Origin of the sequence: Streptomyces sp. NBC_00057, from assembly GCF_045041165.1 — a bacterium.
In the GTDB taxonomy this organism is placed as follows: domain Bacteria; phylum Actinomycetota; class Actinomycetes; order Streptomycetales; family Streptomycetaceae; genus Streptomyces.
In genome coordinates this window covers 287,035-344,705 of sequence record NZ_CP108256.1, presented here as the reverse complement: position 1 = coordinate 344,705, position 57,671 = coordinate 287,035, and the positions used below count along the sequence as shown (strand labels likewise).

At 68.4% G+C, this 57,671-nt stretch carries 45 protein-coding genes and 17 pseudogenes (2 of these 62 only partly in view); 34 read left to right on the top strand and 28 right to left on the bottom strand.

The annotated features are described in order from the left end of the window. The 4 genes and pseudogenes from OG953_RS01690 to OG953_RS01675 all read right to left on the bottom strand — a co-directional run. A protein-coding gene (locus tag OG953_RS01690) for an MFS transporter (protein WP_405682059.1) crosses the window boundary here: on the bottom strand, positions 1-951 show its 5' portion. Its footprint begins 390 nt before the window's first position; 951 of the gene's 1,341 nt are visible here — the first part of the coding sequence; its start codon is at positions 949-951; its stop codon lies off the left edge, out of view. A 1,077-nt stretch (positions 952-2,028) separates the two neighbouring features. Then, positions 2,029-2,403, bottom strand: a pseudogene (locus tag OG953_RS01685) (ATP-binding cassette domain-containing protein); the annotation flags it as partial. Positions 2,404-2,484: 81 nt separating this feature from the next. Next, positions 2,485-3,330, bottom strand: a complete 846-nt coding sequence (locus OG953_RS01680) for a DUF4097 family beta strand repeat-containing protein (RefSeq protein WP_405682058.1) — start codon at positions 3,328-3,330, stop codon at positions 2,485-2,487. Positions 3,331-3,412: 82 nt separating this feature from the next. Continuing rightward, a pseudogene (locus tag OG953_RS01675) lies at positions 3,413-3,932 on the bottom strand (hypothetical protein). Between the two features lie 128 nt (positions 3,933-4,060). Here OG953_RS01675 and OG953_RS01670 point away from each other — a divergent pair. Continuing rightward, positions 4,061-4,207, top strand: a complete 147-nt coding sequence (locus OG953_RS01670) for a hypothetical protein (protein WP_405692438.1) — start codon at positions 4,061-4,063, stop codon at positions 4,205-4,207. Positions 4,208-4,366: 159 nt separating this feature from the next. Here the strand turns inward: OG953_RS01670 and OG953_RS01665 are convergent. From OG953_RS01665 to OG953_RS01650, 4 genes and pseudogenes are all read right to left on the bottom strand, one after another. After that, positions 4,367-4,594, bottom strand: a pseudogene (locus OG953_RS01665) (DUF6245 family protein); the annotation flags it as partial. Positions 4,595-4,679: 85 nt separating this feature from the next. Continuing rightward, entirely contained in the window at positions 4,680-6,011 is a 1,332-nt protein-coding gene (locus tag OG953_RS01660; protein WP_405682057.1) for an RNA polymerase sigma factor, read from the bottom strand. Next, positions 5,984-6,403, bottom strand: a complete 420-nt coding sequence (locus OG953_RS01655; protein WP_266366434.1) for a YciI family protein — start codon at positions 6,401-6,403, stop codon at positions 5,984-5,986. Before OG953_RS01655 ends, OG953_RS01660 begins: the two co-directional genes overlap by 28 nt. A 405-nt stretch (positions 6,404-6,808) precedes the next feature. Then, positions 6,809-6,955 carry a hypothetical protein gene (locus OG953_RS01650; RefSeq protein WP_405682056.1) on the bottom strand — a complete coding sequence of 49 codons (147 nt, stop codon included), beginning with the start codon at positions 6,953-6,955 and terminating at the stop codon, positions 6,809-6,811. A 272-nt stretch (positions 6,956-7,227) separates the two neighbouring features. Here OG953_RS01650 and OG953_RS01645 point away from each other — a divergent pair, with 272 nt between their 5' ends. The 4 genes from OG953_RS01645 (at position 7,228) to OG953_RS01630 (ending at position 10,629) form a co-directional block, all read left to right on the top strand. Then, positions 7,228-8,931 (top strand): amidohydrolase, encoded by a 1,704-nt coding sequence (locus OG953_RS01645; protein ID WP_405682055.1) that lies wholly within the window; start codon positions 7,228-7,230, stop codon positions 8,929-8,931. A gap of 28 nt (positions 8,932-8,959) precedes the next feature. Then, positions 8,960-9,751, top strand: coding sequence for a LuxR C-terminal-related transcriptional regulator (locus OG953_RS01640; RefSeq protein WP_405682054.1), 792 nt, complete (start codon positions 8,960-8,962; stop codon positions 9,749-9,751). Positions 9,752-9,867: 116 nt separating this feature from the next. Then, entirely contained in the window at positions 9,868-9,996 is a 129-nt protein-coding gene (locus OG953_RS01635) for a hypothetical protein (RefSeq protein WP_405682052.1), read from the top strand. A 75-nt stretch (positions 9,997-10,071) separates the two neighbouring features. After that, positions 10,072-10,629, top strand: coding sequence for a hypothetical protein (locus OG953_RS01630; RefSeq protein WP_405682051.1), 558 nt, complete (start codon positions 10,072-10,074; stop codon positions 10,627-10,629). A gap of 79 nt (positions 10,630-10,708) precedes the next feature. Here OG953_RS01630 and OG953_RS01625 read toward each other — a convergent pair. Continuing rightward, positions 10,709-11,044: pseudogene (locus OG953_RS01625) on the bottom strand (ATP-binding protein); the annotation flags it as partial. 437 nt (positions 11,045-11,481) lie between these two features. Between OG953_RS01625 and OG953_RS01620 the strand changes: the two are divergent. Beyond that, positions 11,482-11,793, top strand: coding sequence for a hypothetical protein (locus OG953_RS01620; RefSeq protein ID WP_405682049.1), 312 nt, complete (start codon positions 11,482-11,484; stop codon positions 11,791-11,793). A gap of 93 nt (positions 11,794-11,886) precedes the next feature. On the opposite strand, the gene OG953_RS01615 is transcribed toward OG953_RS01620, so the two are convergent. After that, positions 11,887-12,393, bottom strand: a complete 507-nt coding sequence (locus OG953_RS01615) for a DUF4232 domain-containing protein (protein WP_405682048.1) — start codon at positions 12,391-12,393, stop codon at positions 11,887-11,889. A 452-nt stretch (positions 12,394-12,845) separates the two neighbouring features. Beyond that, on the bottom strand, positions 12,846-12,995 hold the full coding sequence (locus tag OG953_RS01610; RefSeq protein ID WP_405682047.1) for a hypothetical protein: 150 nt from the start codon (positions 12,993-12,995) through the stop codon (positions 12,846-12,848). Between the two features lie 95 nt (positions 12,996-13,090). Between OG953_RS01610 and OG953_RS01605 the strand changes: the two are divergent. Together OG953_RS01605 and OG953_RS01600 are read left to right on the top strand one after the other, a co-directional pair. Continuing rightward, a pseudogene (locus tag OG953_RS01605) lies at positions 13,091-13,207 on the top strand (bifunctional 5,10-methylene-tetrahydrofolate dehydrogenase/5,10-methylene-tetrahydrofolate cyclohydrolase); the annotation flags it as partial. A gap of 304 nt (positions 13,208-13,511) precedes the next feature. Beyond that, the gene (locus OG953_RS01600) at positions 13,512-14,705 is read left to right on the top strand and encodes a hypothetical protein (protein ID WP_405691562.1); all 1,194 of its coding nucleotides are present in this window, start codon (positions 13,512-13,514) and stop codon (positions 14,703-14,705) included. Positions 14,706-14,785: 80 nt separating this feature from the next. On the opposite strand, the gene OG953_RS01595 is transcribed toward OG953_RS01600, so the two are convergent. From OG953_RS01595 to OG953_RS01580, 4 genes and pseudogenes are all read right to left on the bottom strand, one after another. After that, the gene (locus tag OG953_RS01595; protein WP_405682045.1) at positions 14,786-15,007 is read right to left on the bottom strand and encodes a hypothetical protein; all 222 of its coding nucleotides are present in this window, start codon (positions 15,005-15,007) and stop codon (positions 14,786-14,788) included. A gap of 183 nt (positions 15,008-15,190) precedes the next feature. Beyond that, positions 15,191-15,616, bottom strand: a pseudogene (locus OG953_RS01590) (transposase); the annotation flags it as partial. Between the two features lie 737 nt (positions 15,617-16,353). Then, positions 16,354-16,800, bottom strand: a complete 447-nt coding sequence (locus OG953_RS01585; RefSeq protein ID WP_405691560.1) for an SRPBCC family protein — start codon at positions 16,798-16,800, stop codon at positions 16,354-16,356. Positions 16,801-17,235: 435 nt separating this feature from the next. Then, positions 17,236-17,990, bottom strand: a pseudogene (locus OG953_RS01580) (IS5 family transposase). A 933-nt stretch (positions 17,991-18,923) separates the two neighbouring features. On the opposite strand from OG953_RS01580, the gene OG953_RS01575 reads away from it, so the two are divergent. The 5 genes and pseudogenes from OG953_RS01575 to OG953_RS01555 all read left to right on the top strand — a co-directional run bounded on the left by OG953_RS01575 (position 18,924) and on the right by OG953_RS01555 (position 21,692). Beyond that, entirely contained in the window at positions 18,924-19,196 is a 273-nt protein-coding gene (locus tag OG953_RS01575) for a DUF6225 family protein (protein ID WP_405682043.1), read from the top strand. A 118-nt stretch (positions 19,197-19,314) separates the two neighbouring features. Further along, a pseudogene (locus tag OG953_RS01570) lies at positions 19,315-19,727 on the top strand (transcriptional regulator); the annotation flags it as partial. Next, a complete protein-coding gene (locus OG953_RS01565; RefSeq protein WP_405692437.1) occupies positions 19,688-19,816 on the top strand; it encodes a hypothetical protein in 129 nt (42 codons plus the stop codon). The pseudogene OG953_RS01570 and the gene OG953_RS01565, both read left to right, overlap by 40 nt. 6 nt (positions 19,817-19,822) lie before the next feature. After that, positions 19,823-20,382 (top strand): annotated as a pseudogene (tpg, locus tag OG953_RS01560) (telomere-protecting terminal protein Tpg). A gap of 482 nt (positions 20,383-20,864) precedes the next feature. After that, positions 20,865-21,692 (top strand): SDR family oxidoreductase, encoded by an 828-nt coding sequence (locus OG953_RS01555; protein ID WP_405682042.1) that lies wholly within the window; start codon positions 20,865-20,867, stop codon positions 21,690-21,692. Positions 21,693-21,854: 162 nt separating this feature from the next. Here the strand turns inward: OG953_RS01555 and istB are convergent, their stop codons facing one another. Next, positions 21,855-22,640, bottom strand: a complete 786-nt coding sequence (istB, locus tag OG953_RS01550; protein ID WP_405682040.1) for an IS21-like element helper ATPase IstB — start codon at positions 22,638-22,640, stop codon at positions 21,855-21,857. Next, positions 22,637-24,280, bottom strand: coding sequence for an IS21 family transposase (gene istA / locus OG953_RS01545; protein WP_405682038.1), 1,644 nt, complete (start codon positions 24,278-24,280; stop codon positions 22,637-22,639). Before istA ends, istB begins: the two co-directional genes overlap by 4 nt. 307 nt (positions 24,281-24,587) lie before the next feature. Between istA and OG953_RS01540 the strand changes: the two are divergent. Both OG953_RS01540 and OG953_RS01535 read left to right on the top strand, forming a co-directional pair. Next, a pseudogene (locus OG953_RS01540) lies at positions 24,588-24,782 on the top strand (ISL3 family transposase); the annotation flags it as partial. Between the two features lie 262 nt (positions 24,783-25,044). Continuing rightward, positions 25,045-26,196, top strand: coding sequence for a transposase (locus tag OG953_RS01535; RefSeq protein WP_405682036.1), 1,152 nt, complete (start codon positions 25,045-25,047; stop codon positions 26,194-26,196). A gap of 40 nt (positions 26,197-26,236) precedes the next feature. Here the strand turns inward: OG953_RS01535 and OG953_RS01530 are convergent, their stop codons facing one another. Next, entirely contained in the window at positions 26,237-26,719 is a 483-nt protein-coding gene (locus OG953_RS01530) for an Imm21 family immunity protein (RefSeq protein ID WP_331734568.1), read from the bottom strand. 590 nt (positions 26,720-27,309) lie between these two features. On the opposite strand from OG953_RS01530, the gene OG953_RS01525 reads away from it, so the two are divergent. The 4 genes from OG953_RS01525 (at position 27,310) to OG953_RS01510 (ending at position 31,653) form a co-directional block, all read left to right on the top strand. Beyond that, entirely contained in the window at positions 27,310-28,569 is a 1,260-nt protein-coding gene (locus OG953_RS01525) for an esterase/lipase family protein (RefSeq protein WP_405682034.1), read from the top strand. Positions 28,570-28,593: 24 nt separating this feature from the next. Continuing rightward, positions 28,594-29,655 (top strand): alpha/beta fold hydrolase, encoded by a 1,062-nt coding sequence (locus OG953_RS01520; protein ID WP_405682032.1) that lies wholly within the window; start codon positions 28,594-28,596, stop codon positions 29,653-29,655. 310 nt (positions 29,656-29,965) lie between these two features. Next, complete coding sequence (locus tag OG953_RS01515; protein WP_405682031.1) at positions 29,966-30,394, top strand: SRPBCC family protein; 429 nt, start codon at positions 29,966-29,968, stop codon at positions 30,392-30,394. A 776-nt stretch (positions 30,395-31,170) separates the two neighbouring features. After that, positions 31,171-31,653, top strand: a complete 483-nt coding sequence (locus OG953_RS01510) for a hypothetical protein (protein ID WP_405682030.1) — start codon at positions 31,171-31,173, stop codon at positions 31,651-31,653. A gap of 58 nt (positions 31,654-31,711) precedes the next feature. On the opposite strand, the gene OG953_RS01505 is transcribed toward OG953_RS01510, so the two are convergent. From OG953_RS01505 to OG953_RS01475, 7 genes are all read right to left on the bottom strand, one after another. Further along, positions 31,712-32,095: a hypothetical protein gene (locus OG953_RS01505; RefSeq protein ID WP_405682029.1), complete on the bottom strand. Its 384-nt coding sequence runs from the start codon at positions 32,093-32,095 to the stop codon at positions 31,712-31,714. 196 nt (positions 32,096-32,291) lie between these two features. Next, the gene (locus OG953_RS01500; RefSeq protein WP_405682028.1) at positions 32,292-33,329 is read right to left on the bottom strand and encodes a formylglycine-generating enzyme family protein; all 1,038 of its coding nucleotides are present in this window, start codon (positions 33,327-33,329) and stop codon (positions 32,292-32,294) included. Positions 33,330-33,396: 67 nt separating this feature from the next. After that, positions 33,397-34,410, bottom strand: a complete 1,014-nt coding sequence (locus OG953_RS01495; protein ID WP_405682026.1) for an aliphatic sulfonate ABC transporter substrate-binding protein — start codon at positions 34,408-34,410, stop codon at positions 33,397-33,399. Further along, positions 34,407-35,189: an ABC transporter ATP-binding protein gene (locus OG953_RS01490; RefSeq protein WP_405682024.1), complete on the bottom strand. Its 783-nt coding sequence runs from the start codon at positions 35,187-35,189 to the stop codon at positions 34,407-34,409. The genes OG953_RS01495 and OG953_RS01490 overlap by 4 nt, the downstream gene beginning before the upstream one ends. 4 nt (positions 35,190-35,193) lie before the next feature. Further along, positions 35,194-36,021: an ABC transporter permease gene (locus OG953_RS01485; RefSeq protein WP_405691558.1), complete on the bottom strand. Its 828-nt coding sequence runs from the start codon at positions 36,019-36,021 to the stop codon at positions 35,194-35,196. Between the two features lie 59 nt (positions 36,022-36,080). Further along, the gene (locus OG953_RS01480) at positions 36,081-37,568 is read right to left on the bottom strand and encodes a sulfatase-like hydrolase/transferase (protein WP_405682022.1); all 1,488 of its coding nucleotides are present in this window, start codon (positions 37,566-37,568) and stop codon (positions 36,081-36,083) included. A gap of 173 nt (positions 37,569-37,741) precedes the next feature. Then, on the bottom strand, positions 37,742-38,884 hold the full coding sequence (locus tag OG953_RS01475) for an ROK family transcriptional regulator (RefSeq protein WP_405682021.1): 1,143 nt from the start codon (positions 38,882-38,884) through the stop codon (positions 37,742-37,744). A 553-nt stretch (positions 38,885-39,437) separates the two neighbouring features. On the opposite strand from OG953_RS01475, the gene OG953_RS01470 reads away from it, so the two are divergent. Then, positions 39,438-41,591, top strand: coding sequence for a DUF4838 domain-containing protein (locus OG953_RS01470; RefSeq protein WP_405682020.1), 2,154 nt, complete (start codon positions 39,438-39,440; stop codon positions 41,589-41,591). Positions 41,592-42,008: 417 nt separating this feature from the next. Here OG953_RS01470 and OG953_RS01465 read toward each other — a convergent pair. Continuing rightward, positions 42,009-42,258: pseudogene (locus OG953_RS01465) on the bottom strand (ISAzo13 family transposase); the annotation flags it as partial. Between the two features lie 439 nt (positions 42,259-42,697). Here OG953_RS01465 and OG953_RS01460 point away from each other — a divergent pair. The 6 genes and pseudogenes from OG953_RS01460 to OG953_RS01435 form a co-directional block, all read left to right on the top strand. Next, positions 42,698-46,369 (top strand): S8 family peptidase, encoded by a 3,672-nt coding sequence (locus OG953_RS01460; protein WP_405682019.1) that lies wholly within the window; start codon positions 42,698-42,700, stop codon positions 46,367-46,369. Then, positions 46,369-47,010 carry a hypothetical protein gene (locus OG953_RS01455; RefSeq protein WP_405682018.1) on the top strand — a complete coding sequence of 214 codons (642 nt, stop codon included), beginning with the start codon at positions 46,369-46,371 and terminating at the stop codon, positions 47,008-47,010. The genes OG953_RS01460 and OG953_RS01455 overlap by 1 nt, the downstream gene beginning before the upstream one ends. Before the next feature lie 115 nt (positions 47,011-47,125). After that, positions 47,126-47,350: a hypothetical protein gene (locus OG953_RS01450; protein ID WP_405682017.1), complete on the top strand. Its 225-nt coding sequence runs from the start codon at positions 47,126-47,128 to the stop codon at positions 47,348-47,350. Continuing rightward, positions 47,347-48,038 (top strand): annotated as a pseudogene (locus OG953_RS01445) (response regulator); the annotation flags it as partial. The gene OG953_RS01450 and the pseudogene OG953_RS01445, both read left to right, overlap by 4 nt. A gap of 180 nt (positions 48,039-48,218) precedes the next feature. Next, entirely contained in the window at positions 48,219-49,274 is a 1,056-nt protein-coding gene (locus OG953_RS01440) for a helix-turn-helix domain-containing protein (RefSeq protein ID WP_405682016.1), read from the top strand. 114 nt (positions 49,275-49,388) lie between these two features. Further along, positions 49,389-49,817: pseudogene (locus OG953_RS01435) on the top strand (integrase); the annotation flags it as partial. A gap of 218 nt (positions 49,818-50,035) precedes the next feature. Here OG953_RS01435 and OG953_RS01430 read toward each other — a convergent pair. Further along, positions 50,036-51,199, bottom strand: coding sequence for an amino acid deaminase (locus OG953_RS01430; RefSeq protein WP_405682015.1), 1,164 nt, complete (start codon positions 51,197-51,199; stop codon positions 50,036-50,038). Between the two features lie 144 nt (positions 51,200-51,343). Here OG953_RS01430 and OG953_RS01425 point away from each other — a divergent pair, with 144 nt between their 5' ends. The 4 genes and pseudogenes from OG953_RS01425 to OG953_RS01410 form a co-directional block, all read left to right on the top strand. Continuing rightward, entirely contained in the window at positions 51,344-51,937 is a 594-nt protein-coding gene (locus OG953_RS01425) for a cupin domain-containing protein (RefSeq protein WP_405682014.1), read from the top strand. 66 nt (positions 51,938-52,003) lie between these two features. Beyond that, positions 52,004-52,129, top strand: coding sequence for a hypothetical protein (locus OG953_RS01420; RefSeq protein ID WP_405682013.1), 126 nt, complete (start codon positions 52,004-52,006; stop codon positions 52,127-52,129). A gap of 533 nt (positions 52,130-52,662) precedes the next feature. Further along, positions 52,663-52,830, top strand: a complete 168-nt coding sequence (locus tag OG953_RS01415) for a hypothetical protein (RefSeq protein WP_405682012.1) — start codon at positions 52,663-52,665, stop codon at positions 52,828-52,830. Between the two features lie 143 nt (positions 52,831-52,973). Continuing rightward, positions 52,974-53,057, top strand: a pseudogene (locus OG953_RS01410) (integrase); the annotation flags it as partial. A 25-nt stretch (positions 53,058-53,082) separates the two neighbouring features. Here OG953_RS01410 and OG953_RS01405 read toward each other — a convergent pair. After that, positions 53,083-53,483, bottom strand: a pseudogene (locus OG953_RS01405) (O-methyltransferase); the annotation flags it as partial. Between the two features lie 788 nt (positions 53,484-54,271). Here OG953_RS01405 and OG953_RS01400 point away from each other — a divergent pair. From OG953_RS01400 to OG953_RS01385, 4 genes and pseudogenes are all read left to right on the top strand, one after another. Beyond that, a pseudogene (locus OG953_RS01400) lies at positions 54,272-54,458 on the top strand (hypothetical protein). A gap of 174 nt (positions 54,459-54,632) precedes the next feature. Beyond that, positions 54,633-55,577 (top strand): annotated as a pseudogene (locus tag OG953_RS01395) (Ku protein). Between the two features lie 10 nt (positions 55,578-55,587). Further along, on the top strand, positions 55,588-56,544 hold the full coding sequence (locus OG953_RS01390) for an ATP-dependent DNA ligase (protein WP_405682010.1): 957 nt from the start codon (positions 55,588-55,590) through the stop codon (positions 56,542-56,544). A 241-nt stretch (positions 56,545-56,785) separates the two neighbouring features. After that, positions 56,786-57,671: the 5' portion of a serine/threonine-protein kinase gene (locus OG953_RS01385; RefSeq protein ID WP_405682008.1), read on the top strand. 545 nt of this gene lie beyond the right edge of the window; 886 of the gene's 1,431 nt are visible here — the first part of the coding sequence; it begins with the start codon at positions 56,786-56,788; its stop codon lies off the right edge, out of view.

The following is a 57,671-nucleotide window of genomic DNA, read 5'->3' as shown; positions in this document are numbered from 1 at the left end:
GGAGACGCGCACGGCGCCGAAGCGGTCGGCGGCGCGGCCGGCCAGGAGCATGCCGACGATGCCGCCCGCGTTGATGATCATCAGGAAGGTGACGGAGGAGGAGAGGGAATAGCCGGAGGCCCGCATCAGCTGGGGCAGCCAGGTGGAGACGCCGTAGACGAGCAGCAGACCCGCGAAGGAGGCGACCCACAGTAGCGGGGTGGCGATCCGCGAGCCGGGTGCGAACAGCGAAGCGACTGCGGTGAATCGCCCTCTGGCCCCGGCCTCGGGTGCCTCGGCCGCGGTCGGCGAGGGCAGGCAGTAACGCGCGGCGACAGCCTCGGCGTCGGAGGCGCGGCCCCTGGCGAGCAGTACCCCGGGCGACTCGGGCAGCCACTTCAGCACCAGCGGCACCGCGATCAGGGCGGGCAGCACACCGGCCCAGAAGACGGCGCGCCAGCCGAAGTCCGGTGCGAGGGCGAGGCCGAGCCCGGTGGCCACCATGCCCCCGGCGTGGTACGAGGTCATCAGCAGGCCGATGGAGAGCGCGGCCCGGCGCGGTGGGGCGAACTCGGTGACGATTGCCAGGGCGATCGGCATCAGCCCGCCCAGGCCCAGGCCGGCCAGGAATCGCCCGGCACCGAAGACGGTCGCGGACGGCGCGAGCGCGCACAGCGCGGAGCCGACGGAGAACAGCGAGACGCTCCAGACCACGACGGGCCGACGTCCGAGCCAGTCGGTGAGCGTGCCTGCGGCCAGGGCGCCGATCAGCATGCCGAAGGTGGTCCAACTGCCGATCGTGCCGGCGGTCGAGGCGGTGAAGCCGAGGGAGGGGTCGTCGAGCAGATGCGGCATCACGGCGCCGTAGATGTTGACGTCCATGCCGTCGAAGAACACGGCAAGCCAGCACAGGGCTATGACGGCGCCGACGGCGCGGAATGAGCGCTCAGGCGGGGTGAAGCGTGTGGTCACTGATACTCACTTCTCTCACATCGTCGCGATACATGCGTTGCGTGCGATGCACGCCGAAAGGAGGCGGCGCAGCCTCCCTGCCGCAGAGGCCGGAGCGGACCTCCTTGGAATCCCGCGTTCGCTGAATGAACAATGGTTCGCGGAGTGACGTGAGTTTCGGAGAAATCAACGGGCTTGTCAATGGTTCGGGCACCGAGCGTGCCGCGCCGATGAGGGCGCGTGAGAAGCCCTGCGGGGATCTGCTCCGGGGCCGGACGCAACGCCACCGCGCTCGTGCGCTGTCCTGCGACGCGCAGCCCGGTGTCGTGCCGGGACGGCCCCGGTCTGCCGGAATCCGGTGTTGAATGCGGCGGGCCGCGTGCGGCCCGTCGTCCGGGCTCTGCTCACCGCAGCCGGGACGGCCCGGTACCGTCGGCCCCTTGAACTGCAGCCGGAGATCACGGGATGTGATCTCCGGCTGGTCGTTGACCGGGCATCATGCTGGGTGTGACGGCTGGGCGGATAGCCGGGTGGGATGCCGAACTCTCCGCGCTGAATGGTTCGTTGGGATACTTTTTCAACCCGCCGGAGCCGTGGGTGGTGTTCGCGCAGTTGGCACTTCGCGATCCCCTCCACCACCCCCACCGGCGCGTTCCTCGCCGAGCAGCGCTCGCTTGCAGCCCGCGACCGGCTCGACGCCGGCCGGGCCGATGACCTGACCGCCATCGACGAGTACCGGCAGCTCCCGTACGGCCGGGCGGCGGCAGGCCTTGAGCATCACCGATATCGGTTTTCCCGACCGCACTTTCGCGGTTTCGGGACAAGGGAGAACTCCGAAGGCCGGCGTCCCACGACGCCCGGTTTCCGTGTCCGGAGTGCTGCTCACGCCGACGTGTCACCTGCCAGGGTTGGAGCTGCGCCTGCCGATGCGGGATGTCGGACGCGCGTGGGATCCCCGGTCATCGGCGTCGTCTTCTTCGTGCAGCTTCCGCCAGAGACGGGTGCGGTGCAGCAGTTCGGGCCGGAAGAGGTCCGCGTTGCCGTTCCCGTCGTCCCAGGCCAGCGCCCAGGCACGCAGCGTGTCCGGGTCGCCCACCACCGCCGCCCCTCGCGCTTCGAGAGGTGGTGCAGGTCCGCCATGAGGAGCATGTTCTCCTCACCGGTGATCAGCCCGTCCACGGCGGAGAACCGCCCGGTGACCCCGATCGAGGACCGGACCGCCTGGGGGGCGGTGGCCAGGTCGTGGCCGCCGACGCGGATGTCGCCGGCGTCGGCGCTGATCAGGGTGGAGAGGATCTTCACGGCGGTGGTCTTGCCGGCGCCGTTGGGCCCGAGCAGCGCGAACACGGACCCGGCCGGGATGTGCAGATCGATGCCGTTGAGCACGGTCTTGTCGCCGTACGACTTGCGCAGACCGACGGTGGAGACGGCGGCGGGCGGCTGCGGACCGTCGCCCCGCCTGGATGCGGGCATGACAGAAGAAGGCATGGGGCCCTCCTGTTCGAAGGCTGAAGTGGCTGGGGGGTGAGTGAGTTGAGGCCGGTTCTTCCGGGGTCAGGCCTTGGCGCGGAGGACGTCGATGTTGCCGTGCCGGGTGCGGGCGCGGACCTTGACGGTGTCCTCGGTCTTCTCCGGCGTCTCGGACGCGGTGAGCGTGTTGCGCACCTGGCCGGAGCCCGAGCTGACGTCGAGCCAGGCGGCCGTGCCCTCGCGGACGCCGACCTCGATGGCGCCGTAGGAGGTCTCCAACTGGACGGTGCAGCAGGCAACTTCGCCCACGTGCAGGGTGCCGTGGGCGGTGGTGGCGGTGACCGAGTCCTCGGCGCGCCGGATCTCGATGTCGCCGTTGGCGCCGTTCACCCGCAGATCGCCGGTCGCGGCGCCGACGGTCGTGGTGCCGTGCGAGTTCTTCAGGACGGCGGGGCCGTCGACGAGGCCGACGCGCAGGCTGCCGGAGCTGGTGGTGATCTCGGCCATGCCCTCGACCCGGTCCACGGCGATCGAGCCGTGCGACGCGGTCAGCTGCAGCGGGCCGGTCGTGTCGAGGCGGACGTTGCCGGACGAGGTCTTCACGCGGACCTCGCCGAACCGGCCCTCTCCGAGCACCTGGGCCCAGGCGCCGGTCATGTCGATGCGCGAGCCCGTGGGCAGTTCGACCGTCACGTCGACGGTGCCGGTGCGGCCGACGAGACAGCGCTGCTTGGGCGTCCGGACGGGCAGGACGCCGCTCGCGTACGTGACCTCGGTCTGGTCGGCCGCCCGTACGTCCTGGTCCTTCTTCGGGTCGCGGGGCCGCACCTCGACGACGGTGTCGAGGCGGTCGCCCGCGGTGAACCGGATGGATCCGGCCGCCACGTGCGCCGTGGCCGAGATCGGTTCGGGAGTGTCGAAAGAAGGCATGGCTGTCCCGTCCTCTTGGGTCTTTGGGGCGTCCCTGCTGGTGGGACGTGGTGTGGGTGAAGTGGTGCAAGCGGGGGCGTGGCTAGCGCACCCAGCCCGTGATGCTCTGTCCGACGGTCTGGGTCTTCTCCGTCGTACGCGGCCGGGTGCCGCCGTCGACCGCGGCCGACACGGCGCGCACCAGCCACGCGTTGACCGGACAGGCCCTCGCGGGTCGCGGCCTCCTCGGCGCCCGCCTTGAGGTGGGCCGGCGGGCGCAGGTTGACGCGGGCGGTGCCGCCCTCGTCGCCGTCGGCCGGGGCCGCGGTCTTGAACGGTTCGACGGGCACGGCCGGCTCCACGGGGGCGCCGCCGTCGGCGGGCGGTGGTGTCACCACGAAGTCGGGGTCGAGCCCGCGCAGCCGTACGTCGACCGAGCCGGGGGCGAGTTCGCGGCTGATCTCGTCCATCGCGGCGGAGAGCACGTTGAGCATGGTCAGCCGGGTCGCCGACTCCAGGGGAGCGGTGAGCCTCTCGGCCAGCTCGCGGGTTTCGTCATCGCCGGCTTCGGCGGCCACCGCGAGTTCGCGGCGGAGGGTGTCGACATACGGGGTGAGATCCATGGGTGCCATCGTGGCATCATGATGGTGCCTTATGTATCCCCGTGGGGCGACATCTCCGTGCCGGGGCCTGGTGCGACCGATTTGACCTGCGGAAATGCACTGTTGTCGACTTGGGTCAATGTGGCGCCATGGGGGTTTCGGTGCCGACGGAGGTGCGCGGTGAGGCCGATGTGGCACCGCCTGGCGCCACCCCGGCGCCGGCCGTGGGGCACGGGGTCACCGCCCGGCTCCCGCCCACCCGCTCTTCCGGGGTGAAGGGGCTGCGCCCCGCCTAGCCGGGACGCGTGTGAGGTCGTGATCAATCGTGCCGACCCGGATCCGCCCTCCGGGTGGATCCGGTAGGAAGACGGTTGTGACGCGCAGGCAACTCGCCGAAGAGTAATGGACGTTGATCGAGCCGCACCTGCCAATAGGCGACTACGTCCTGCTTCGGTCCGCACCACTCCCAGCAGCGCATTCACCAGCCGTACCCGGTGGGCGTCCTCGTCGCCGAGCCGCGCCGCCTCCGCCGCATGCTCCTCCAGCTGTTCTGTACCTGGTGGATCCGCCGTCGCCTCACCGGCGAATCCACCCCTACATGGCGCCGCCCCTAAAATCCTCAGCAACCACGCATAGCGGGATGAAACAACGGGACGAAACGCCCTCTCAGGCCAGGTTCGCACTTCCGGCCGCCGCAGCCGCCCGAGGGACGACTCGTCTGGCTTGGTGGGTCCGCCGCCTGCCCGGACAGCGGGAGGCGGACAGATATCACGCCAGCGCGGCTGCCTTGCGCAGCAGCACTGACCGTTCGCGGACGTTGCGGCACAGTCGGGCGGCGAGCTCCAGCTCGACCCGTGCCTCAGCGGTCCGGCCGAGGCGGACGAGTAGCTCGCCGCGCACGCTCGGGAGCAGGTAAGACCCCGACAGGTGACCGGAGACGGCCAGCTCGTCCACAATCGACAGCGCCTGTTGTGGCCCATTCGCCATCGCGATGGCGACGGCCCGGTTGAGCTCGACGACGGGTGACGGAGCCACGCGGCCGAGCGCCTCATAGAGGAGCACGACACGCTCCCAGTCGGTCGCCCGCACCGAGGACGCCGACGCGTGGCAAGCGGCGATCGCTGCCTGCAGCCTGTACGGTCCAAGGCCGCGCCCGACAGCCGAGGCCCGGCCGATCGCGGCCAGGCCGCGACGGATCGCCGACCGGTCCCACAGGCGCCGGTCCTGATCCTCCAGGAGCACCGCCTCGCCATCGGGCCCGGTGCGTGCGGGAAAGCGTGCGGCCGTGAGCTCGAAGAGGGCGAGCAGCCCGTACGCCTCCGGCTCATCGGGCAACAACGCGGCCAGCATCCGGGCCAGGCGGATCGCTTCGTACGCGAGATCGGGGCGCAACAGGCGGTCACCGGTCGTCGCCGTCGAGCCCTCCGTGAAGATCACGTACAGCACGGTCAGGACACCGCCGAGCCGCTCACGCCGTTCCTCGGACGGCGGCAGCTCGAACGGCACTCCCGCCGCGACGATCGTCTTCTTCGCCCGCGTGATCCGTGCCTGGACCGTCGGTACGGGCACGAGGAACGCCCGGGCGATCTCCTCGCTGGACAGGCCGCCGACCGCGCGAAGCGTCAGGGCCACGCGGGCTTCGGGTGAGAGCACCCGATGGCAGGCCACGAACATCAGCGCGAGGACATCATCGTCGACCCGGTCAGGATCCCACGGCAGGTCGTCCGACCGGCCCCTCGGGGCCGCCGCGCCCGAGCTCGCCTCACCCTCGGCGAGCCGGCCGGCGAGCATGGCGTACCGCTTGTCGAGTGCCGACCGGCGGCGGAAGCTGTCAATGGCGCGCCGCCGCGCGGTCGCGAGCAGCCAGTTCACTGGGTTCGTGGGCGCGCCGTCGCGCGCCCAGGTGACGAGCGCCTCGGCCACCGCCTCCTGAGCTACGTCCTCGGCGAGCTCGAAGTCCCCGGTGAAGCGGGCCAGTGCACCGACGATCCGTGCGGACTCGATCCGCCAGACGGCCTCGACGGCCCGCCGCGCCGACTCGGTGCTCAGCGGGCCGCCGGTGGCCGCAGGCGTCAGAGCTGGCCGGTCCGCTCGCGCCACGCACGCTCCTTGACGATCCATTCGTTGTCCTGCGGGAACTCGTCGATGCCCGGCACGCGGCGGATCTCGCACTTCGAGCCGGCAACTGCCGGGAGTCGCTTGGCCCACTCGACCGCTTCCTCCTTCGAAGCCACGTCGATCACGTAGAAGCCACCGAACAGCTCCTTCGTCTCGCCGTAAGGACCGTCGGTGACCACCGGCGTCTCGCCACTGAAGTCGAGCACCACGCCCTGGGCCGGGTCATCCAGGCCCTCGGCGGCAACGAGCACACCAGCCCGGATCATCTCCTCATTGAAGCGACCCACAGTCTCGAGCATCTCCTCGAAGGGCGTCTCCATCATCTTCGCAACGGATTCGTCCGTGCCTCGCATGATCAGCATGTACTTCGCCATCGTCGATCTCCTTGACATCGGGGTCGCCTCTCGACCCTCTCACTCACAGGTCGAACGAGGCAGCCGCGAATCGACACGGCAGACGGACACGCGCCATTTTTTTGCACCCCCCGGTGTGTGGACGGGCAGCACATCACCCGCACCTCTCTCCCTGAACGCCTGGGGAGCGCATTCTTCATCTCGCCGGACTGGGTCCTCACGTGCATTCAGTGGGCCTATGGAGAAGGGGTGGAGGAACTTGCGGAGCTAATCCGCCGCCCCTCCAACGTGGTCCACGCCGCCACCCGGCGGCGTTCCGACTCATGCCAGGAGGCTCGGCCATGCCCGCCGACCGAACCGAGATCGCCGTTGCCGCCCGATCGTACGAAGGACCGGAATCAACCCGCCAACAAGCTAAGGAGCGCTTCAGTTGGCCAGTGAGCACGTGAGTCGGCGACCGGAGCGTTCGGCGTCGATGGCTTGGGTGAGTCGGTCGGCGCAGGCGTCGAGCAGTGGCTTCATCTGCTGGTAGCAGGGCTGTTTGTTCTGCTTGAGCCAGTGGACGGGCTCCATGTGCGCCGGCCAAGCCCCCGCTACGTCTCCGACGACCGCGCGCGCCTCGCCGTCACCGCCTACATCTGTGCCCGGGTCACCCACGGCGAACCGCGATTCGCCCCATGCCCTCCCGAAGCCCGACCCGATCCCGGGCACGAGGCGTCAGCCTGCCGCTGCGAGAGCGCGTATCGGTGGGATGACCGATGTGCGGGGGGTGGGGGCGTGGCCATAGTTCTCGGGAGATCGTTCGCGGGTGGCCGCGGTGCGCCCGGTTTTCGAAAGGACCTTCTATGGACGCGTATGCGGATCTGGTGTTTCTCGGTGGGCGGGTGGTCACGGTCGATGCGGAGTTCTCCGTCGCCTCGGCCCTGGCGGTGACCGGTGGGGTCATCAGTGCCGTCGGTGGACGGGAAGACGTCGCGCCGCTCGTCGGTCCCGGCACCCGCGTCGTCGACCTGCGGGGGGCGACGCTGCTTCCCGGTATCAACGATTCCCATCTGCACGGATGCGCCTTCGGCATGTCGACGCCGCCGCTCTCCCTCGACCTCAGCCATCCCGCCGTGTCCTCCCTCGCGGACGTGGCCGAGGCGGTACGGGAGGCCGTCGGGCGGGTTCCGGGCGGGCAGTGGATCACGGGGCACGGCTGGGACACCGGATACCTCGACGAGTGCGTCTCCGATCCGTCGCGACTGCCCTCGCGGCGCGACCTCGACGCCGTGAGCCCGGACCACCCCGTCGTCCTGTACTCCTTCTCCGGGCACGCCACCTGGGTCAACTCCAAGGCACTGGAGCTCATCGGGATCGACCGGCACACCGTCGCGCCGCCCGGCGGGGCCATCGTCGTGGACGAAGACGGGGAGCCGACCGGGCTGCTCCACGAGGGCGCCCAGGCCCTCATCCAGAACGCGCTGCCGCCGCTCAGCCGGCAGGAGCGGACCGACGCGATCAGGTCGAACCTCGCCACACTCGCCCGGCTCGGCATCACCAGCTATACCGAGCCCGGACTCGGCCCCGGCGGCGACGGCATCATGCGGGGCGCGCTCGGTGCGGAAACCCTCGACGTCTACCGTCGGCTGCTGGCCGACGGCGAACTGACCGCCCGCCTCGGCGTCCTGCTCCTGCCCACCGGTATGGCCAGCACTGCCGAGGAGTTCGCCCGCACCCTCACCGCCCTCGGCGAGTCCGGCGACGCCGATCCTCGCCGCATCGCGATCCACGGGGTCAAGATCTTCGCCGACGGCATCGTCCCCAACAAGACGTCCTGGATGCACGAGCCGTACGTCGGCGGCGGCTGCGGCTCCCTGTGTGTCGGCGGCGAGACCGACGCCGAGCGGATCGCCGAGATCGACGCCATCATCCGGCATGCCCACGCCGCCGGGCACCAGCTGGGCGTCCACGTCACCGGCGACCGGGCGTGCGACACCGTTGCGGACGCCTTCGCCGCTGCCGTGGCCGAGCACCCGCGGCCCGACGCCCGCCACTACGTCATCCACGGTGACCTCCTCACCGAGCACAGCATGAAGGTGCTGGCCGCGCACGGCTTCGGCGTCAACATGAACCCCACCATCAAGTGGACCGTTGCCGACATGGAGGAGGAGTTCGTCGGCGCCGAGCGGGCCGCGTACGCATGGCCCTACCGCGATGCCATCGACGCCGGCGTGCGGGTCGCGAGCGGGTCCGACGCCCCCGTCACTTACCCGGACTGGCGCCAGGGCGTCGCCACCATGATCCTGCGCGAGTCCAAGGCCACAGGCCGGGTCAGCGGCCCCGAGCAGCGCATCGGTCTGGCCGAGGCGATCCGTACGTACACGATCGACGCGGCCTGGCAGGACTTCGCCGACGACTGGAAGGGCTCCCTGGAGCCGGGCAAGGTCGCCGATCTCTGCGTGCTCGACGGGGACCTGCTCACCGCCGACCCCCACGACATCCCGGAGATGCCCGTCGTCCTCACCGTCGTGGACGGGCAGGTCGTGCACGACACCCTTCGCGATTGACGTACTCCGGGTACATGATCATCCTTGGATGATGGCAGCGGAGCGGAGCACGGCAGACATCCTGGACGCGGCCGTCCACGTCCGTGAGGCCGCCAGGAGTGCCACGAGCGGCGCGACCGGCGTCGACACGGTCCTGGCGGCGCTGTCGGAGGTGATGGAGTACGACCACGCCTCCCTGGCCCGATGGGATCCGCTGAGCCGACGCCACACCACCCTGGCCGGGAGCTACCCGGACGACGCCACGGCCTACATCGAGACACGCCTCCACCACGATCCGGTGTTCCCCGTGCTCCACAGCCCGGCCCGAGGCGGTCTCTGGTTCAGGGACGTCCCCGGCCAGCTCCTGGCGGCATCCCCGGGCTTCCAGGAGGTGCTGTCTCCCCTCGGCATCGAGGACGGCGTGGCCCAGTGCCTGTTCACCGCCGACGGCCGGTACGTCGGCATGCTGAACGTCAGCACCCGCCGACCGCGGCACGCGCCCGATCCGGCGCGCGCCGTGGTCACCCTGCTCACCGAGGCCCTCGCCGCGGCCGTCGACCCCGGCACAGGCCCGCCGCCCGAGGAGGCCGCCACGGCCGACCCCGCCGCGCACGCGCGACACCCGGACACGCGGCGGCGTGGCGGACTCTCGCCACGGGAGCTCCAGGTGCTGGCCGAACTGACCGCCGGCCGCACCAACCGGGAGATCGCCGAGCGGCTGTACATCACGCCGCGCACCGTGGGGACCCACATCGAGCACATCCTTGCCAAGCTCGACCTCCCCAACCGCGCGGCCGCCGCCGCCCGAGCCGCCGCCTGGGGAATCGAACCTTCCCGCTGACGCGATCCCGGCTGTGAGTGGGTGGAGTGGTGTTTGTCGCCTCGTGGCGGGCCCGCGGGTTCAGCCCAGTAACTATCGACAACGACATCGGCCAGCTGAAGCGGACCCTCGCCACCATGCGTGACCTGGCGCTCTTCCTGGTCAACGAACGGAACAAGGGCGACTGGTCCCTCATTGACGTCCACGACATCGAAGCCTTCCTGAACACGTTGCCCCGGGGCTGGTGCTGTCGACCCGACCCGTGACCTGATCATCAAGGAAGCGAACGGCTTCCGCGGTCGGACCCTCACCCTCGACCAACAGCGCGAGCTGTTCCTCCGGTGGACGACCGGCGAACGCGTTCAGCCGCGTTCGGCATGGACCCGCAGGCCACGCTGATCTACCTCGCCGATCACGTCGACTCCACCCGCCTGCCGAATGCGTGGGCAACGCGATATATTCGCTGTTCATGGCAGTGTTCGATCTGCAGAATCAGCAGAATGCCGCGCTTCTTGTGTGACCACTGCCGACACCCCCTCACCGAATCGGTCACCAAGGTGAAAGTGCCGCTGCCGGTCCCGATGTCGGAGATCCCGGGTGTCCGGACACGTCCGGCCCGCATGCCCCGCGGCACCTATGCCCCGAACTTTCGGCTGAGGGAGTTCAGCGGCGATGTCCCGGGCTTCACTGTGCACCCCGACGACGTGATCGGCACCGAACGGCATCCCGACCTCATGCGATCAATTGGTTGCTGCCAGGGCCCTGCAGGGGGCGACGGCCTGAACCTGGTCTGCGGGGACTGCGGAGCCGAGGTCGCCACCCGGCAAGCGGACTGTTTTACCCAGAACCAGGTGATCTTGGCGCCAGCTGCGGTCTGTCTCTCCTTCTCCGACGACTGATCGCAGCAGCCTGTGCGGCCGAACCCGTTGACTTTCGGCGCCGCCTGGCACAGGTTCGCCGGAACATGTGCGCTTTGCCGAAGGACTCGTCCGAAGCGATGGCGACGCTGTTCTTCTCCTCGCGTTCGATCAGGACCTGGAAGAGCAGTTCGGCGCCGCGGCGGTCGAGTTCCATGTAGCCGAGTTCGTCGATGCAGCGGAGGTCGACGCGGCCGTAGCGGGCGATGGTTTTGGCCAACTGCTTCTCATCAGCGGCCTCCACCAGTTCGTTCACGAGTTTCGTGGCGAGCGTGTAGCGGACCCGGTAGCCCTGCATCGCGGCCTCGGTGCCCAGCGCGATCAGCAAGTGGGATTTGCCGGTGCCCGAGTCGCCGATCAGGCAGAGCGGCTCACCCTTCTTGACCCAGTCGCACGTATCGTCTACGAGTGGAACGCGGCCGCGCACGCGGATGAAGCCGAGGACGATCCGGAAAGACGCGCCTTCACCCGGCCCGAGCTGGGAGTGTTCTTCGACCACGCCGACGAGGAGGTCCTACGCCTCCGCGGCAAGGGCTGGAAGGGTTGGCTGCCGGCTTTCCGGGATGCCACCTTGCTCAAGACCGCGTACGCGAATGGGCTACGGCGCAACGAGACCCACATGCTCGACCTCACCGACTTCGGCCGCAACCCGCAGGTCGGGAGTTCGGCGAGTACGGCACCCTGGTCGGCCGCTACGGCAAGGCAAAGAAGGGCTCACCGCCCAAGCGCCGCAGCATGCTGGCCGTCTGGCACTGGACACCCGGCACGGTCGAGGAATGGATCAGCGAGGTCCGGCCCGGACGCTGGGTCCGCTGAGCCTCGCTTGTCCTCAACGTGGACGACGTGAGGTTCGATGCCATCCCGATGGCGCTTGCAACGTCCGAACAGCCCGACAGCGATCTCCGACTGATCGTGAGGCTCATCAGGGCCGACATAGGTAAGGACGTCGTTGTGGTGCCCGGTGACGACCCATCCCTCGGCGTCCTTGAGGTCGATCACCCCAAAGTCTCCTGCCGAAGAACCGGCATGCGCCGGGCCGAACTCCTCCAAGATCTCGGTGGCCTGTTCAGCAAGCTCTCCATCCGGAGCGGTCAGCACGACACAAGCATGGCGGTCATCATGCCGCAGAGCGCCGACACAGGGTGACGATCGGCCGGCGCCTATGGCGAATACGCGACTCCTGAACATGCTGGCTTACCAGTCCCATGGCCGGGGACGCACCGGGGCTGTGGGAGGAGGTCAGGCGCCGCGCTGGACTGGACCAATGAGGGTACCGGTGGCCACCTTGAGCTTGCCCTGGGCGACGGACGTGCCGGGGATCTCCCCGTCCGGAGCCTGGAGCGTGAACGATGCCTCCCTCGCGGCGGTGCTGCGGCCGCTGCTGGGAACCTGGATATCGAAGTGCACTGGGTGGCCCGGACCGAAGGTCGCCACGGTTGCCTGGTTGCCGTAGCGGCCAGCGGTGACCCCGATCTCCGAACCGCGGTCCGAGAACCGCACGTTGGTGGGCGAACCGGCCAACTTGCACGGCTCGTACCCGCGCGGCGCGGTCAGCGTCACGCGGTAGTGGCGGTGCCCTGCGCTGGCGGGCGCCTCGGCAATCTTCGCGGTGTGGTTGGCCGGCCGGCAGGCCGAAGGGGCGACGCTGCCGGCCGTTACGGGCGAAGCCTGCGCGACTCCCGCACCAGCAGCACCCGTCAGCGCAGTGGCGGCGACGGTGACGGCGAACTTCCAGTTCGTACGCATCCTGAACACTCCTTGCCTTGCTTAATGGCCCTGCGGGTGTTTTCCATCAGAACCATGGTCAACACGATTCCTACCCCTCAACTCTCGCGGGGAATGTCTCAGGATTGACACGGCCGTGCGGCCAGGTGTGTGCAACCCATACGTACCGTCGAAGTTCGACCACACGCTTGAAGGACCGGGCCGAAGGGCGCGTCCGGTCGCTTAGAAGACGTAAGCGGTCGCCGGATGACGAGTTCCGCCTCCCAGCTTCCCCACCTCCCAGCTCTCCCCCTAGAAACGCGCCCACCAGGCAAAACAGTGGGTCAACCTCCCAGACTCCCCAGACAGACAGGGCATTCCATGCTCCAGACCTCCGGGTACCTCCCGGGTGATCCGGGGAGCTGGGAGGTTGCGTGTGAACAGCGGTCAGCGGCCCAGGAGACACCCGGCTCCGCAACACCCGGAACGCTCGGTCAACTGCTCCCGGCCCGTGCGGACCAGTGGGGCGGGAGCGGGACTCCGAAGGCCGTCAGCTTCTCCAGGACGTATCCCCTGGTCTCCTCAGCCACGAAGGGGTAAGCCGCGTCGAGCACGTCCAGGTCGTCGAGCAGGAGCTCCAGCACGTGGAACCAGAACGCGTCGTTCAGTGTCTTGTCCGTGCTGCGCAGGCCGAGATCGACGCATTCGAAGCAGCGGCGCAGGAGATCCTCGTGTGCGGACGGACGCCCGTCTGATCACTCCAGTGCCCGGCGGCGTCGGACCGATGACCATCGCCGTCCTACTCGCGCAGACCGTGGAAGTCGACGCGAACCAACTCGGAATCCAGGAGCACTGAAGGTTTTCGCTCAGAACGGGAGACCGCGTGTCGGGCCGGCTGTTCTTCTGGTGACGGCTCGCCGCCCGTGAGGGCGGTGAGCCGTCGGGGAGGCGGGCCCGCAGATGTGTCAGCCGGCCTTGGCGGGTTCCGCGGCCCGGGCTCGGGTGCTGGCGAGCCGCCGTTCCCCGAGCGGAAAGGGAGGCAGACGTCCCTCACGCGCCCGGATCGAACGCCGGCCGGGTGGGTCTACGCCCTGGTCATCGGACAGGAGTTGGCTGCTGGTTTCATTCACAAGCCGGGGAGCGGCTACGGTGCTGTTGTGATGATCAACGGGGAGGACACGGCATCCGGGACCGCGCTGCTGCTCGCGGCAGCCCCGGCCGGCAAGGGCTGTCTCATCGACGCAACCAGCGTCCTGCCCACGCTCGCGGCGGTCCCGCCCAGCATCCTGACCGGCACGACGGCGGCCACCATCGTTGAACTCGCCGACCCGGCCGACCCGCAGACCGTCCTCACCCGCATCCGCGCCGCGGCCACCACACCCGGCCCACTCTCCCTCTACATCACCGGACAACTCAACCTCGACCACAAGCAGCGCCTGATCCACCTCGCACTCGCCCGGACCACGCCGACCACCCTGCGCTACACCGGACTGCCCTGGCACTGGCTGGCCAGCGAACTCAAACTGCGCCACCCGGGCACCACCACCGTCGTCACCGACCTGGTCGCCGCCCCGGACGCCTGGCAGCAGCTCTGTACCGAGGGTCTCGTCCTCGGCTATGGGATCCGCGTATACGGCCGGATCACCCCGCCGCCGCCCCGCCGCCGGATCGTAGAACCGGCCTACCTGAAGGCCCTCGCCACCACCTGGCGCAGCGGCATCAACCCGCCGCTCGCCCGGCTCCACGAACAGGCCGCTGCCCAGGCCGGCCCCGACGACGCGCTGTTCCTGGCCGTCGACAACACAGCCGTCCCCGCCCCTGCGGCGTGGGCTGTCCAGGTACCGAGCCGGCCACATCAGGAGCCTGCACCTGCTCCGATTTCGGAAAACACCGAGGTGGCCGAAGAGGATCCGCTGCCTGCGATTTTTGCCGCCGCCCACGCCGGGCGGCACGGCGAGGCTGCGTCGCTCGCGGCCATGTGGGAGGGGTGGGCTCTGCGTACCTTCGGCGCGGGCTCCGTGCAGGCCATCCACTGGCTGGAGGTCCGGGCCGACCTCGCTCGCACAGCCGACGATCCGGCGCGCAGCTGCGAGTTGTGGATGGCTGCCGCCGACGCCCGCCTTGCCCGGCAAGAGCCCCCGGACGACCCCGTCGTAGAAGGAGCCGTAGACCGCGCCCACCACCAATGGCAGGAACTTCGCGACCCGCAGCGGGCCCGGGAACTCGGTCCACCCCTGGTCTCATTGCGCCGCCATGTACCTGGCCGACGCTCCGGGGCGGTCGAAGCCGTCCAGCGCCGACTGGAACTGCTGCACACCATGCCCCCGGTGGGGGCCCGACGTGCGGCATCCTGACGAGGGACGGGAGCGTCCCTCGCGCGCCCGGGTCGAACATCTGGAACCCGGCGTGCAGCAGGCTGTACGACGGTCGTCCGTCACGCACCCGGGCCGAACTGCTCGTGGGCCAGGCCGATGCTCCAGCAGCGGGCTTGCCCAGTCATCGGACGGCAATGGGGGACGATGCAGGCCGCGAGGACGGCCGCGCCGCCCATCGCCACCATCAACGGCGCGGCGAGGGCCGGGTGACGGTGCGCCAGGTAGCCCAGTGCGCCCAGCACTAGGACGACGACCAGGACCAGCAGGGCAAGCGAGGACATGGAAACACCTTTCATCGGGCAAACGGGTGCCGTGCGTGGGGTGGAGCGTGGAGTACGCCCGCCCCTTGCGTCCCGGGGTGGGCAACAGACAGGCGCGTCACCGGGATCCGGTGACGGTGGACGGCACGATGGACGAGGCGGGGGTTAGTACTGCAACGGCGCTTGAGGTGACGAGGTCGCAGTTCATGGGCTGTGGCCTCGTCGTTTGTAGTGACTGTGGCGGGCTTGGCGTTGTCTGCGTCGGCGCCAGGTCGACCAGTGCAGGACGTGCTCGACCGTGAGTCGGGAGGGGCTGCCAGGCGGATGATCAGGCGTCTGAGCTCGGGGAGGCTGAGCGGGACGAGTCCGGAGGATGCGATTCTGCGGCCCCCTTTCCGGGACGAGACCGAGCTCCTGGGCGGCCCAGTCGACGAGATGACCGGTGTAGCCGCCATCGGCCCAGACCAGTTGCAGTTTCCTGAAGCGCTCCCGCAGGGCGGGCAGCATCGAATGGGCAGCGTCCCGGTCCGTCGTCGACGCGGGCGTGACCAGCACGTCCAGAAGCAGGCCGAGGCAGTCCGTGATGAGATGCCGCTTGCGGCCGTTGACCTTCTTCCCGCCGTCGTAGCCCCGCGAAAGGGCCTCCCAGTCGCTCTGGCTTCAACAACCGCGAGCTACCAGGAGGCCCTTCCTCCATGCGCGCACAGTGGCGAACTCACCCGATCCAGCGCTCTGTTCGATCAGGCACGACCGCACGATCGGATAGGCAACGGCTTGTCAACGCCGCGCGGGGAAGGCCAACCTGCAGGTAGGCGGCCACCTGCGAGCTTTGGTTGACCCGTCCGACCGCACTTACATGATCCTCGACTGACCGTCCGTCCGGCACGCGAACCGGGCAGTGGTCAGTCGGTGGCAAACGGGAAAGGATGCTGTCACGGCGCAACCGGAAGGTAGCCACCGGTGCGATGCCCAGACGTACAGCCGTCCCCCGAACGACTGCGCCACCGGCGGTGCCCGGCCAAGAGCCCGCTGATTTTGGCTGCGCGCATGGCCTGAAAGGGAGCAGTGTGACCTTGTACGACCGCCCTACGATCGCTCCGGAGCGAGGAAGCCGTGTGTCGTTCGAATCAGGGAGCCCGTCAGTAACGCCAAGCAGACCGCGCTATCTACACCGTGGTCGTTCCCGTCAACGGGCGTTGGATGACTTACACAGGGAACGTGGGGCGGGCGGTGCAGAATCAGATATCGCAGGCGATCCAGCTCATTGAAGAAGAAGGCTGGCAGCTGGACCGCGTAAGTGCCTACACCGTCGACAAGGATGCTGAAAGAGCACTGATTGATCCGCCCCGGGTGTTCTGCAAGATGCCTCAAGCGCTTCCGCCATGCTCGCGCATCGCGATCCGGGCCAGCTTCGTTAGCATCATGCCGTTGCGGACCGCGACGATGTAATCCACGGGGAGTCCGTGCATCCGGGTGCCGGGGCCCCGGAGAGGGTGCCAGTCGAGGACTAAGAGGGTGTTCTCGCCCCAGGGGACCAAGTTCATGGCGATGCGAGCTGCGCCGAAAGGATCTGCCTTCGCTTCCAGTTCGAGGCGGTGTTGCGGTTCGCAGATGCGGACGACGCAAGTGTCGTCGAGGGTCAGGGGGCCGGCACCAACTCGGACTTTCAGGCGGGCGCCTGTTTCTGGCCAGTGCGGGTCCGCGGCGAGGACCTGCTGGGTTCCCGTCACCCACTCCCCGTAGCGGTGGCCGTCGGACAGCAGGCCCCAGACCTCGGACGGCGAGCTCAGGATCAGACGGCAGTTCCGGGCCACGCTGCTCACGTTCCTTCTGGAGGATGAGGGATATGGGAGATGCTGCCGGTCATGGCTCCTCCGGGACGAGGCCGTCCGGCACGGCAGGCGCTCGGCAGCCGCGAAGCCCGTCGCGAGACTCTGGCGATGGGTCAGCCGGTGTGCGCGCGCGGATCGCCTGGCGGCCGCACCGGGTTCCTGGTCCGGCCGCCCACGGTCTTGGCCTCCAGCCTCATGCCGACCGCACCACCTGCACAATCCGACAGGTCCATACGGGGCTGAGCTGAACCGGATTCCGTAGCGGCTCTGAAGCCAGGCGTGATCGCCTCGGCAGATGGGAGGCATATGTCTGATGCCTGCACTCCGGAAGTATCCCGACGAGCTGCGTGAGCGAGCGGTCCGTGAGGTACAGAACTCCGGTCGTCCGGTCGCACGGTGGGGCGTTTGATTCGAGGTTCAGGTGTCGCGCCGGTTCGGGGTGGATTCTCGGGTGAGCCAGCGGCTCATGAGGTCGATCACGGCTTGGGAGCGGTGTGGGTGGGTCTCGTAGTCGCGAGCGAGGCGGCGGCGGTTCATCAGCCAGCCAAAGGTCCTGTCCACGACCCACCGCCGCGGGATGACGTCGAAGCCCTTTGCCTCGGGGTCGCGGCGTGTGACTTCGACGTCAAAGCCGTGGAGGGCGCCGTGGTCGATGACCTTGGTGTGGTAACCGGTGTCGGCCCATGCCTTGGTGACGCGGGGGTTCGTGTGGGCGATGTGGGGGAGCTGGTGGATGCCGCCGGTGTCGTCGGTGACCCAGACGGCCTGCAGCAGGCCGAGGGTATCGATGCCGATGTGAAGCTTGCGACCTGCGATCTTGTTGCCCGCGTCGATGCCCTGGCCGGCCGTGGGCACGTTGGCGGAGGTTTTGAGCTCTGGGCGTCCAGCTCGCATGCGCTCGGATCGGGGTCCCGGCCTTCGGTCTCCCGTACCAACCGCCTGAGTAGGCCGTTGAGCTGGACGAATGCGCCGTCCTTCTGCCAGAGCGCAAAGTATCCGTAGACGGTGTAGACGGTTTCTCACGGGGCGAAGTCGTGGGTGAGATAGCGCCAGGGAATCCCGGTCCGGTCTACGTACAAGATCGCATCCGTGATCCGGCGCAGGTCGTGCTGGGGCGGGCATCCGATGTCGATCGCGACGCTCCGCGTCGGCTCCCTCCACCGCCTTGCGATCCGTCCCCCCAGCCCAGGAAGGTGTTCCGCTCTTTCCGCACCCGGTCGTAGAGCTCGTGCAGCCACGGCCGGCTGACGGCGGGAAGCCTCGCCAGCGTGCCCAGGAACACCCGCTTGTCCGGCCGGAACGTGTACATCGGGTGCGGCGGCAGCGGATAGTCGTCGCGGAGGACACCGTCCGGCAGCGTGCCGGACGCCGGAAGCGGCGAGGTCTCCCGGGGGAAGGCCGGATACGCCCGGACTTCCGTGGCCAGCGGCACAGTCGCCCCGGCGCCGGACGGCCGCCACGGCTCGCCGGTCCGCGGATGCCGGGGGACGAAAGCGATGTTGGGGGCGGGCCGTGCCGCGGCGACCCCGGGCCGACCAGGCCTACGGACTTCGCCGAAGGCCCCGATGGGAGCAGCACGGCAACCCTACGGCCGAACATCTCCGCGACGAGACCGTCGGGGAGGGCCACCTGACCGTTCTCGCAGGCCGTCACCAGATGCGCCAGCGCCGCCGCGACCGCCGCCTCCCAGCGGGGGCTCCACGCTCCGACCGGTTCGATGGGCGGCGTACCGCACGGCTCCCGCGCCACGCTCTTCCAGCCGGCCGGCGGGGGAACGGGCACGCCGGCTGGAGCCCGGCGCACGTCGCCGGGAACGCGTTGAGCGGCTGCTCGATATTGCCGACGGCGAAGCTTGGTCCGGACAACAATGCCGTCGTCCACGCCGGGGCCGTCGGGGAAGTGGTCGGGGTGGAAGTGCCACCAGTCGGTGGCCCGGCCGGTACGTACCGCAGCTCTAGCCCGGTACGGTGTCCACCGGCTGGGCTGAGTTCGCCTCTGGTGTTCCGTTCTCCACCCCAGCCGCCTGTACCCCGGATCAGCCTTCTGGCCCGGAGTGCAGCCGTGTCCTCACCTGGACTGCCCGTCCGGTCCTGCATCCTGTGCCCATGGCCGACACCTTTGACCACGCCCCGCAGGTATGGAACGCCGCACAACTCCGCGAAGCCATCAAAGACCTGCCCGATGACACGCCCATCCACATCGGTGTCGCCGAAGACCCCGGCAGCTTCGACGGGTACCGCGAATCCGTCCTCGTCGACGCCCACCATGTTGAGAACTGGTGGCCGGCCACATCCACCACACCCGAACGTACCGAAACCGAGAAGGCGATGACGCTGTTCGCCGACTGGAAAGCCGACAGGTACGACCTGCTCGACTGAACCAGCCGTGGGGACGCCCCCCGCCTCCGATACCCACCGCCCGCTCGCGGACCAGGCTGAACTCTCCCTCGACGCACAACATCTGCGCGTCGACAAGTTTCCTTGGTGGGGCCCCCAGGACCTCTGCCACGTCGACCTGTCCCGCGTGCTGGTCGGCAAGGAGTGGAAGCAGTTCGAAGGGGATCTGCTGCCCAGTCCGCTCACGCTGAAGGGCGAGCGGCCCGAAGGCCCGGCCTGTTACGCCACGCCGACGGTGGCGTACGCGTTGGAGCTCGGCTACGAGGTCGCGCCGACCGAGGCGTATGTTCGGTATGGCAACGGCCGCTACCTGGACGGCTGGTACAACCGGCTGCGTGACGCCTACGTGGCGACGATGGCCGACCTGGGCGTCACCCGGCGACCTCTCTGGCCGATTTCCTGGAAGCGATGGACGGCTACCGGCAGCGCGATCCTCACATCGCGATCGTGGTGTCCGCGGTGAAGGCCACCGGATGGCCAAGCACGAAGGTTCCCGGACCACCCTGGGGGGCGAGGGCGTACGGGAGCAGTACGGCCAGGACCTCAACCTCGCCCAGTACATCAAGGACGGGCAGGTCACCAGCAAGGACGACGGGGAGTAGACCGCGATGAGCAGCATGTTCGGCGACGGCCTGGACAAGGCGGTGCAGAAGACATTCACTCACCCGAACCCGAAGTCGGTCGGTGCCCATGCGGTACCTCGTCAAGCAGTACAAGGGCACCAAGGCCGTCGCCCAGATGTTGCGGGTTTCCCAGCGCACCGTGGAACGGCACGTGAAGGACCAGATAAAGAAGCCCCGCCCGGATCTCGCCGCACGCCTGGAGCGCGAAGTGAAGGTCCGCCGGCAGCCGCAGATCAGGGAGAAGGCCAAGAAGAACGCGGCCTCCACCGGGGACATCGTCATCGACGCCCGCGCCCGGCTCGGCTACACCGCTCCGATCGGCTCCACCGCCCAGGACCGGCTGCACCACCTCACCGTGGCCTGCCACCGCGCACCAAGCAGCCAAGCTCTGCGACGCTCAGGAGCAGGGCGCCAGCGATGCCGACCGCCAGAGAGTCGCTGCTGAAGCGCTCAAAAAGGTGTACTTCCAGGACAACGGCCGCGAGGTCGGGGGCCTGGAAGAGATCCGGCTCACCGACTTGGAGTACATCGAGTTCGACCTGTAGGTCCCCGAACACCGCGAGCCCCGGACCGGAGGTTGTGGTCGGGTAGCCGGATCACGTTGCCGTGATCCGGCTACCCGACCACAGTGGTCCTGAGCCGAAGTACGGTAGCTGTCACGAAGGCAGGCTTGTTGTCACCGAGATTGCCGAGCGTGACGTCCCTGTTTGCCGACGGGTGTCCCGTCTCATGCACGCTGGCGGTGGCTTCGTTCATCTCTGGGGACAGCGTTTGTCGACGGGTTCCGGAGTCACTTGGTGATCAGTTGGCTTGTGAATTTCGATGAGAAATGACGGCAGCGAAGTGGCCGGGAACGCGGGGCGACAGGCTGGCCGTCAGATCGGCCAGCCGCTGAGGTGCACCGACGAATGTCTCTGAGCGCGGGTATGAACATGCTTGGTGGTGCGTCCCTGAACTCGGTAAGCGGATGGACCCTCCGGTAATGTTGGCGAGGACTCTTGACGCCTTCTCGGACAGTGGGGACAGGATGATTCTTGTGACGGGTGCGACCGGCACCATTGGCCGGTACCTGGTACGGATGCTTACGGAGGCGGACGTGCCCTTTCGGGCGCTGGTGCGGGACGCGCGTAAGGGCAAGGAGCTGGACTGCGAGTTCGCGGTCGGGGACTTCGACGATCCGGTGTCGATGATGTCCGCCCTGAAGGGCGTTGACCGTCTTCTGCTCAACAGCGGCGGCGCGCTTCCCGTGGATGGGCAGCAGCCGATGATCCGGCAGCAGACCGGCGTCATCGACACGGCACGGGCTGTCGGGGTCTCGTGGGTGGTGAAGATATCGGCATGGCAACCCGGCCCGGACGCGAAGCTGTCCGTACGCGCGCACTGGGAGATCGAGCAGTACCTCGAGGCGTCTGGCCTGCGGTGGGCGTCACTTCAGCCCACCGGCTACATGCAGAATTTCTTCACCGGCGAGGGCGGCTTCACCCACAGCGCTGTCCTGGAAGGTCCGTACCGTGCGGGACGTGTGTCGTACATCGACGCCTACGACGTCGCCGCCTGTGCCGCAATGCTGCTGACAGACCCGCTCCGAAACGGCGAAACCTATGCGCTCACCGGGCCGGAGGCGCTGACGCATGAGGAGATCGCCGCCAAGCTCGCCATTCCCTTCCAAGATCTGACGCCTCAGGAGGCAGCTGAGGGCCTACGAGCGCAGGGGCTGCCCGGATGGTTCGTAGATGACCTTCTGCGGCTCTACGCAGAGATGGCAGCTGGCGCGATGTCTGAGGTGACGACGGCGGTGCGGGAGCTGACCGGGCGTGCGCCGCGTACGTTCGACGAGTTCTTGGCGAATAGGTAGGACACGCTCGTAGAACCGTTAATCCCGCAACGCCAGAGATCGGAATCCAGGAGCGCTGAAGGCCCAAACCGGGAGACCGCGTGTCGGGCCGGCTGTTCTTCTGATGACGACTCGCCGCCTGTGAGGGCGGTAAGCCGTCGGGGCTGCGGGCCCGCAGATGTGTCAGCCGGCCTTGGCGGGTTCCGCGGCCCGGGCTCGGGTGCTGGCGAGGCGGTAGGAGTCAGTGCCGGTCTCGATGATGGTGCCGTCGACGATGGCCGCGCAGAGGCGGGGGTCGGTGAAGGTCTTGGTCCAGCCTCCGAAGGACTCGTTGGAGGCGATGGCGACGCTGTTCTTCTCCTCACGTTCGGTCAGGACCTGGAAGAGGAGTTCGGCGCCGTGGCGGTCGAGTTCCATGTATCCGAGCTCGTCAATGCACAAAAGATCGACGCGGCCGTAGCGGGCGATGGTCTTGTTCAGCTGCTTCTCGTCGGCGGCCTCGACCAGCTCGTTCACCAGCTTCGTCGCGAGCGTGTAGCGGACCCGGTAGCCCTTCATCGCCGCCTCGGTGCCGAGCGCGATGAGCATGTGGGACTTGCCGGTGCCGGAGTCCCCGATCAGGCAGAGCGGCTGGCTCTTCTTGATCCACTCGCAGCTGGCGAGGGTGTGGATGGTCGCGGCGTCGATGTTCGGATTGGCGTCGAAGTCGAACGCCCGCAGCGACTTCTCCCGCGGGAAGCCGGCGGCTTTGATCCGCCTCTCCGAGCGGCGTCGTGCCCGGTCGTCGCACTCGGCCATCAGTAGCTCGGCGAGGAACCCGCGGTAGCTCATCTGGTCCTTCAGCGCCCGCTCGGCGATGTCGGAGAACTCGTTGCGGATCGAGGGCAGCCGCAGCAGGCGGCAGGCGCTGTCGATGGCGGCGTCGGCAGCCTGTTCGGTCAAGCCTCGCTGGCGGGGCAGGGTGGTCACTGTGCTTCTCCCTCACGGTGGTCACCGCCGCTGGTGCGGCGGTGTCGGAGTAATTGGTCATAGGGGGTCACTGATGGCAGCGGCCTGGTGTCTGGCGGAAGGTGAGCGAGCCGCCACTCGTGCAACGACGTCACCGTCGCCGACGGCTTGCCGGAAACCGGCTGCCCAACCGCAGAGGGCGGTTCGGTCTCGGCCTGGGCGGCCTTGCGGGCCTCCAGCGCGACCGCGTCAGCGGTCATGGCCCCGGCCCGCAGGGCCGCGGCCAGGCCGGCGACGACATGCTCGTGCGGCAGGTGACGCCCCAGCAGGAGGACCTCGATCAAGGCCCGGGTGCCGTCCCGCTCGCCGTGGATCTTGCGGGCCTGGTCCCACCAGGCGTCGTGGACCGGGGTGAACCTGCCTGCGGAGCGGGCCTGTTCGAGGGCGGTGGAGCCGGGGAAGGCGCCGGGCTTGCGGACCAGGACTTCCAGGTAGTGGTCCAGGTCCAGACGGACGGCGCCCTTTGCGATCAGCCGTTCGTGCCGGGCCACTTCCACGTTCTGGTCGTAAACCACCAGATGAGAGGCGTGCAGCACGACACGCACGCGTTTGCCGATCAGCCGGATCGGGACCGAGTAGCGGTTGGTGCGGACCGGGATCTGACCGTAGCGGTCGACCCGCGGCGTGAACACCCGGCCTGTCTCGAACGGTTCCTCGGGCAGCGGCATCAGTAGTGGCTGTTCGAGTGCGAAGTACTCCGCGACCGTCTTGGGCCTGGACCCGATGCGGCGGGCCTCGTCCTGCCGGTCCCACTGTTCGACCATCTCGTTCAGCTCGGCGAGCGAGGAGACCTCGGGGACGGGAACGAAGTGGTTGCGGCGGAAGTAGCCGATCATCCCTTCGACCCCGCCCTTCTCGTGGGCGCCCTCGATGCCGGGCCGGCAGTAGAAGCTTTCAATGCCGAAGTGCGAGCGGAAGGCGATCCACCGGTCGGCCTCAACTCGTCCCCGGCTCTGCCCCAGCACCCTGGCGACCGCGGCCTTCAGGTTGTCGTAGCGGACCTTGGTCCGAGGGACCCCGCCCAGGGTCCGCAGGGCGTGGACGTGGCCTTCGAAGAAGGCTTCCTGGCCGCAGGAGGCGAACACGCGGTGGACGGCCTTGCCCGAGTACGACAGCCGGAAGGAGAACAGGTAGCAGGTCACCAGCTCGCCGGCCAGGCGCACGGTCACGTCACCGAAGTCGACCTCCGCTTCGTGGCCGGGCAGGTGGGTCTGCGGAACGAACGCTTCGAGCGGCGCTTTGCCGGACTCGACCAGGATCTCGGGCTTCCGGCCGGCGACGTAGTAGCGCACCACCCCGTAAGAGATGTCCGCCCCGTGTTCCTCGACCAGCCGGTGGAAGATCCGGGTGACCGTGTGCCGCTGCTTGCGCGGCGCGTCCAGATCCGCCCGCAGAATCTCGTCGATCACCGGCTTGTACGGATCCAGCGTGGTCGCTCGTGGCGGCAGCTTCTTACGAGGCTCCGGCCAGGACGAGTCCAACGCCTTCCGCACTGTCCGCCAGGTCACGCCGTGCTTGCGCTCAAGCTCCCGTATCGACATGCCATCGCGATGGTTACGCCGGATCGCCGCGTACAGCTCGACCTTCGACATCTGCGGCATGACCAGCACCTTTCACCAAGAGCATCCCGATGCTGCCCTGGCAAGAGCCCCTGTGCCTCCCAAACTCATCAACATCACCCGACCGTGGTTCAGGCCGCCTCCCAAACTCATCGACAAGTGACGTCACTACTGGGTTCTGGCACAGATCTTGGGGAGCGGTCGCTGAGCGTCACCTTGGTGTTCGATTGTGAGGGGCTGGGTCGCGTGAGACCGCGTACGCCTGGTCGTCCGGTAGCCGAGAATGACGCTCCGTCAAGTCTTTGGTCGTCTCTGCCGTGGTCGGCCGTGAACGGTGATCGTGCTGGTCATGCAGACCGATGCATCATTCTGGGACTCGCTCGTGTTCGACGGTATCGACGAGGTGGACGTCGAAGCGGTGACCGCTGTCTTCGGCACAGTCGAGGTGGTGGCGAGAGGCCGGGTGGCCGGGGCGGAGTGTCCCGACTGCGGCCGCTTCTCAAACCGGGTGCACGACCGCTATCACCGCAGGTTGAAGGATCTTCCGCTCGCTGAGCAGGGCTTCGTGATCCGGTTGATGGTCCGGCGTTTCATCTGTAGGGCGGCGGACTGTCCGCGCCGGACGTTCGCCGAGCCGTTCTCACGGTTGGCCGCCCCGTACGCACGGTTCACCACTCGGCTCAACCACGCCCTGGAGCGAGTAGGGCTCGCCCTGGCCGGGCGGGCCGGCGCCCGGCTGGCTGGCTGGCTGGCTGGCTGCCCAGCTGGGCTTCGGCGCGGGAAGGATGACCTTGCTACGCAGGGTCATGGCATTGCCCGATCCGCAGTTCAGCACGCCGCGTGTGCTGGGCGTGGACGACTTCGCGATCCGCCGCGGGCAGACCTACTCCACCGTCTTGACCTGCGTGGAAGCCCATCGCGTGGTCGATGTGCTCCCGACGCGTGAAGCCGGGCCGCTGGCCGCGTGGCTGATCCGTCACCCCGGCGTGGAGATCATCTGCCGGGACCGATCCGGCGCCTACGCCGAAGGTGCCCGGCGCGGTGCCCCCGATGCCCTGCAGGTCGCTGACCGGTTCCATCTGTGGCAGGGCCTCGGCCGGGCCGTGGAGACCTGCGTCGCCGCCCACCGCGACTGCCTGCGCAGCCCGTCGCCCAGCGGCACACTGCTGGAGGCGATCAGCCCAGAGTCCAGTCGGCCGCAGGACGACTGCGAACCCATCGGCCGGCGGGCCGAGCGCAAGAAGGCCGCACACGCCCTGGTCCACCAGATGCTCACCCAAGGCCACTCACGCCGGGCGATCGCCCGGCACCTGGGCTGGGGCCTCAACACCGTGCTCCGGTACGCGACCGCCGCACGCTGGCAGGACACCATCCGCGAGAACCGGCCCCGGTCCAGCAGGCTGGACCCCTACAAGCCCTACCTGGAACGGCGATTTGCCGAGGGATGCACCAGCGTCACCCACCTCCACCGTGAACTCCTCGCCGACAACGCGCCCGTCACCTACCAGATGGTTCGCGCCCACATCGCCACTTTGCGCACGGCTCCGGCCAGCGCGCCGCCGCGGCCTCCGACAGTGCGGCAGGTAACCGGCTGGCTCACCCGTCACCCCACGGCCCTGACCGAGGAGGAACGTACCGCCCTGAAGAGTGTCCTGGCTCGCTGTCCCGAACTGGACGTGGCCGCCGGGCATGTCCGTGGCTTCGGAGAGTTACTCACGGGCCGCCTCGGCGCCATGCTCCCTGCCTGGATCGACGCGGTCGAGGCCAGCCAACTACCCGGCCTCACCGGCTTCGCGCTTCACCTGCTCCGTGACCGCGACGCCGTGACAGCCGGCCTCACCTTGGACTGGAGTTCCGGCAGCATCGAAGGCGCCGTGAACCGCATCAAGAAGATCAAGAGGCAGCTCTACGGGCGAGCCGGATTCGAACTCCTACGCAAGATGATCCTGCTTCAGTGACCCTCAGCCACGACTCCCCAGGATCTGTACCAACGTCGGGTCAGGCCAGCTCGACAAATCGGTGGACACGAAAGGACGTCAGGTGATCGGGTTCGACGCTTGCCGAGTCCACCCGGTAGCGGCCAGCACCGAGTTCGAGAGCGGTGCTGGCCGTGAGTGTCCCTACTTCGGTGCCGAAGTAGGCGGCATCGAACATGACGAGCTCGCCAGTAGTGCTCAGTTCAGGCCCTTCCTCCCACTCTGCGGTGAGAAGTCCAACCCGGATGATGTCAGCGACACCTTCCTCGCTCTCCGCGTAGCACCAGCGGACGAGGACTCGGTACTCAGGAAGGTAGGCGGTGGACAGAGGTTCGTCCCCGAGGACGAGCGCCTCGGCTCCGTCGGCCAGTGCGAGGACTCCAACGAGATCCATCACCTCGCAGGCCCGGTCGTAGTCGCCCTCCGTTCCCGACCAGTGCACCAGCGCGGAGCGTGGAACCACGATGAACGGGCCGCCCTCCGTCTCCAGCCACGTCAAAGACACGCCGCCTCCAGCTTCAGGATCTCAGTTTCGTGGCGACAGCGTATGTGCCGGGTCGGACAGGGCGGCCTCATGCCTGTGGTGGTCGGGGTGCGCGGTGACGGGCCCGAGGTCCGCGACTATCCCTTGCAATCGAACGATGCCGTCACCCTCCGCGATCGCTCCCCAAGATCTGTGCCAGAACCCGTAACTCACCAACACAGCCAAATGCCCGATCCCCGGACTGGAGCAGCGCGTCTGAATTGGAGGTTGCCCGGCCAGCGAACCGTGACCTACCCAGGCACTGAACCAGCGCGGATAGCCTGCGCTGCCAAGAGATCCAGCAGCCCCACTGGGCTTCGCCGGTTCCAGCCACCTCGTCCGCGTCCACCGCGTCGGCGTGGACGACAGCCCCGACCCTTCGGGAATGACCCGCATCACCGAGCCCCGGTGCCCTGGCCTCCCCGGGGAGCCCACGCGTATCCCCAGCACACGGCGACACCGCACACCCCTCGACCCGTATCTATGGCTGCCCATCCCATGGGGTGGGTCCCCGCACCGCCCTACCGTGGCGGTCCTGGAACACCGAGCCCACCCCGGACGGGAGAGCCGCGATGCGCAGAGCAACGAGTACCCTGCTCGGCCTGCTTCTCACACTGTTGAGCCTCGGAGCAGCCACCACACAGGCCCACGCCGCCCCACCCGGCTACCTCACCCTCGAAGCCACCTATACCACCGTCGCCAACGGCTGGGACCGCGTCGACCGCTACCTCGACACCACCAGTGGTTTCCATGCCGAGCAGTACCCCCAGGACGGCCGTGGCGACCAGGACGGTCAGCGACGCACCTTTTTCGGCGGTGTCAAGCAGCCCTATTCCGGCCGCTTCCTCCTCTACTCCGCCCCCGGCTGGAACAGCGGCAGTCACCAGACCCCCGTCCTCCTCGTCCACGGCGCCAACGACAACGCCGACCGCGCCTGGGCCAACCCCGGCGAAGCCGGTGGCTACGGCTGCGGTGCCGTCTCCTGCCCCAGCACCGGACTCATGCAGTACCTCGCCGCTCGCGGCTACCGTGTCTTCGCCGTCAACTTCGCCCATAAGCAGGGCGACAACCTGATGCAGGCCCAGCAGGTCGGCGACGCCATCGCCGTCATCAAGGACCGGCTCGGCGTCAGCCAGGTGGACCTCGTCGGCTGGAGCAAGGGGGAGATGTCCACCCGAGCCTACGTCTCCTCACTGCGCCCCACCTGGGGACGCCCCTATGCCGGAGACGTACGCCGCCTCATCACCCTCGGCGGCCCCAACGGCGGCTACGACTACCCCTATGCCCACGGCTGGGCCCACGAATTCAGCATCTGGCCCCAGTGCGGCGGCAGCGTCAACGCCCCCTCGCCCCACCTCTACATGACCTGCTACGGCACCTACACCGCCCACCCCGAATTCGCCTTCGCCCCCACCAACGGCTACGACGTCTATCCCGGACAGCGCCAGATGCTCGCCCGCTGGGACGCCACCTACGGCATCGACATGACCCAACAGGACTGGTACACCACCTACCACGGTGGCCAGGGCTTCTACACCTCCGGCAGCGGCATCCAGACCGCCATCGACGCCGGCTCCCTGATCACCCCCCTCCACAAGGCAGGCATCCCCGGCACCGTCGCCACCTACCTCCTCGCCGGCGGATCCCCCAACGTCCTCGGCATCTACAACGAGAACCGCGGCCCCAGCGACGGCGTGGTCTTCGTCAGCAGTGCCCTCGACCGCACCGGCATCGCCAACGTTGCCGACACCGCCCTCATCACCACCGCCAACCACCTCCAACTCGGCTGGCACTCCTCCGCCAGCGCCCAGATCGCCGCCTGGCTCGGCTGACCCTGCCACTCCCAAGGACGGACCATGACCTCGCCCGCACTCCTCCCCGGCATCCACGCTCGACGGATCACCACCCCCCGGCTCACCCTCAACCTCCTCGAACTCCCCGACCGGACCGGCGAACCCGTCCTCTTCGTCCACGGCAACGTCTCCGCCGCCACCTTCTGGCAGCAGACCATGCTCGACCTGCCGCACCCCTACCGCCCCCTCGCCGTCGACCTCCGCGGCTTCGGCGACACCGACCCCCTCCCCGTCGACGCCACCCGCGGCGTCCGGGACTTCAGCGACGACCTCACCGCCCTGTGTGACACCCTCGCCCTCGACCGCGTCCACCTCGTCGGCTGGAGCATGGGCGGCGGCATCGCCCTCCAACACCTCCGCGATCACCCCACCGCCGTCCGCAGCCTCACCCTCGTCAACCCCGTCTCCCCCTACGGCTTCGGCGGCACCCACGGCCCCGACGGCCGACTCAACCACCCCGACGGCGCCGGCTCCGGCGCAGGCACCGTCAACCCCGAATTCGTCCAGCGCCTCACCGAAGGCGACCGCAGCGAGGACTCACCACTCTCCCCCCGCGCCGTCCTTGCCTCCAGCTACGTCAAACCGCCGCTCCGACCTGCCCTTGAGGACACCTTCGTCGACGCCATGCTCTCCACCCGCACCGGTGAGGAGCACTACCCCGGCGACGCCCGTCCCAGCGATCACTGGCCCGGCACCGCCCCCGGCCCCCGAGGTGTCCTCAACGCCATGGCCCCCACCCACTTCCGGATCGACGACCTGCACCGGATCGACCCCAAACCGCCCATCGGCTGGATCCGCGGCACCGACGACCTCATCGTCTCCGACACCTCGCTCTTCGACCTCGCCCACCTCGGTGCACTCGGCGCCGTCCCCGGTTGGCCCGGCGCCGAACACTGCCCCGCCCAACCCATGCTCGCCCAGACCCGCCACGCACTCGATCACTACGCCGCCGCGGGCGGCTCCGTACGCGAAACCGCCATCCCCGATGCCGGTCACGCCGTCCACATCGACAAATCCAAGAAGTTCACCGCCGCTCTCCTCGACACCCTCACCGCGGGCCGGTGAAGCGGCCGGGCTGTCCCCCGTGAGGACCTGAACCTGAACCGCCTTGGGTTCGGTAGGGACACGTTAGTTGTCACCAGTTGGCCAAGATTTTTTATCACCTGCGGTACGTGGTCAGTCTCGCTGTCACCGGATTCGAAGATCGCTCTCGGCCCCGGTGTCCCGTCTCGTTGTACAAGACCCCCGCACTCACAGAGCGTGACCGGATCGCGGAATGTGAGCCAGAACCGGGCTGGGTGGCCGGGGGGCTGGCAGCAGAGCAGGCTGGAAGTACCGATGGCCCGGGCGGCCGGGCCGGGAAGCGAGGCTCCCGATGAGCAGGCTCGAAGAACAGGTCAACGTCGACGTCCCGGCGCAGGAGGTGTGGGCGCAACTGCACCGCATCGATGAGTACCCGATGTTCATGGAGGGTGTGAAGAGTGCCGCTGCGCACGGCAGCAGCCGAGCCCATCTCGACGTCCGGATCGGGGACGACGAGCAGGCTTTCGAGACTCGCATCGCCGATCGCGGAAAGGGCCAGGTGATGGACTGGACGGTGGACAGCCCGGAGCTGAAAGCCGCCTTCGCCGTGAACCCGCTGGACGACGAGCACACCCAGCTGCAAGTCCGGCTGGAGTACGACCCGGACACCGTGCGGGCGACCTTCGGCGGCCCGAAGGGATTCGCCCAGGTCCATGCGATCGAGGACACAGTCCGCACCGACCTGGAGAAGTTCAAGGACTTGCTGGAGAGCCGGCACTGATCCCGACGTGCTGGTCGTGCTCGGGTAAAAACCGGCGCACTCGGCCACAGACCTTGGCAGCGTCCGGCACAGCCGTCAAGGGCAGGTTGCCGAGGAATACGCCCATGTCCTGCGGGGTGCGTGGCACGGGTAGGCCGGGCGCGCCTTCGCCAGCGGGGTGACTTGAGCGATGGACGGCCGCGGCGCTCTGCCTCCGTGACCACCTCTCCCCAGTCGGTGAGGAGGTCGGCAAACGATTCGAAGGTCGTGATCCGTCCGCTGGGCTCCGCGGCGTGCTGGGTGAACGGCTCGCGCAAAACTTCCAGGTGGGGTGCCACCTGCCGCCACCATCCGGCGATCAGCGGCACATGATCGGGCGGACACCACAGCAACAGGTCCGCGTCCCAGGTGCACGGCCGCTCCGGGAGCCCCGAACCGACCCCGGTGGTGTCCTCCAGACTGTGCCAGAACAGCGCGTCGTTGAACCGGTCCAGTACCTCGCGCACTTTCGGCTCGACGAAGTCGCGCATGTGGTCCCAGCGGTGACCGGCCCAAAAGTGCGGCTTGTATGAGCCGAACGTGTTCCGCAAGGCATACCTGCCGTACCAGTCCTCGCCCGGCTGCGCGGGCCACGACCAGCCATGCTCGAAAAGGTCGTCGCTGTACACCTCTCCGAAGGCGGCATCGATCAGCAAGCTCTTCCCGGTCACCGGGCGCTGCTGCCTCCACCCGCGGCCAGTCCACGATCAACACCTCTATCCCCACACCCATCACGCCAGCATAGGACAGGGAAACCGGTGTTGATCAACGCGGCGCTTGTGGCGGACCTGGCTTCGGGCTCCGCCACGCTCGCGCTGACCGACCGGAACACCGCGACCGGCGTTGTCCGGTTCGCGAAGACCGCGACCGCGGCCGGGATCCGGCCGGTCCTCGGCATCGACCTCGCTGTCGCCCCGCACTCACCAGCCAGGCGAGGTTCGGCCGAACGGTGGCGGACTCCGGTGCGCGGCGGGTCAGCAGCGTTCAGATATTCGATGGTGGCCTGCGTGCCGGAGGTGATCCGCGCGAGCTCCTGGCGCAGCCGGTCGCCCTTGGACGTCGCATTCGGATGCGGGCCCTCCGTGGTCGGGCAGGACGTGGGGGGCGTCGGTGAGGATCAGTGGCATGTCGTCCCTGATCCGTTCGGCGAGCAGGGCGACAGTGAGGTCCCGGTCCACCACGGCTTCGACGCCGGTGAGCCGGCCGGTGGTGTGTTCCGCGACCGGGGGATGACGAAATGACCTGCTTCCAGACGCTCCCGGAGATGGTCGCCGCTCGCCCGCTTCACCGCCTGGGAGGTCAGGGGGACATTACGTTGTCCGTGTAGTCCACGTTCTCCTGGTGGTAGGCGACGACCTGGGCGTGCACCTCCTCAGGGGTCAGGATGGTGTCCTTCGCGAAGTACACGTAGTCGACCTGCTCACGGTAGGTGCGGCGGGTGCTGTTACCCAGGAGGCCGCCAGGGATGAACCACTGGTTGAAGTCGATCGCCATCGCGGTGCGCGGGTAGTAGATCCCGCTGTGGTCGGCGAACAGCGCGCCGTCGATGTAGTACTTCACATGCCCGTCGCCGACCTGGATCACCAGGTCGTGCCAGCCGTCGTAGCTCTGGGCGAGTTGGGTGTGGGTGTTGACCGCGACCCAGGGCGACAGCCGGTAGGTGTGCCAAGAGGTCGTGTACATGGCGCTCCCTGGAGAGCCCCAGCCGCCGTTGGGCAGGTACTCGTAGTCCAGTTCGCTGTAGTTCCGAGGCCTTGGAATCTCCTCGCCGGCGGGGGTCCACCCGGGTGGCCCGGATCTGGCTGTCGCCCTTCGGTGCTCGGCGGCACCGAGGGACGGAATCGGGCAACTCGGTGAAAGGCGTCGGCGCGTATGCAGGTCAGCCGGAGTAGGCGCACCGGAATCCGATGTGACCGGCGGAGCTGTCGGGGGCGTTGGAGGTGCGGGCGGCGACCCGGTAGCGGTTGCAGTAGGAGCGGTGGCACATGTGGGAGCCGCCGCGCATCACGCGCGTGCTGCCGCTGGGTGGGCCGGTCGGGGCGATACGGGTCTGTGGGGTATCGACGGCGTGCCAGTCGCGGCTGAACCAGTCCAGGCACCACTCCCACACGTTGCCTGTCATGTTGTGGAGTCCGTAACCATTGGGGGGGAAGGCGTTGACGGGGGCGGTTGAGAGGTAGCCGTCCTCGGCTGTGTTGTGGTGGGGGAACTCGCCCTGCCAGATGTTGCAGAGGTGCCGGCCTCGGGGCGTGAGCTCGTCGCCCCAGGGGAACCGTTTGTGCTCCAGCCCCCCGCGCGCGGCGTGCTCCCATTCGGCCTCGGTGGGCAGCCGCTTTCCGGCCCAGGCGGCGTAGGCGGCGGCGTCGTGCCAGGAGATGTGCACGACGGGGTGGCCCTGACGGTCGTCGATCGAGGAGCCGGGCCCTTCCGGGGCCAGCCAGCAGGCGCCGCGCACGGCGCGCCACCACGGTGCGCCGGGGACGCTGCCGTTGATGACGTGCTTGCGGGCGCCGGGATGGACGAAGCCGGCGAAGACGTACGACCACTCGAAGCGCTCGGCCTCCGTGACGTACCCGTTGGCCTTGATGAAGTCGGCGAACTCGGAGTTGGAGACGGCGGTGGCGTCGATGTGGAAGGGCCGTAGCGCCACCTGCCGAATCGGGCCCTCACCGTCGCCGGGGACAGCGTCGGGATCGTTTCCGCCCATCCAGAAGGCGCCGCCGGGGATGGCGACCATGCCTCGCAGGATCTCCATGCGCTCCCGTACGGGAACGGGGGAAGGGAGCGTGTCCGTCGTGTGCGCCGGCACGGCGGCAGGGATCAAGGTGTCCGTCCTGGCAGGCCTGCGGTGCGGGCCGCAGCACGCACCGCCGCCCGTCGAGGGCAGGGGCGTGCCCGGAGGGATGATGTCGGGCATCGCGGAATCCTTTCTCCGCCGCACGTGGCGGCATCGGATGGACCGGCGGGCCGGGGCCCCGGCCAGGTCACTGCTGCGGACTGCCTGCCGCCTTGTAGAGGTCGCCCAGGTAGTAGTCCTTCGCGTTGGAGGGCGACTTGAGCTTGCCCATGCTTGTGAAGACGTCGGCCAGGCCGTTGAACCAGCCGTCGACGGTGCCGTTGGCGGTGAGGTCGGTCAGCTGCTTGGAGGAGAGCAGCTTCACGTACTTGGTGGAGCCGGCGAGCTGGTCTGCGGGCACCTTGAGGAAGTCGGCGGTGACCTTCTCCGATTCCTCCGGGTGGGCGCTGATCCAGTCGTCCGCCTGCCGCAGCACGGAGGTGACCTTGCGGACCAGCGTCGGGTTCTTGCCGGGCAGGTCGGGCTGGGTCACGAAGACGTTGGGGAACGTCAGCTTCGGGTAGTAGTCCTCGGTGCGGCTGACCTCGGTCAGGTCGGGCACCCGCTTCTTGATGGTGTCGATCAGCGGGTACCAGATGGCCGCCGCGTCGACCTGGCCGGAGGAGAAGGCCGTGACGATGGTGCTCGGGTCCATGGTGACCCGGGTGATGTCGGACGGCTTGAGTCCGGCCTGCCCGAGCGCCAGGTTGAGGATCATGTCGCCGGATGTGCCCTCGGCCACGGCGACCTTCTTGCCTTTCAGGTCGGCGGGCTCGGTGATGCCGGTGCCAGGGCGGGCGATGACGCGGTCGGCCTGGCCGAGCATGTTGACTGCGACGATCTTGGCCTTGCCGGAGGCCGGGAGCCACAGGGCGCCCGGGCCGAGGTAGCCGAAGTCGAGGTCGCCGGCGCCGAGCGCCTGGACCTGCAGTGGGCCGTTGGTGAACGCCTTGAGGTCGGGACTCAGCCCTGCCTTCTGCCACAGGCCTTGCTTGGCGGCGACCGCGAGGGCGGCCGAGCCGCTGTAGTCCGCGATGTAGCCGAAGGTGACCGGGGTGGTCTTGCCGGCGGACGAGGAGGGCGTGGAGTTGCAGCCGGTGGCGGATGCGACGAGGACGAGAACGGTGGCGGCGACCCACAGGCCGGCGGTTCTGCGCTTCATGAGGAGGTTCCTTCGAGCATGCTCGGCTGGTGGTAGACGGCGTTCCAGACCTGCCGCCGTAGGCTGGCGAACTCGGCCGACAGACGCATCTCCTCGGTGCGGGGATACGGCAGGTCGACGGGGATGATCCGGTGGATGCGCCCGGGGCGGGCGGCCATGACCACGACTCGGCCGGCGAGGTAGACCGCCTCGTCGACGTCGTGGGTGATGAACATGACCGTGCGGCGGTCCCGGCTCCAGGTCTCCAGCAGCGAATCCTGCATGCCGATCCGGGTGAGGGCGTCCAGTGCGCCGAAAGGCTCGTCCATGAGGAGGACCTTGGGATCCACGGCGTACGCCCGGGCGATGGCGCACCGCTGCTTCATGCCGCCGGACAGGGTCTTGGGCAGGGCGTCGGCGAAGTCGCCCAGGCCGACCATGTCGATCATCCGCCGGGCCGTGGTCCGCCGTTCGGTCCGGTCGACACCGGCGACCTTCAGGCCGAACTCGACGTTCTCGGTGACGGTCATCCACGGGAAGAGCGCGTACTGCTGGAAGATGACACCCCGCTCCGGGCTGGGGCCGCGTACCTCTTCGCCGTCGACCGTGACCGACCCCCCAGTGGCCTCCAGCAGGCCGGCGGCGATGTTGAGCATGGTGCTCTTGCCGCAACCCGAGGGGCCGACGACGGTGACGAACTCGCCGTCCTCGATGGTGAGGCTCACGTTCTCCAGGGCGAGGAAGCCGCCGGCCTTGGTGCCGAAGTCGCGGGAGACCTCGCGGAATTCGATGGAGGGCATGGCGCTATCTCCTTTCCTGCCACACGGTCAGCCGGCGTTCGGCGAGCAGGAGCAGCCGGTCCATGGCCAGACCGACGGCGCCGATGGCGATCAGCTGGACGAACATCGTGGGCAGGTCGTAGTACAGCTGTGCCTGCTGCATTCGGAAGCCGAGCCCGCTTTGGGCTGCGATCAGTTCGGCGGCGACGACGGTGGCCCAGGCGGCGCCCAGGCCGATCCGCATGCCGACCAGGATGAAGGGGGTGGAGGCGGGCACCACCACGCCGAGGAACACCCGGCTGTCCTTGGCGCCGAGCACTCGGGCGGCGTTCACCAGTGTGGGGTCCACCGACACCACGCCCTGGAAGGTCGACACCACCGAGGAGAGGAAGGCGGCCAGGAAGATGACGAAGATCTTCGGAGTCTCGCCGATGCCCATGAGCACGATGGCCAGCGGGATGACCGCCAGGGGTGGAACCATCCGGAAGAACTGGAGCCATGGCTCGATCAGTCGGCGGACGATCGGGTACCACCCCATGGCGAAACCGACCGGTACGGCGAGGGCCACACCGATGACGTAGCCGGTGAGGACGCGCCTGAGACTGGCGCCGAGGTCGTCGAGGAGGATGCCGCCACGGATCAGTTCCCATCCGCGGCTCAGCACCGACAGCGGGCCGGGGAAGCCCTGGACGCTGCTATGGGCGAGGACGGTCCATACCAGTAGCCCGAGCGCCGCGGAGCACAGGGAGAGCAGGGAACCACGGAGGCTGAGGATTTGGGGCAGCCGCCCGGCCGGATTGCGTGCGCTGCCGGGCGTGGGTGGTGCGGGGGCGAGGGTTTCGCCCGTCGCCATGGGGACGTCCTCCGAGTGGCCCGACCACCGGGTCGGCGCGGCGGATGTGGCGTGCTGTTTCATGCCACCTCATCCGCCACTCCGTCGACGTCGGGCGCGCGGTTGCCGCCGATGTCGGACATGTAGCTCATCCACGTGTAGGCGGGGTCACCCCGGCGCAGGAGCTCCTGGTAGAGACGCGCCGTCAGTTCTCGCCGGACGCCGGCGTACGCGGGTGCTTCGTGGACGTTGTGCAGTTCATGCGGGTCCGCTTCGAGGTCGTAGAGTTCGTTGACGCTGTCAGGGTTGTACACCAGCTTGTGGCGGTGGTCGCGGATCATCCGCTGTGAGTAGGGGAAGTGGTGGCCGTGGAACTCGGTGACCACCTGCTCGCGGGTGCCGTCGGCCGGTTCGCCGGCCAGTACCGGCAGCAGGCTCGCTCCGTCGCAGGGTTCCAATGCGGGCAGACCGGCCAGCCCCAGGACCGTGGGGTTGAGGTCGATGAGAGTGGCGAAGTCGTCGCGGACCTGCGGTGGGCAGCCGGGGACGCGCACGATTCCCGGGATGCGGTAGATGTCTTCGTACATCGCCGGACCCTTGTCGTTGAGCCGGTGGGAGCCGGTGAACTCGCCGTGGTCGGCGGTGAAGACGACAGCGGTGTCCTCCCACATGCCACGGGCCCTCAGCGCGTCCAGGAGGCGGGCGACCTGGTGGTCGATGAGGGTCACATAACCCCAGTAGACGGCGATCAGCTTGCGCCAGGTGTCGGCGTCGAAGTCGTCCGCCGACCAGTAAGCGGAGTATTGGCGCTGCACGTCGGGCTTACCGGCGAAGGTTTCGGACATGGAGGCCGGCAGCGGTACCGATGCCGGGTCGTACATGTCGTAGTACTCGTCCGGGATGAGGTAGGGCAGGTGAGGACCGAACCAGTGGCAGGACAGCATGAACGGCTTGCCGTCGGTGTGCCAGGCGTCGGTGTAGCGGTCCAGCAGCTCGAGGGTCTTGTCGGCGAGGTAGGCCTCGACGGTGGCCTCGGGCGGCTGCTGGAGGCGACCGGCGATCAGGTGGCCGCGGCCGGTGCCGTTCGTCGCCGAGCCGAATACCGCGTCCTTGACTGCGAAGCGGGGGTAGCCCTTGGCATCCAGCCATGCCTCGTAGGAGGGATGGTGGACGGGGTTGAGCGCCCCGGGAAGGTGTTCGCCGTCCATCGCGTAGTACTCGGGACCGCGGGCGCGGCCGATGTGCCACTTGCCCACGTGGCCCATGTTGTAGCCGGCCGCCAGCAGCGGCTGGGAGAGCACCGGCGAACCGTCCTCGACTTCGTCGCGTCCGCCGCCGTTGCGCTCGGGATTCACCAGCAGGCCATGCCGGAAGGGGTGTTGCCCGGTGAACAGTGAGGCGCGGGCCGGGGTGCAGATGGCGGTAGGGGTGTAGAAGCTGTCGAACCGGGTGCCCTCGGCTGCAAGGGAGTCGAGCGCGGGAGTGCTGATGGTGGTGTTGCCATAGCAGCCCAAGGTGTCGACCCGGTGCTGGTCGGTCATCAGGAACAGGAGGTTTCGGGGTGACACGGACGGACCTTCCGATCGGCCTCTGGGGAAGGAGCGAGTGGGACAGCGCGTCAGGCCGGGCCGCAGGAAGAGGTGGGGGAGTCCTCGGCAGCGCTTTTTTCCTGGATCGGATCATATTCAGGGAAGGTTCGGTCCACAAGAGGTCGGCGACCCTGTAATCGCCGACCGTCCCTTCACACCCTTGTCGGCTCCTCCTGAAGCAGTAGCGCCACCGCCCCGAGAGCCGCCGCGTTGACTCCCAGATCCGCCTGCACGACATCCACCCGTCCCGCCGCACGCGGCAGAGCCAGCCGGTCGATCGCCTGGCGGATCGGGTCCAGGACCAGCGACCCCAGCTGTGCCAACTCCCCTCCCACCACGATTCGTGAGGGGTCCAGCTGCGCCGCGGTCCCGGCCAGTACCCGGCCCAGCCGGTCGGCAGCGGTGGAGACCACCCGGGTTGCCGTCGGGGAAAGGTTGCGCACGGCGGCGACCAGGGCGTCCAGGTCGGCAAGGGCAAGACCCTGTCGGGCGCACTGCTCCAGCAGTACCGCGCCCCCGGCGACTTCTTCAAGGCAGCCCCGGCCACCGCAGTGGCAGGGCTTCCCAACCGGATCAACGCTCACATGGCCGATCTCACCGGCACACCCGTGCGCCCCGGCCACGGCTCGACCGCCGACCACCAAACCGCCGCCGATTCCCGTGGACCAGCGCACATACACAAGATCCTCCACCGAGCGTCCCGCGCCCCAGGTCGCCTCGGCCAAGGCCGCGGCGCGGGAGTTGTTGCCCAGCACCACCGGCACACCGAACTCCTCGGCGATGTGTGTCCGCAGCGCTTCGATCTCCTTGGGCTTCCACTCGACGCCGGCGATTCCGACGAGGCCCGCGCCGATCGCGGTCAGCGTCGACGGGGCGACCGCCGCCTCACCGGCCGCTCGCCGCAGCAGATCCGCCGCCGCCGGGGCCACTACGTCGGCGCGCACCGCGGAAGGCAGGTCGTGCATGCCGCTGGCCACCACCTCGTGCGAGGTGTTGACGATGACCAGGCGCATCCGGCTGCGGCCGATGTCGAACCCCGCGTACAGGCCGGCTGAAGGATTGAGCACGACCCGGGTCGCCGGCCGACCGCGGCCGCGCCCTGCCGTGTCGCCGGCGCTCTGCTCGACCAGGACACCACCTTCGAGCAGTCCGGCGACGATGCTGAACAGCGTGGTCTTGGGCAGGCCGGTGCGCCGGCTCAGCTCGGCGCGGCTGAGCGCCCCCGATCGGCGCAGCTCTGCGAGAACGAGATCGTCGTAGGCCGACCTGTTGCGGCGGGCAGGAGTAGCAGTCACCGCAGCATGATGCGCCCTTGTTCGTTATTCGGGCAAAGCCTGGAAGAAATCCCTGCTGTCGTAGTCGGGGCCTCCCAGCGCAGCGAATCGGGCTTCCGTGATGGCGGACGGGCCCTGGGTGATCACACCCCGTCCGTTCTGACCAACACCCACGCGGAACCTTTGATACATGGGTCACCACGGGTATGGGAGCTGGGGGCGACGGCCGGGCGCAGAGGTCGCGACTGGAGGGAGCGGACCGGCTGCAACCGTCCGGGACAGGATTCCGGTGTAGACCTCTTGCAGTCCTTGCCTCGCACTCAATACGATCCGTTTTCGGAATAATTGCTGAGCCTGATCCGTCACTGTCTCGCCGCACACACCGCAGTACCCCGCACCGCCCGACGCTCGTACGAGCCTCCGCTGTGGACGGTGAACACCGCACGTCACCCGCACAAGGCGCCGGCCGGCGCTGCGCCCCCACATCCATGACACCCGATGCCTGACACCAGGAGGCGCCATGCAACACCTCAAGCGTCGATCGTTTCTTGCCGGCGTGACCGGAGCCGTCGCTGTGACAGCCATCGGGACTCCGGCCCGGGCGGCGGACGACATCGGGTCCGAAGCCGCGTTCCGGCTCGTCCGCAACGGCCGTGGCAAGGCGACGGTGCTGTGGTGGGGCGGCGCCACCGCACGGTTCGCGGCCTCTGAACTGGCTGACTACGTAGAGCGGATGAGCGGCTCCCGCCTTCAGGTCCTGCGTGCACGGCCCGAACAGCCGCAGACGGCAACGTCCGGAGTGCTCGTGCTGCCCGGCAGCCGACGCCAGGCAACCACCGTCCCGCCGGTGTGGCTGGCCAAGGCCGACACACGGCTGCGCGACCAGGTCACGGACAGTTACCTGGTCAGCGCCACCCCGCACGGCGTGCTGCTGAGCGGTGTGGGCGACCGCGGCGTGGTGTACGCGACATACGCGCTGCTGGAGCAGTTCGGAGTCGGTTTTTTCGCACCGCAGTTCAGCTACTACCAGGGTGCCGCCGAGACCGTACCGCAGGCCGTCGACATCACGGTCCGCGCCCGGACCAGCCTGGTCACCCCACCTTGGCCGGTGCGGCGCAAGGCGATCGAGGAGGGCTGGAGCATCAGCCGGTCCAGCCTCACCGCACTGATCGATTGGATGGGCAAGCAGCGGCTCAACGTCCTGGTCTTTCCGTACGACTACTACGGGGCCCGAGTCACTCGCTACGAGGACTTCGCGGCAGGGATGGCACCAGAACTCGCCAAGCGCGGCATCATCGTGGAAGTCGGCGGCCACGGGTACGACGCATTTCTCCGCCGGGCCGACTACCCGCAGTACTACACTCCCGGGGTCAACGTCTTCAACGTGCACGACGAAGCGGCGGTATCGCAGTACATCGCCAACGTCGTCACCTATCTGCGGGCCCGGCCCGAGATCGCCATCTTCGACTGCTGGCCGCCGGACGGGGCGACGTGGCCGAAGGCCACCCTCGCCGAGTTCGGCACCGCCACCAACGCCGAAGTTCACGTTGTGAACAAGCTCGTTGCCGCCATCGCCGACGCTGGACTCCACGTCCAGGTCGAACGCATCGCGTACGGCGCCGGCCTGGACACGCCCACGGCCGGGTACACGTTCGACCCGAAGGTGCTCATCGACTTCGCCGCGTACGGACGCACGTACTCCGTCCCGCTCGGCGATCCGTCCTCGGCCGTCAACGCGCACCACCTGGACGTGCTGCGTCGGTGGCGCGTGGCCCACCCGGGCACACTGGCGATCTACGACTACTCGCGCCGCTACCGCTGGCGCGAGCTGGGCAATCCGATCGGTGTCCTCGCCCAGGACGCGGACGTGTACCGCAGCATCGGCGTCAACGGCGTCGGAGCGTACTCCGAACCGGCGAACTGGCTGCAGTTCGAGGCGATCCATCTGTTCGGCGCCCGCAGTGCATGGAATCCGACGCTGACCTACGACGACTTCATGAGCAGCTACCTGCCTGCGCGGTTCGGGCCGGCAGCGCAGGAGATGGCCGACTACCTGCTGCGCACCGCGGACGACCCGGACGTCCTCAACACGCCCGGCCAAGGGACGGCGCTGCGGATCAAGTACCAGGCTGCCGCGGCCGACGTCGCCGCGGCGCGAGCGAAGACCGTCGGGACCAGCGCCGCGGCGATTGTCCTCGACCGGCTCGCCTGGGGCTGCGAACTCGCCCTGGCCGACATCGATATCACCCGGTACGCCCAAGCAAACGATCAGGCAGGCAAGCAGCAGGCGATGGCCCGCTACCGCCAGCTGACCCAGCGACACCGCTTCAACGGCATCCAGCTCGAGTCGCTCTACACCACCCCGCGCTACGGCGAACAGGTCACCCGGGCGCAGATTGCCAAGCAGTACCGCTCCGCGGCGTGGGGTTACCTGCCGCAGGTCCAGTTCACCGTGCGCCAGGGGGCCTCCGTCGACGTGACGATCACGGCGCAGGACGTCGACTTCCAGGGGCACGACGTGGAGTGGACACTCATCGCGCCCCAGGGACTCACCGCCGAGCGCACCCAGGGCGCTCTGCGAGCCTCGGGCCCGCTCGAGGCTTCGGAAACGGTCCGCCTGAGCGCCGGGACCGACGTCGCACCCGGGAACTACGCCGTCACTGTCGCTTTTGACGCCGATGGCGGGGAGCTGACGTCGGCTCAGTGCTCCATCACTGTGTTCCGGTAGAAATCTGTCGGTCAGCCCCGACCCGGCGACCTACCGGATCACCATGGACACCGAGCCCCCGGCGTGGTTCCCGCTGTCCACGAAGACAGCACTTCTGGTTACTCGGACGCGGTCTCTCGGTTCCGTGTCAGTGACGGTGATATCAGCGGTGAGGTCAGTCAGTCTCGGGTTGTTCTACCTGGTCGCCGAGGTGGTCGTGTTGGCCGTTTTGCTGACATGTGGTGAGAGATCCGGCTCGGGACGACTGCCTAAGGAATTTACGGAGCAGGTGAACCTACTGTCATGGGCGCGAGAGATCGCAGCCAGAGTTCCTCTCATGAGAACTATATGACGGTCAGTCAATTCAGTTTACGTTAAGGGAACTTCAGGGAGATCAGCAACGAGATGGCCCACGGGTAGATGGCGCGCGCGGTGATGCCGTCGGGCCGGGTCAAGGTTCACCGCACGCTTACGTTCCCCCACCGGGTCGGCGGACCCGCCCCAACGGTTCCTTGCCGTAGTCCAGTTCGGTGACTCCGCGGGGGACGGTGCCCTCGCGGACCCGAGCTGCGGGGCGCAGCCACCCTGACTACGCCGTGGCTCAGCGACCGGGCCTCGGCCCCGGCATCAATCGCGGCTGAAGCACATCCAGGTGCGGGAGCGTCTGGAATTTTGCTGCCAGCAACATCTCGATCCCTTCCGGTATGCCTGTTGAGCCTGTACCGCAAGAACGAAGATCAAGATCGGAAGCAATGAGTTGTTCCCGGAATGCCCTAAATTCACTGCCTTGGGTTCTATGCGACGCAGGCGGTTTTCCTCCTGTCCGGAATGCTCCGGGGTTGGATCACCGGGGAGCTCGCCATGCATCTTGAAGTGGTACTCCGTCCCACCAGAATCGACAGGGCGGCGCCGTGTTTCCCCGCCGGTTGTCCGGCCAACTGTTGTGGCGGGTTTGCGGCATGGAAGAAATACGCCACTGCCCATCAGTTGCCTCGGTCCCTGCCAAGCCTGAGTATCTGTCTCACTCGGCAAGGAGTTCCTTGCCGCGACGAGTAGGAGGCACTCGTGCATTCCGTACGTCGTATTCACGGCGCGACCGAAAGAGCGATATCTCAGGAGGCCTGTCGATGAGGCGTCTGGGACAACGGCTGGCCACTGCGGTCGCCGGCGTCACCGTTCTCGGGGTGGTCATGTCGGCCATCCCGGCGAGTGCCACCGGCCCGACCCCCACCCCGTCCAACCCTACGGCCCTCAAGGGGGCCGAGTCCGCTACGGTCGACACCAACATTCTCCGTGCGGCTGCCGGAACTCGGGCAAAGCTGTCGCTGACGCTGGTGACCGGCGACAAGGTGGAGATCGGCGTCGCCGCGGACGGGAAGCCGGTCGTCCGCGAGATCGAGCCGGCGACGAGGCCCGGGCACGAGCAGGTACTCTTCCAAACCGTCACCAGGAGTGGCCAGCTCTACGTCGTCCCGGACGACGCGTTGCCGCTGCTCCGTGCCGACCTGCTGGACTGGGAGCTCTTCAACATCGCCAAGCTGGCCGCCTGGGCGGCCGAGGGTACGACCGGTGAGGTCCCGGCGATCGCCGCGTACACCGGAAAGACCAGCGCCCGCACGGCGCCCAAGGCCGCCGGCACCAAGGCCAAGCGCGTCCTGAAGAGCATCAACGCCCGCTCGATGGACATCAAGGGCGACGGTCAGTGGTGGCGGGAGGTACGGGGTAAGGACGCGGACAAGTCCGCTTCCGCCGCTCGTGCCGCCGGTTCGCTTGCCGGAGTGAAAAAGGTGTGGCTGAACGAACTGACGAGGATTCAGCTCGACAAATCCGTACCGCAGATTGGCGCGCCCGCCGCCTGGAGCCGCGGCTATGACGGTTCAAACGTGAAGGTCGCGGTGCTGGACAGCGGCATCGATGCCACCCACCCCGATCTCGCCGACCGGATCGCCGAGGCGGTTGACTTCACCAACAGCCCGAAGGGTCCGGTGGACGAACACGGACACGGTACCCATGTGGCGTCCACGATCGCCGGCACCGGAAAGGCCTCCGACGGGCTGCGTCGCGGTGTGGCGCCTGGTGCGAAGCTGCTCATCGGCAGAGTCTGCGGTTCGGACGGCTCGTGCCCTGGCGACGCGGTCATCGCCGGCATGGAGTGGGCCGCCCAGTCCGGTGCCGATGTGGTGAACATGAGCCTCGGTGGCCCGCCCTCCGACGGAACGGACGCGCTGAGCAAGTCGGTCAACAAGCTCAGCAGCACCTACGGCACCCTGTTCGTCATCGCCGCGGGCAACAATGGCCCGACCGCCAAGACGGTCGGGGCGCCGGGTGCCGCCGACGAGGCGCTGACGGTCGCGGCCGTGGACAAGAGCGACCAGATGGCCCCCTTCTCCAGCCGCGGGCCTCGGGTCGGGGACGGCGGGGCCAAGCCGGACATCGCGGCTCCGGGCGTCGCCATCGCCGCCGCCCGGGCCAAGGGCACCGCGATGGGCACGGTCGTGGACGACTACTACACGTCCGCCAGTGGCACTTCCATGGCCACGCCCCACATGGCCGGCGCCGCGGCGATCATCGCCCAGAAGTACCCGGACTTCAGCGGGCGGCAGATCAAGGCGCTGCTGATGGCCACCGCCAAGGACCTCGGACACGACGTGTACGCGCAGGGCGCCGGCCGGGTGGACGTGGCCCGTGCGATCGATCCGAAGATCATCCCGGACGGGAACCTGAACTTCGGCCGCTTCGAGTTCCCGCACTCGTCGACGTCCAGGACGGTCACCTACACCAACTGGACCGACGAGCCGATCACGCTGACGCTCTCCGCCTCGGCCTCCTACGCGGGCAAGCCCACGCCGGCGGGGCTGTTCACGCTCAGCGCCGACCAGGTGACCGTGCCCGCCAAGGGTTCGACCGACGTCGCGGTGACCCTGAACGGCAAGGTGGCGGAGGATGCCGGGCAGTACGGTGGATACGCAGGCGCCCTGACCGCCAAGGACAGCACGGGGACGACGCTGGGAACGTCGCGGATCTCGGCGTTCCTGGAGCCGATCCGTCACGACCTGACCATCAAGGTCATTCCTCCGGCCGGCGCCACCGACATCCGGTACGGCAACGCGCTGATCGTCCCGATGAACGAGGACAAGCTGAACCTCTACGAGGACCCGGAGGTGGCACCGGGTGGCGAGACGATCAAGGCCAGGGTCTTCGCCGGCACTGTCGCGTCGGCCCTCACGATGACGTGGCGGGACGCGGCCGGTGAGCTGCACAGGGCCGCACCGATGGCACCGCAGGTGCAGGTCACCGGGGCGACCACGGTGGAGCTGGACTTGCGGAAGGCCAAGCCGATCAGAGTGAACGCCCCGGAGTCGACGGAGACATACGGCGCGGCCTTCCAGATCAAGCGGGCCTCTGTGGACGGCAATTGGGGGCTTACCGCAAAGCTGGGCACCAACTACGGTCCCGGTGAACCGAACTGGTGGGCACTGCCGACCAGCGAGGTGAGCCTCGGCACGCTCTCCTTCAACAGCCAGCATGTCCTGGTACCGCCGTCAGTAACGATGAAGGTCACGGGCAACGGTGACTCCTTCGACCTCGGCGCCCGCTACGCGACGCCGGACAGCTCCATCCACGGCGGGACCCAGGGATGGAAGGAAGACGGGAAGAACCAGGTCCGCCACGTGCAGTTGACGATCCCTCGACTGCCCACCAATGGGCAGAAGCCCGTGGTCTACGCGGGCACCGGCTCGGCCGAGGAGCTCGCCAAGGTCGACGCCAAGGGTGCGCTGGTGCTGGTGCGGCCGACCGACATCTGCACGACGACCTGCAACTACACCGCACTCCGTGAGCGAGTGGCGGCGGCTGCCGCGGCGGGTGCGGTCGGGGTGCTGGTGGCCGGCGGGACCGATCGGGTCACCCTGGAGTCGTACGGGACCCGGCACTACAACTGCGAGAACGGTCCAGACAGCTGCCCGCCGGTCGAGCCGTACGCGGCGTTGCCGATCGTGACCGTACCCCCGGCCGAGGCCGCCACGCTGATCCGGCGGATCGAGGGCGGGGCGACGCCCGGCGTCCAGGTCGAACTCGGCGGCAACAGCGAGGTGTCGAAGAGCTACGCGCTGGCGTTCAGCACCAGCGGTCGGATCCCCGCCAGCCTGCCGCACCAGGTCCTGCCCGAGGAGCTCGACCGTGTCGACCACCGTATCCACGCCGACCGGCCCGGGGTGACTTCCTACTTCGGCTGGAGCCGGACCACCGACGCCGGCCCGGTTGCAGTGGAGATGGACCTGCCCAAGCCGGTCAGCCAACGGCAGCTCACCACGTGGGTCACGCGGGACGACCACGCGGTCGACACATTTGAGCTGGCCACCAGGCATTACGTCGCGCCGTCCGTGCTGGCGACTGCATCGGGCCCAGGCGAAACCCAGGACCTGGCGCTTGACAGGAAGAACACGATCGACTGGAGCACGGGCCCGTCCCTGCCCGGCGCGGTGCCCCAGGTCCGCACCAAGTCGGGCTTCACCAACAGCGCCGGCCTGCCGTGCGCCGGCTGCCGGGAGGCCGACCGATTCTGGCCAACCATGTACCTGACCGGCAGCGGAGGCGGCCGCCAGGCCGTGATCGGCATGGTCAACGAAACGATCTTGTTCCCGCTCCTCTACGGGATAGGGACCTGTACCACCTGTGACGTCAGCCTTTCCAACCAGGCCGGCGACGAACTCGAGCAACGCCTCGTACCCCTCGAGTTCGCCTTCCAGCTCGGCGAGCCCGGCAACGCGCCGAACCTGGTGTCGGGGAGCAAGCGGTGATGACCGAAGCGAGAAAGGAGACCGGTCCGATGAACGCGACCGTGCCATCGAAGTGGCGCCGGACAGTGAACCTGGCGGCGCTGACAGCCCTGGGGGTGCTCGCGATGACGGGTTGCGGTAGCGCTGACGTCATCACGTACGATCTGCCTGCGGAATCAGCCCGCTACTCGTACGAGGCGGACACCAACGGGGTCAAGACCGTGTGGGAGTACACGTCCGACCGGCCGGACAAGGCTGACACGCCGACGTCGCAACCGTGCATCGCGGACGCCATCGTCAAGGATCCTGGTAAGTGCCGTCCGGAGCCGCTGATCTTCCTGCGGTACGACCTGGGCCTGGCTCTGGACAACACCGCCAAGGCCAACGGCACCCACCGCGTCACCGTCACCGGCTACTACCAGGACCGGCTCAGCAAGCCACCGACCGTGACCGAGCTGCGGGTCGAGGCCAGCGTCGACGGCGGCAAGACCTGGCAGCCGGCCGTCTCCACCCAGGCCGGCGGGCAGAACACGTTCACCGCGCAAATCAAGCACCCGAAGCGTGACGAGGCTCCCGGAGGAGTCGCACTGCGGATCACCGCGACCGACAGCGCGGGGGACACCGTCAAGCAGACGATTCCCAAGGCGTACCAACTGCGCTGAGGTGAACCGATGAAGCGGTGAACCCAACCGGAGGGCCGCGGCCGGGGCGAGACGTGAGTTTCGCCCCGGCCGTTCTCGCGTTTTCGGCTGCGAGGTCATCTCGATCGAGGTCCGTGTGGCGGCCGCGCTGGACGGACTGGAGCTCAGTGTGGTCAACCGGACCGGGGCGGGGACGGGCACGGGTACAGGCACGGGCCCGGGTGCCTTCCCGACGTCCGGGCACGGCCTACCTGGGCCGGCCGAGCGCGTGCGGCTGCTGCACGGTGAGATCGAGGCCGGCCCGGACGGGCCGCAGCGCCGGCGGTTGGTGGTCCGGCTGCCGGTACGGTTGTCGGCATGATCGGCTCTGAAGCGAGCGAAGCCGTCATGACTGGCGTCGGCACCGGCCCCGCCACCACCAGCCCTACCAGCACCCCCGTCACACTCCTGATCGCGGACGACGACGAGGTGACCCGCAGCGGTCTGCGCACGTTGCTCGCGGCCCGGTCGGGGATTGCGGTGGTCGGGGAGGCCGCCGACGGCGTTGAGGCGGTCGAGCAGGTGCGGCGGCTGCGGCCGGACGTGGTTCTGATGGATGTGCGGATGCCGCGTCGCAACGGGATCGAGGCCACCCGGCAACTCCTTGCCGAGTCGGTCGAACCGCCGAAGGTCGTGGTGATCACCACCTTCGAGAACGACGGCTACGTCACCGCCGCGCTCAGCGCGGGGGCCAGTGGGTTCGTGCTCAAGCGGCTTCCGGTCCAGCAGATCGCGGAGGCGGTGCGGGTGGTGGCGGCGGGGGAGTCGATCCTCTTCCCGGCGGCACTGCGCCGGATGGTCGCCGCCCGCCCGCTGGGCTCCGCGGAGGTGTTGCCGAAGGCGGCGCTGACGGGGCGGGAGGAGGAGGGGCTGCGGTTGATGGCCACCGGCCTGTCCAACCCGGAGATCACCGACTCACGGTGAGCCTGGAGACGGTGAAGACGCACGTCGGGAACGTGCTGACCAAGCTCGGCGCGCAGCACCGGACCCACGCGGTAGTGATCGCGCACCCGCCCGAGCACGGCGGTCAGCCCGAGCCGGTCCGCACATGCCCTCAGCAGCACCGCCCCCGCGTGCCCGATCAGCCCTTCCCCGTCGGCAGCCACAGACAGCCGCCAGTTTGCTAACCGGCCATCAGGGAATCAAACCCAGCTGAATGGTCAGGGCCGACAAACAGGCGGAGGAGCACCATGCTGTCAGACGTGCTGGGACTATCCCCCGCAGAGTCGGAGACCTACCGCACGCTCATCTCGGTAGCCTCCGCCACTCCAGCCGAACTCGCCGAGTCCATCGGGCGCGAAGCCCGCCAGGTCGTGCGCATCCTCGGCATGCTCGAAGGCCGGGGACTCGCCACGCGCAGCCTCGGGGATACCACCCGGTTCGTGGCCTCCCCACCGGCGGCGGCGCTGCGGGCACTCCTGGTCCAGCGACAGAACGAGCTCAAGCTGGCGGAACTCGAGCTCGACTCCCTCGACGACATCTATCGCTCGGCGGCCCTCGGACGCGGCGTCGGCGACGTCATCGATGTGATCCACGGCACCGAGGCCATCCGCGAGCGCGTCGGACAAATACAACTCGGCGCAAGGAAAGAGGTCATGAACTTCGTCAAGGCGCCGGTCTTTTCTGTCGGCAACATGACCGACGGCGCTGTCATCGCGCGCGGCGTCCGTTACCGCGTGATGCTCGAACGCGCGATGCTCGACGAGGGAGCCCCGTCGTTCGACGAGATCGTTCAGGCTCGGGCCGCAGGAGAGGAAGTCCGAATCGCAGAGAAAGTGCCACTGAAACTCTTCATCGTAGACCGCGAGTTCGCCATTGTTCCTCTTCTCGGTCCGGCCAATGCCGCACCGGCGGGAGCCCTGCTCGTGCACGCGAGCAGCCTGCTCGACGCGCTTATAGCACTGTTCGAGTCCGAATGGGAGAAAGCGACGCAGTTTGTCACCTCTGCAGGTGCCGTGCAGAATGTGTCCGCCATCGATGATCTGGATGCACAAATCCTCAGCCTGTCGCTGACCGGCCTCACCGACCAAGCGATCGCCGCCCAACTGCGCAGCTCCCTGCGGACGGTGCAGCGCCGGGTCCGGCACCTGATGGATGTCGCGAAGGTGCAGAATCGCATGCAACTGGGCTTCCAGGCGGCACGGCTGGGCTGGCTCGAAGCCGAGCGAGACGGCAACCGACCACATGAGGCCACCGCGACCGCAACTCCTTGGCAAAACGGTGCTGTGACGGAGCAGCGACCCTGATGGGGTTGGTCTGCTCTGGTGTCCAGCAGAGGGCGGCGGCGAGGCCGAGGAAGGCGAGGTAGTTGCGGGGGGTGGCGTTCGCAGCGGTGGTTGAGTCTGCGGTAGCCGGTTGTCCTGCACGGCCAGGCCGAGGCGGTGCTCGCCTCCGATCTCTTCGAGGCCCGTACCCTGACCGGGGCGCGTCTGTACGTCTTCGCGGTCATCGAACACGCCACCAGGCGCATGCGGATCCTGGGCGTCACCGCGCACCCGACCGTGGAGTTGATCGTGCCGCCCGGACGTAATCTGGTCATGGACCTGGAGGACGCGAACAGCAGAGCCGGATTCCTGATCCGCGACCAAGACTCGAAGTTCCCCCAGGCCTTCGACGCCGTATTGGCCGACGCCGACATGAAGGTCGTCACCAGCGGCATCCGGATGCCTCGGATGAACTCCGTCATGGAGCGCTGGATACAGACCTGCCGCCGTGAACTCCTGGACCACACCTTGGTCTGGAACCAGAGCCACCTCCTGCACGCGCTCCGCGAGTTCTCCGATGGCTATGGGCGAGTCGGGCGTAGGCAGCCATCGCACCGTGGCGACGACAAGGAAGAGCAGCAATCCTGCGAGGCCGAACTCACCCCCCAGCCTGGGGTCGTCACCCGCTCCAAAGACGAAGGCCCAGCTCATAGTGCCGGGCCTTTGCCCAGTCGCCTCAGGTTGGTGGCGAGCCCGTGGTCTTGGCAAGGTTTCGCGCGCCCTCAGCAGGTTCCTCGGGTGAGTCACCGGAATTGCGGGTGCCACACCTCTCGGGTGGGACCTTCGTGGTCGACGACCGTGATGTCCGGCCATTTGTCGAACGCGGCGCAGGGGTGGGAGATGCCGAGGTCGACCTCGTCGCCGACGTGCAGGTCGTGTGCGTCGGTGAGGATCAGGTGGTGGTCGAAGATCTGGGTCGCCGTGGCGCTCGCGGCAGGGCGCGGCTGTCCTTGTGGTCCATGTGCGCTGATCAGAACCGGCAGGCCGGCGTCGTAGGGAAGTTCGCGCTTCCCGGCGCCGACGATGGCCCGCCCTGGTTCCGGGGTCGACAGGACGGCCGCGCGGACGGTGAGAGCCGCTTCCAGACCGGGAAAGGGTGAGACGTGCGCGTAGGTGCCGTGATCGTGCGTGACGTAGCAGCCCGACCGCAGCACGAATACCGGCTCCTGGCCGCCGTGTTGGTCATGGATCTCCTGGTGAGCGGTCACGACCCGGTCGGGGAAGGCTGATCCGCCCATACTGAAGACGGGCTGCTCGGTCCGGAACAGCGGCGTCAGGCTGCGGAACACCTTGGCCGCCAATCGACAGTGGACATCGACATCGGTGACCGTGGCGGTGTCCCGGCGGTTGGGTTGGATCCCCTCGTAGCCCGCGACGCCGGCGAGGAGCAGCCCCGACGGCGCCTCGGCGACGGTCTTGCCGAGCGCATACGCCGCATCGGCCTCCCGTACTCCGGTCCGTCCACCCGGCGCACCCACGTCAATGAGCATTCGCAGAGGGTTGCGCGCACCGTCCATGGCGGAGCCCGCCAGGTCGAGGCCGATGGCCGAGTCGACGAAGCAGAAGAGTTCGAGTTCGGGCATCGAGTCGAGCCAGTGCCGCACGAGGGCGAGGTCAGGGGCGTGGATCACCTCGTTGGCGATCACAATGCGGTGAAAACCCCAACCCAGTGCGATGCCGGCCTGCCGCACGGTCGCGACCGTGACGCCCCACGCCCCGGCCGCCATCTGCCGTTCCACGATGGCGCGGGTCATCGTCGTCTTGATGTGCGGGGCCAGCTCGACGCCCTGCTCACGGCACCAGTCGGCCATCAGCCCCACGTTGCGCTCCAGCGCCCCCAGGCTGAGCCGTAGCTCAGGCAGTTCGGGCGCGGGGACGCCTGCGGGTGCGGTGCCATTGTGGTTCATCGATTCTCCGGATGTGGATCGCGGGGTGCTCAGGTAGGCCCACCCGGGCGGATGACGGCTATACCGGATAGAGAGTCGCCTATCCTAGACGAAGCGGCTACTATGCTAGATGTAGCACATCGTTTACTGGACGAAGGGTGATCCGTGGCGGCCGACGATCACGCGCTCGGTTCAGGGGAGTCGCCCCGCGACTCCGGCATCGGCCGACACCTGCGCCGCGAGCGCCTGGACAAGGGCTACACGCTGGAGAAGCTGGCCGAGGCGACAGGCCTGTCTCGCAGCTACCTCAGCAACATCGAGCGCAACGTCAACAGCCCCACTATCAACACCCTGCGCACGATCGTCGACGCCCTCGGCGTCTCCCTGAGTCGGCTCTTCCGGGGCATCGACCGCGAACAGCGTGTCCTGACCCGCCCGGAACAGCGGGTCGAGCTCACCCGCGCCGGAGTGGAAGGCATCACCTACACCCTTATCAATCCCAACCCCGTCGGCAGACTCGAAATGATGATCCTCGAGGTGGCTCCCGGGGCATCTTCCGGAGACCGGCCCCACACCCACGCCGGAGAGGAAGTCGGTCTCCTCCTCAGCGGCGAACTCGACTATTGGGTCGACGGCGTCCACTACCGTCTGCAGCCCGGCGACAGCGTCAGCTTCGAGTCGACGACCCCTCACCGCTACCACAACCCCGGCACAGTCCCAGCGGTCTGCGTCTGGTCGGAGACGCCGCCGGGCTTCTGATGTGGCCCCGGTCGCCGAGCAGATCGAATTGCCGCCGACGCCGGAGACACTGCCACGTACGCGGCAATGCACCGGCTGCGCGACGCACTGCCGATGCTGGAGGTGACGACCGCCCCGCACGCCAGCGACCGCAGGGGCGCGTCCGACGAGTACAGCATCCCGACACCGTGGGCGAAGGCCGCGACGGTGTGAACCGCGCGGTCCCTGGGGAGTCCGTGGAGCGCCGGATGCGGTGAGAGTCGCATGTCCGGTGCGGAGGGCGGGCCGGGGAAACGGGCTGTTCACAAGGCCAGTACCGCGCCCCGGTCCGTCCCCTACTGCACCAACCCGCTGTCGCAGCAGTGGGGTTGAAGCTGAGGACAGCCTGAACCGGGTGATGCCGGGGAGGGTGAGAGCGGCCCTGACAAAGCCGGGACGTGTCCAGTACTGCCAGATGGGGCGGGTCCGGCAAGCGTGATGGAGAGGAGTACGCGAGGAGCCGGCGTTTTACCTCTCTTGAAGTGCCTCCGGCTCGAACCTGGCGGATCAGGGCCGGTAGCGGTGCGTATGCAGGTCACCCTTTCGGGTGGTCTGACAACTCCTGGGTCGGTCTAAAGCTGACCGGGAGGCCGCGAGGAAGGCCTGCAGCGTACTCGTGGCGATACCGCAGGAACACAGTCGGACGGAGCAGCCGCGTGCGCCGGGCGGGCGAACATCTCAGCGTTTCCACACAGGAGGTTGTTCTCGTGGTTCGCATCAGCTCCACGGTCACCGAGTCCGCGACACAGGACGTCCCGGCCGTTGCTCCGGCCCCGGCCTTCACGCCGGCCATGTCCGTCGCGTCGGTCACCGACGTGACCCGCGGTCGGCAGGTGTTCAACGACAGCGACAAGGACAACTACTTCGAGGGCTGATCCCTCGGGGTTCTCACGTCCGGTGCTGCCCGTCCTGGCAGGGCGGGCAGCACCGCACCACCCCAGCAATCAACCGAGAATGAGGACCGTCGTGGGCGTCACTCTCGCCGTCGCCGCCGCGACGGAACCGGCGGATGAGATCGCCAGCGGCTCAACGGCGTGAGCGTGCCCGCATCCGCAGAGAGAAGGATATCCGCTGGGGCGGCAGACCGGCCCTCGCGGCGTGATCAAGAACCCTGCAAGCCTTCTTGGCTAGAGGCGGCGTGCAGCAACAACCGCTGAACTGGCTGGTGTGGTGAGTACTTCAGTGGCGTCCAGGGCTGGATGAGTGAGGTAGAACAAACGGAGCTCATCCACTTCGCCGCCGAAACGAGGCGGCAATGGGGCGAGGGGGTGAAGTCGTCCAGGATGAGAAGGCCACCGGGAGCAAGCTGCTCGACGACCCCCCGGGGGTCGTCACGCTTGCCCCCGCCGTCGCAGAAGAAGACATCGAAGGGGGCATGCTGCTCAAGCAGCCGCCAGTCCCCAGTGAGAACGCTGACGCGCTCGTCGTCCGCGAAGACACTGGCCGCTCGACGGGCCAGCTCCTCGTTACGCTCTACGGTAACCAGGCGTGCACCGGCGCCAAGGCCACTGTGCTGCCAGGCGGTTCCCGGCGAACCTTCCCGGTCAAAGCACTGCGGCAGCGCCCGGTAGCGGTTGATGAAGTGCGCGGCTTCCGCTTCTGCGTAGGGGCGCTGTCGCTTCGCAGCCAGCACCCAGGCGGCCTGCCGCCCACCGTGCCGCTCCTGACGAAGCAAGAGCCCGGCCATCGCGGCGGATCACTGTCACAGCGTGATCGCCAGGTGGGACGCGGCGAGCTCGACGACGTCGACGGCCCCCTGAAGCACTGTCGTGACCGGCCCGGGAGGCGAAGAGGGCCGGAACACCAGCTTGTTGGGCACGGGCGTACCGCATCGCGGTGGCGAGCCGGATATCGGCCTCGCGCACCGCCAGGACCACGAGTTCGGCCGGGTAACCGTCGGCCGCGAACGGCAGCACGCTCGCCAGGAACTCCTCAACGCTGCCGGGTGCGCCCGCGATGAGCGCGTCTCCGCGCCGGGCCCGAATGGATGCCTCGGCTTCGGCGAGCCAGGCCCGGTAGTCGCCGCCCCGGCGCCCCGGGGATCGTCCCGCAGCAGCTGACCGTAGTCCGGATGCGAGACCTTGAAGTCGTCACCCATCAAGGGATGCGTCGCAGTGGCTTCCGCCGGCCGCGTCCGCGCAGTGCACCTACGGTGTCGACTGGGTGGCGACGAAGCTTCGCTGGAAGCTGACCGCGGACGACAAGGAGCGGGCTGCGCCGGAGAAGCTCGCAGCGGACTGCTCGGACCACGTCGTGAAGTACGAAGTCGCCCCGTAGCCGCAGCTATGTCAGTGGCGCCAGTGCGAACCTGCCCGCATGGGCGAGCTGATGCGACGCCGGGTGTACGGTGCCGACCACGATGCCCCCGACCCTGGCCCGAACCCTGGCCAGGAATACGCGGAGCTGGTCGGCTGTCCGCTGGACGGCCTCCGGTGGCCGGGCCGACTACGAGCTGCGCGCAGGCGACCCGGACCGGTGGGACTGGCGAGGAGAGACTCCCTGAGTCGTCGGGCCGGAGCGAGTGGGTGATCCAGATGCAGTCCACCGGGTCCGGCGTGAGGATCGGTGTACGGGCGGTGGCCCGGTCGCGCCTCTGCCCCTGCGCGGGGCCGGCACCCTTGCCCGGCGCCCCGGTCCGCTTCCGTGCCCATACCGCCGGGGGGGCCTGGAGGTACGTATGCCGCGGCCTTTGTGGGCCGGTGCCATTTCTTTTGGCCTGGTCACGATCCCGATCAAGATCATTAGTGCGACCGAGGACCGTTCGGTCCGCTTTCACCAGGTGCACCTGGTGGACATGGGAAGGGTCCGCACCCGGAAGGTGTGCGAGATCGATGACGAGGTCGTGCCGTAGGAGGAGATAGGCAGGGGCTACGAGCTCACCAAGGACGAGGTCGTCCCGGTCACTGACGAGGAGCTCGATGAGATGCCGCTGCCGACGGCGAAGGCGATCGAGATCGTCGCGTTCGTCGACGCCGACAGCATCGACCCGATCCGGATCAGCGACTCCTACTTCCTCGCGATCGACGGTCAGGTCGCAGCCAAGCCCTACACCTTGCTCCGCAAGGCACTGGAGCGTTCCGACAGGGTCGCCGTCGCGAAGTTCGCCTGGCACGGCCGCGAGCGCCTGGGGCTGCTGCGGGTGCGTGAAGGGGCGATCGTGCTGCACAGCATGCGGTGGCCGGACGGGATTCGCAGCCCCGCGTCCCTCAAGCCCAAGGACATCGACCTTGGCGACGACGAGATCGAGCGGGCTGTCCAGCTCACCGACACCATGGCCATGGACGACATCAGCGGCTTCCGGGACCAGTACCGCGACGCCCTGGAGGAACTGATCGAGGCGAAGTCGGAGGGCAAGGAGCCCCGGGAGCCGGCAGGGGGAGAGAAGCGGGAATCCGGGAGGGTTGTGGACCTGATGGCCGCCTTGAACGCCTCCGTGGCGGCGGCCAAGGATGCGCGCGGTGAACACGGCGAGGACGCGACCGTGCACGAGATGCGGCCCCGTAAGAAGACGGCCGCGAAGAAGAAGGCCGCTCCGGCCCAGGAGGCCGCGGCGAAGACGACGGCGGCCGGGAAGAAGGGCACGGCCAGGAAGACGACTGCGAAGAAGCGCAGCGCGTCCTGACCGCACCGCCATGGACGTGCTGCCGCGGATCGCTCCCATGCTCGCCACCCCCGGCGGCCTGCCGCCCGAGGCCGTTGAGGACCGGTGGGGATTCGAGGTGAAGTACGACGGCCAGCGCGCCATGGTCTACCTGCCGGGCGACGGAACGGCGGTTCTACGGGCCCGGTCCGGCGCGGACATCACTCCCGCCTACCCGGAACTCAAGGCTCTGGGATCCGTGCTCGGCCGGCCCGCGGTCCTGGACGGTGAGATCGTCGCGCTCGACGCCGAGGGGCGCAGCGATTTCGAGCGGCTGCAGCCCCGGATGGGGCTGGCCGGATCCCCGGCGAGGGCCGCCCGCATGGCCCAGATCGTGCCCGCCCACCTGGTCCTGTTCGACGCCGTGTTCCTGGGGCACAGCAACCTGACCGAGCTGCCGTACACCCAGCGCCGAAACGCCCTGGAGGACCTGGGCCTGAACGGGGCGCACTGGTCGACGCCTTCAGCGGTCGTCGGGCATGGTGCCCAGGCCCTGGAGATGACCCGGACGGCGGGAATGGAAGGTGTGCTCGCGAAGCGGCTCACCTCCGTGTACGAGCCGGGCGTCCGCTCTCGCGCGTGGATCAAGATCCGGCACGTTCGCACCACTGATGTGATCGTGGGCGGATGGGTGCCCGGGCGCGGCCGGCTCGCCGGTCTTCCCGGCGCGCTGCTGGTGGGGGAGCGGCACGAGGGCGCCCTGCGGTATGTGGGGAGTGTCGGGACAGGCTGGAGTGACACGGAGCGCATCACCCTTGCAGGCCTGCTCCAGGTTGCCGTGATCGACGAGTGCCCGTTCGACGAGGTACCCGGGGTGGCCGGCGCACGGTGGGTGCTGCCCCGCCTGGTCGGCGAAGTCCGCTACGCGACCCGGACCCGGGCGGGCCGACTGCGCCATTCTTCCTGGCACCGCCTGCGCCCCGATCTCGCCCCCGACGACATCGCATGATTTGAGTGACGGGATCGCCACGGCTACGGCCCTGCACAGGCTCGGGCGCCGCGGCGAAGCGGAAGCCACAGGCCGTCAGGCGTCGACCGCCTGCGAGCAGCTCCCGCCCCGGTCCCCCTGGCGGCCCCGAGCCCCCCGAGATCATGACCCCTGTGAACCCCTTCTGGCACACTGCAGTTGACTGATCACGAGTAACCAGTGGATCCCGCCGAGACGTCAACTCCTCATGGAGAGGCCTCAGATGGACGCTCTGCTTCCGGCTGACCCCGACCGCGTCGGCCCGTACCTCCTTGAGGGCCGGCTCGGCGCCGGTGGTATGGGTGAGGTCTTCCTGGGCCGCTCCCCGGGCGGGCGGCGGGTCGCGGTCAAGCTGATCCGGCGGGAGCACGCCGCCAACCCGCAGTTTCGCAGGCGCTTCGCCCGGGAGGTGGAGGCCGCGCGGCAGGTCGGCGGGTTTCACGCCGCGCAGGTCATCGACGCCGACCCGGAGGCGGAGTCGCCCTGGCTGGTCACCGCGTACATCCCGGGCCGCTCCCTGCGCGAGGTGATCACGGGCGACGGCCCGCTCACCCCCGAGGAGGTGCTCGCGCTCGGCGCCGGGCTCGCCGAGGGGCTCGCGGCGATCCATGCGTGCGGGCTCGTCCACCGGGACCTCAAGCCCAGCAACGTGATCACGTCAGGCGGCGACGGCCCGCACATCATCGACTTCGGTATCGCCCGTTCCGTGGACGCGAGTTCGCTGACCTCGGCGGGTGTCGTCATCGGTACATTCGCGTTCATGTCGCCGGAACAGGTGCGCGCGGACCGGGCCGATGCGGCCGGCGACGTCTTCTCGCTGGGCACGGTGCTGGCCTTCGCGGCGACGGGCCGTGGACCGTTCGACGCGGAGACGATCCCGGCGATCGTGCATCGCATCCTGAACGAGGCGCCGGACCTCGGCGAGCTCTTGGGGACGCTCCGGAACACGATCGAGGCGTGCCTCACGAAGGACCCGGAAGACCGCCCGGACGTCGCCGAGGTCCTGGCGATGCTGGTTCCGGCCACCGGGCGGACCCAGACCTCCGAAGCTTCCGAAGTCCCCGTTCCCGACGTCCCGTTGGCCCTTCCGGAGTGGTCCACCGTCACGG

Coding starts and splice junctions, on each gene's coding strand:
- OG953_RS01680 (WP_405682058.1), bottom strand. CDS start 3,330: ATGCCTTCTTTCGACACTCCCGAACCGATCTCGGCCACGGCGCACGTG.
- OG953_RS01670 (WP_405692438.1), top strand. CDS start 4,061: ATGGGGGTTTCGGTGCCGACGGAGGTGCGCGGTGAGGCCGATGTGGCA.
- OG953_RS01655 (WP_266366434.1), bottom strand. CDS start 6,403: ATGGCGAAGTACATGCTGATCATGCGAGGCACGGACGAATCCGTTGCG.
- OG953_RS01650 (WP_405682056.1), bottom strand. CDS start 6,955: ATGGAGCCCGTCCACTGGCTCAAGCAGAACAAACAGCCCTGCTACCAG.
- OG953_RS01645 (WP_405682055.1), top strand. CDS start 7,228: ATGGACGCGTATGCGGATCTGGTGTTTCTCGGTGGGCGGGTGGTCACG.
- OG953_RS01640 (WP_405682054.1), top strand. CDS start 8,960: ATGATGGCAGCGGAGCGGAGCACGGCAGACATCCTGGACGCGGCCGTC.
- OG953_RS01635 (WP_405682052.1), top strand. CDS start 9,868: ATGCGTGACCTGGCGCTCTTCCTGGTCAACGAACGGAACAAGGGCGAC.
- OG953_RS01615 (WP_405682048.1), bottom strand. CDS start 12,393: ATGCGTACGAACTGGAAGTTCGCCGTCACCGTCGCCGCCACTGCGCTG.
- OG953_RS01600 (WP_405691562.1), top strand. CDS start 13,512: ATGATCAACGGGGAGGACACGGCATCCGGGACCGCGCTGCTGCTCGCG.
- OG953_RS01595 (WP_405682045.1), bottom strand. CDS start 15,007: ATGTCCTCGCTTGCCCTGCTGGTCCTGGTCGTCGTCCTAGTGCTGGGC.
- OG953_RS01575 (WP_405682043.1), top strand. CDS start 18,924: ATGGCCGACACCTTTGACCACGCCCCGCAGGTATGGAACGCCGCACAA.
- OG953_RS01565 (WP_405692437.1), top strand. CDS start 19,688: ATGGCCAAGCACGAAGGTTCCCGGACCACCCTGGGGGGCGAGGGCGTA.
- OG953_RS01555 (WP_405682042.1), top strand. CDS start 20,865: ATGATTCTTGTGACGGGTGCGACCGGCACCATTGGCCGGTACCTGGTA.
- istA (WP_405682038.1), bottom strand. CDS start 24,280: ATGCCGCAGATGTCGAAGGTCGAGCTGTACGCGGCGATCCGGCGTAAC.
- OG953_RS01535 (WP_405682036.1), top strand. CDS start 25,045: ATGGCATTGCCCGATCCGCAGTTCAGCACGCCGCGTGTGCTGGGCGTG.
- OG953_RS01525 (WP_405682034.1), top strand. CDS start 27,310: ATGCGCAGAGCAACGAGTACCCTGCTCGGCCTGCTTCTCACACTGTTG.
- OG953_RS01520 (WP_405682032.1), top strand. CDS start 28,594: ATGACCTCGCCCGCACTCCTCCCCGGCATCCACGCTCGACGGATCACC.
- OG953_RS01515 (WP_405682031.1), top strand. CDS start 29,966: ATGAGCAGGCTCGAAGAACAGGTCAACGTCGACGTCCCGGCGCAGGAG.
- OG953_RS01505 (WP_405682029.1), bottom strand. CDS start 32,095: ATGTACACGACCTCTTGGCACACCTACCGGCTGTCGCCCTGGGTCGCG.
- OG953_RS01500 (WP_405682028.1), bottom strand. CDS start 33,329: ATGCCCGACATCATCCCTCCGGGCACGCCCCTGCCCTCGACGGGCGGC.
- OG953_RS01495 (WP_405682026.1), bottom strand. CDS start 34,410: ATGAAGCGCAGAACCGCCGGCCTGTGGGTCGCCGCCACCGTTCTCGTC.
- OG953_RS01490 (WP_405682024.1), bottom strand. CDS start 35,189: ATGCCCTCCATCGAATTCCGCGAGGTCTCCCGCGACTTCGGCACCAAG.
- OG953_RS01485 (WP_405691558.1), bottom strand. CDS start 36,021: ATGGCGACGGGCGAAACCCTCGCCCCCGCACCACCCACGCCCGGCAGC.
- OG953_RS01460 (WP_405682019.1), top strand. CDS start 42,698: ATGAGGCGTCTGGGACAACGGCTGGCCACTGCGGTCGCCGGCGTCACC.
- OG953_RS01455 (WP_405682018.1), top strand. CDS start 46,369: ATGACCGAAGCGAGAAAGGAGACCGGTCCGATGAACGCGACCGTGCCA.
- OG953_RS01440 (WP_405682016.1), top strand. CDS start 48,219: ATGCTGTCAGACGTGCTGGGACTATCCCCCGCAGAGTCGGAGACCTAC.
- OG953_RS01430 (WP_405682015.1), bottom strand. CDS start 51,199: ATGAACCACAATGGCACCGCACCCGCAGGCGTCCCCGCGCCCGAACTG.
- OG953_RS01420 (WP_405682013.1), top strand. CDS start 52,004: ATGCACCGGCTGCGCGACGCACTGCCGATGCTGGAGGTGACGACCGCC.
- OG953_RS01390 (WP_405682010.1), top strand. CDS start 55,588: ATGGACGTGCTGCCGCGGATCGCTCCCATGCTCGCCACCCCCGGCGGC.